Here is a 40,407-nt window from a genome sequence, read left to right as displayed (position 1 = left end):
ACGGACCGCACGTCCGTGGGCTGTTTTCATACACAGAGCAACCGCACCCGACCGCTAGGCTTAAACGCTCGACAGCGGTAGGTGCGATTGGCGCCAAGGTGGCAGAGTCCGGTCAGACGCAGCGGCCTGCAGAGCCGCCCAACGCCGGTTCAAATCCGGCCCTTGGCTTTCAATTTTCTTCGGGACTCGGCAGTCGTGATCGGTCCCATGAACTGACCCGCTTAGTAACCGTTAAACACTGGGTGACCCATGCGTGAACCATGCAACGACGCGCTGTGGCCGTGTTCGTCGCGCTGTTCCTCGCCATCGCGGGTGTGGCGGGCGCGCTGACCGCGACGGCCGATAGTCCGGAGATAGCGCTCGAGAACCCGGAGATCGATGTCTCTCAAGGAGATTCGATCGAAGTTGGGGGAGAGTCGTACACGGTAACCGATATCTCGGAGACGCAGGAAGGCGGCGGCGGGCACGGCGGTGCGGCGACGACGGTGATTTCGGGGACACTCGAACGCGAGTACACCGCCGAGATGTCCGAGACGTGGGCGAACGGGTCGACGGTCGCCGTGGGCGACCGCAACTGGCGCGTCGAGATCCCCGGGGGGAACGCCACCGAGTTCACCCTCGTTGAGGTGCTCGACCGGCAGGCGATCCTCGAAGCCGACGACGCGGCCGAGAATCAGACGGTGACCCTCGACGACGGCGAGTACGTCGCGGTGACTGACGGTTCCGGTGAGCGGACGCTGGTGCCCGTCGACGAGTACTTCCGCGAGCCCGAGGAACGCTCGTACGCGACGGGCGAGACGCTCGAATACAACGGACAGACGGTCACCGTCGACGAGGTGACGGCCGACGGCGCCGTTCTCGTGTGGCAGGCGACCCAGACGGAGACGATCGACGTCGCTCAGGAGTCGGTCGTGACGCTCGGCGACACGGACTACATCGCGCACTTCCCCGACGCGTCGACGCTTCGGATGTCGACGGACATCGAGGCGTACGAGGCGCAAGTCGCCGAGATGGATCGGTTCAACCAGTACAACAGCGGTCTTTCACGCGTACTCGTCCTCTCGCTGCTGTCCTCGGTACTGCTCGCGGGGATGGCGTTTATCCCGTCGCGGTACTGATTTCCGGTCGGCCCGGGTCGTTGTTCGGGTTAATTTCCTGAAATTTCACCGACTGCGACCGCTGGACGAGGACCGGAAGCGCGCGATCCGGTGGTTCGTCGGCTGCTGGCGCGCGGGGCACGGCGACGAAGCGTGCCGAACGCTCGCGCCGATAACATCGGTGTCAGCCGGTCACGGTCCTGTCCCTCTCGATTTTATACGGCTCGGTCGCCTTCGGATCGGTATGAGCGACGAGAATCGGGCTCCGGTCACGTCGGAGCTTCCGGACGCACCGTTCCACACCAGCGGGACCGACCACATTACGGTTTGGGGGAGCAACGAGGAGGACACGCTCGCCTTTTACCGCGACCTGCTCGGGATGCCGCTCGTGTTGCGGCAGCCGAACCTCGACGACCCCTCGCAGACGCACCTCTTCTTCGACACCGGCGACGGCCGGATACTCACGGTGTTCGTGAGCGACGAGCGGGCGTCCGCTCGCGGCCAGCGCGTCAACACGGGGGCGGTCCACCACCTGTGTTTCAGCGTCGAACCCGACGAGTACGAGGAGATCATGGCGGCCCTCGAGGAGGCCGGGAAGGGGTACAACGTGTTCGACCGGGGTATCTTCCACTCGATTTACACTCAGGACAACAACGGGCTCGTCATCGAGCTGTCGGCCGACAAGTACGAGATTCCCGACGACCGTAAGGGCGAAGTGCTCGCGACCGCGCAGCGCCTCCGCGAGGAGGACGGCGCCGACTTCGCCCAGGACCGCCACATGGAGGGGGCCCTCGAGGAGCTCGGACTCCCCGTGAACAAACACGACCTGCCGGACGCCGACGCCGGCGTGGGGGTCTGAGATGGCCGACCGCTCTCCGGGACCGCACGCGGGGGACGACCCCCACGGCGACGAACCGCTGGTCACGGCCGGAACGTCGCTCGACGACGCGGACGCGGCGCTCGTGCTCGTCCACGGCCGCGGCGCGACCGCTCGCAGCGTCGTCGACCTGGGCGAGCAGTTGGTCGGCGACCGCGAGGTCGCGATCCTCGCACCCGCGGCGGCCGGCAACACCTGGTACCCGAACTCTTTCCTCGCCCCGGTCGCGGACAACGAGCCCGGTCGGAGCTCCGGGCTCCGGGCGGTCGGATCGGCGGTCGATCGCGCGGTCGACGCCGGGATCGCCCGCGACGGCGTCCTCGTCGGCGGCTTCTCGCAGGGTGCGTGTCTCGCGAGCGAGTTCGTCGCCCGCAACCCGACCCGCTACGGCGGGCTCGCCGTCTTCAGCGGCGGCCTGATCGGTGAGACGGTCGACGTCGACGACTACCTCGCGGGCGCGGTCGAATCCGGCGAGGGCGGGCCGGCGGACGGCGACGAGGGCCCGCTCGCCGGCACGCCCGCGTTCGTCGGCTGTAGCGACGTCGACCCGCACATTCCCGAGGAGCGAGTCCACGAGACGACAGCGGTGTTGGAGGCGCTCGGCGCCGACGTGGACGAGCGGATCTACGAGGGGATGGGCCACGGGATCAACGAAGACGAGGTCGCGGCGGTGTCGGAGCTGGTCGCGTCGCTGTCGTAGGCTCTCCTTCCGCGGTTCGGCTGTCCGCCCACCGAGGCCGTCACGGCGCTACGGCAATCGACAGGCCCAGCGCCGCCAGCGCCCCGACGAACAGCGCACCCCCGAGCGCCGTCAGCGCGGCCGAGATGCCCCCCGTCACCGTCGCGAGCGACGCCGGGAGGCCGACGGCGAGGACGAAAAGCGTCACCGCGACGATCCCCGTCGCCATCGGGTCGACGCGCCGGACACGAGACCGGAGCCCTGAGACGGTCTCTCGCCGGGCGGCGCCGCGAGCGGTGTCGCCGTCGCTTCGGCCTCGCTCCGTGCGGGTACTGCCCGCGTCCGCACCGTTGCCCTCGACCGGTCCCGGCCGTCGACCGGTGACGATCCGCCAGCGGCCGTTCTCGCTGCGCGCGCGGGCGAACTCCCCGGCGACGAGGTCGGCAGCGGCCGGGGGATAGCCGAGCCCGCGGACCAGCGCGAGGAAGTCGCTCTCGTCGTATCGCCCCGCGGTCGGCCACCGGTACCGGTCGTGTCGCCGCTCGCCGGTCGGGAGGGCGTACGCGACCAGGACGACATCGCCGTCGCGTTCCCAGTCGATCAGCTGAACCCGGACGGTGCCGTCCCCGACGGCGTGCCGGTCTAACAGGTACAGCTCCGTCGCGTCGTCGAGGGCCGCGGGGTCGCGGTCCGCGAAGGCGAGCGGCGTCCCTTCCGGGAGGGTCTCCGCGCGTTCGGTCTCGCGCTCGCCTCCCTCCGTCTCCGGAGCGTCCATGCCCGAGGTTGTCGCTCCACGGCTATAAGTGTCGGTCCGGACCGCCGAGGCGGCCGAATCCGTCGGCGGTTTCGCGCCTCACGCCAGCCAGTCGTCGGGCTTGGTGTCGTAGTCGACCTCGTCGGCGGCGATGCGCTCTTCGATCGCCTTGTTGAGGTCGTGTTCGGTCACCTCGCCGCCGTCGTACTGGAACCGCACGCCGACCTCGGTGCCCTCGGGCTCCTCGCCGCGGCGCTTCGCGCGCCGGACGGCTCCGTCGTCGTACTCGACGCGGATCGTCGCCAGGTTCACCGGCCGGCCCCACAGCTCGAAGACGCGCTTCAGCGTCGCCGTTGCGCGCTCTTCGTCGAGCGCGACCCCGTTGTACCGGTGGCCTAAGAGCAGCTCGCCCCGGTTCCGGAAGTTCCCGTCCAGCACGACGATCGTCGGCTTCCCGAAGTTCGTGAACCGGAGGAGCAGCTTCTTCCGCACGTCGTCGGCGTCGACGCTGGCGACGCGGTGCTCCTCGGCGGCTCGGCTGTACTCGTAGGTGAAGTAGTTCCCCTCCCGGACGAACTCGTCGGTGAGGAACGCGTCGACGAACGTCACGTCGTTGTGGCTCTCGCGCACCTCGAACATGCGCTCCCAGCCGGCCGCGCGGTCGACGTCGTCGATCGCCGCCGCGACCGTCTCGTACCGGTCGACGTCGAACAGGTACCGCGCCTGCTCTTCGAGCGCCTCCCGGGAGACGTTCCGGAGCGCGCCGCGGTGCTCCGGCCGCGAGAGGACGTAGTGGCGTTCGGCGAGCCCCTCGCGCGTGAGCAGCTTCCACGGGTACCGCTCGACGTCGATCTCGTCCCCACCGTCGCTCGGGGCGTCGCCGCCGGACTCGTTCCGGACGGACAGCGCCCGGTCGACCGCCTCGGCGTCGACGCGCGGATCGCCCGCGGCGGCGAGGTCGGCGAGCTCGTCGAGCGTCGCCGGCCCGGCGCCCGCGATCGCCGGGTCCGGTTCGAGCAGGTCCGCGACCTCGTCGAGGTCGACCCGCGAGTGGAAGTTCTCCGGCGTCACCCCCTCGACGCGGAGCAGCTTGTCGAGCACCTCCCGGCGCGCCGCCCGCAGCTCCACGTGCGTCCACAGCTCGAAGCCGAGCTTGTAGGGGTTGAGTCCGGACGAGCCGAGCACCCGCGACATGTGGTCGGCGTACGTGAGGAACTCGTCGGGGCCGGCGAACCCCTCGCCGCCCATCATGATCGACTCCCAGTAGGTCGCCCACCCCTCGTTCATCACCTTCGTCTGCTTCTGCCCGGCGAAGTAGTACGCCTCCTCGCGGATCGCGTCGATGACGGTCGTCTCCCACGGCTCGCGGTCGACCGCCTTCCCGCTCTCCGGGTCGTACCGCTTCCCGTGATCGCGTAGGAACGCGAGCACGTCCGGGCGCGGTTCCTCCGGCTCGATCCCCTCGCCCCTCGATTCGAGCCACTCGTCGTCGAACACGTCGCGGCGCACCTCCTCGGAGAGGTCGAGGTCGTCGATCCGCGCTTCGATCGCCGCGAGCGGGTCCTCGTCGCCGTCGCTCACGTCCGCGGCGACCCCCGGCTCCTCGACCGACCGGGCGGCGTCGACCGGGCTGTGCTGGTCGATCGTGTCCTCTAACGCGGTCACGGCGTCGATCAGGCGCTCCACCTCGTCGCGATCGACCTCGGCCCGCCTCGCGATCGCCGCGATCCGGTCGGCGTTGCGCTCCAGTCGCGCCGCCGCGTTCGGGCCGTCCTCCCCGCGGTCGGCGTACAGCCCGAACCACTCGTTGTTCGCGAAGAAGTCCGCGTGCGCCTCGACGTGAGTGATGACGGCCTTCTGGTCGGCGGCCGAGTTCGACTCTTGGAGGAACGCGTGCGCCGGGTCGTCGTTGTTGACGATCTCGAACGCCTTCCCGAGCCCGTGGCGGTCCAACTTCGACTGCCGCTCGTAGTTCATCCCCCACCGCCAGTGCGGGTAGCGCCGCTGGAACCCGCCGTAGGCGATCAGCTCGTTCATCTGGTCGTGGTCAACCACCCAGTACCGCACGGGGTACGGCTCCAGCCCGAGCCGCTCCGCGAGCTCGCGGGCCTCGCGGGCCGGCTCGTCGAGCGCCTCCGCCTCGCGTTTCGCCTCGATCCGGTCGTCCCTCATCGGCTCCCACCTCCGTCGGTCCGGCGGGCGGCCCCGCCGGCGTCCGCCCCCTCGGCCGACTCGGTGCTGAGTATCTCGTAGATGGCGTCCGTGACGTCGTCCGGCTCGGTGACGCGCGCGACCGCCACGTCGTCGGCGTCGCCGAACGCCTCCTCGACCTCGTCGGCGTGGCGGGCGTTCGCCGCGCCGTCGCCGGGCTGGGTCTCGACGTACGCCTGGAGGTTGGCGTCGATAGACTCCATCGTCGGGATCACGTTGTTCGTCGTGTCGCTGCCGGCGTTCTCGGAGTCGCCCGCGGCGAACACGTACCGGTTCCACTCCGAGTACGGGTACTCCTCGAGGATCTCCTCGGCGAGGTCGTACGCGCTGGAGATACGGGTGCCCCCGCCCGACTGGACCCCGAAGAACTCCTCGCGGTCGACCTCCCACGCCTCCGCGTCGTGGACGACGTACCGGAACTCGGCGGCGTCGTACTTCCCAGTCAGGTACCAGTCCATCGGGGTGAACACGCGCTCGACGAGCTCGCGTTTCGTCTCGCGCATCGAGCCGGAGGCGTCGCGGACGTTGATCACGACGACGTTGCGCTCGCGCTTCTCGATCACCTCCGGGTGGCGGAACCGCTCGTCCTCCCGGCGGAACGGGACGCTCTCGAGCCCCTCCCGGCGGATACGGTGGGTGACGGGCTCGCGGTCGAGTTCGGCGTCGAGCGCGTCGAAGCTCTCCCAGCGGTCGAGCGCCGCGACCGGCTCGCCCCGCTCGTCTTCGAGGGTCGCGGCCGCGTCGGCGATCCACGCCCGCGAGACGGGGATCCCCTTCCCGCGCGCCCACGCGAAGACGTCGTCGACGTCGGCGCCGTCGACGAACAGCCCCTCCCGGACGTACGCCTCGTCGAAGTCGGTCGCGAGGTGGCGCTTCAGCCCGCGCTTGAAGAACTCGTCGACGTCGAGGGTGCCCCGCGGCCCCGCGCGGGCGGTGTCGGTGAAGTCGCCCTCCACCTCCTCGACGACCCGCTTGCCCTTCGGTTCGAGGTCGAGCCCGAGCGCCTCGTCGAGCTCGCGGGCGAACTCCTCGGGGTCCATCTCGTAGTACTCGTGGTCGCCGCCCTCCTCGCCCGGGTCGCCCGCTTCGTCGCCGTCGTCCGGTTCGGGCTCGACCGGCTGACCGGGCTGCGGCTGCCCGTCGCCGCCCTGCCCCACCCCGCCGGCGGCGCGCTGGTCGTACTCGAACGCGGGGAGGTCGACGACCTTGATCGGGATCCGGATCCGCTCGGCGTCGGAGCCGCCGAGGTCGCCGCGGCTGATGAACTCCGCGAGGTCCTCGCGGCGGCTCTCGCCCACCTCGCGGAACCGCTCGCGGTCCTCGGTCAGTCCCACGGGTCACCACCCCCGTTCCGGTCGGCGCCGCCGTTCGGTGCCTCGTCGCCGGCGCGGCCGGCGTCGACGTCGGGCCACTCCTCGCGTACGTCCTCCATCACGGCGCGGCTCGTCAGCTCCGCGGACGCGCGGCTGTACCCGCGCTCGCACAGGCGGGCTATCGTCTCCGCCTTCACCCGTTCCGTCTCGGTGTCGGCTGGCGGGTCGGGCCACGCGGCGGGGTCGAGGTCGGGGAACCGGCGCTTCACGTCGGCGAGGTCGTTCGCGTCGATCACCGCCTCCAGCTCGGGCACCTCCCCGAGGTCGACCTCGTCGACGCTGAACTCCTCGCCGCGGTTGCGCCACGCGTACCGCGTGAGCCCGCGGATCACCCGCTCGCGCCGGAAGCGCTCGACGTCGCGGGTCGGGTCGGTCCCGCGGTAGTCGCGCTCGTCGAACCGCCCGAGCGTCTCCGTCTCGAACACCTTCATCGCGAGCGGGTCCGGCGCCTCGTCTTCGCGGTCGCGCTCAGTCGGGTCGTCCTCGTCCCACGCGTACACGTGCTCGACGTACTCCGCGACCGTCTCCGTCGGGACGGTCTCCTCGGCCAGCACCGCGTCGATCACGTCCTCGCGCTGCCGCTCGCGGATCCGCTCCGCGACCGGTCCGCGCCGCCCCTCGAACTCCGCGGCCTCGGCCCGCGAGAAGAGGGGCGCGTCGGCCAGCCCGTCCGCCATCGCGTCGAGCACGTCGGTCGGGGTGACGACGCGCTCGACGGGGAGGTCGGGGTGGCTCCGGTCGGCGGTCGTCGCGAGCAGGTCGGCGACCGCGTCGCGGGCGTAGGTGACCGGGATCCCGTTGCGTCCGTCCCCCGCGGCGAGGTCGACGTCGTCGACGGTCACCGCGTCGTCGCCGCGCCGGACCTCGCCGGTCTCGTACAGCTCCGCGGTCTCGACCAGGTCGAGGTCGCCGGGGAGGTCGTCCCCGTCGAGCCGCGTGACGACCGCGTACAGCGCCGCGGCCCCGACCGCGTGCGGCGCGAGCTCGCGCTCGACGAGGCTCCCGTCGGACTCCCGGACCTCGATCGACAGCGGCGCGGCGCCCGGGCCCCGGGCGTCGTCGTCCGCGTCGCTCCCGCGGTCGCCGCCGGCTCCGTCGGCGTCCTCCTCGACCGCGGTGGCCCCGGCGATCTCCCGGCGGAGCAGCCGCGCCTCCAACCGGCGGTTCGTGAGGTAGCGGAACTCGTGTTTCGAGAGCCGGCGCTTCAGCGCCTTCAGCGGGTCGGCGTCGCCGCGCTCGGCGTGCCGGTCTAGCTCCGCGTCGAGGTCGGGGTTCGAGATGACGATCAGCTGGGTGTCCACGTCCATCCCGATCCCCTTGTCGAGCTTCACGCGCCGCTCGTCGGGGACGTTGAGCAGCCGCCGGAGCAGGTCGGCGTGTTGGCTCGCGTCCTCGACGACGGTGGCGACGCCGTTCCCCTGCGAGAGCACGCCGTCGTAGCTGAACGCCTGCGGGTTCTTCCGGCCGCGCGAGTCGAGCTCGCGGAGCATGCCGCCCATCCACGAGCCGACGAGCCGCTCCTTCGGCGTCCCGTCGTCCTCGGCGTGGAGGACGCCGATCCCCTGGCCGACGTCGACCACGTAACTCGTCACCCGGAGGTGGTCCCGGTCGGTGATCGCCGAGAAGAGGTCGCGGCGCCCGCGCTCGCGGTAGGCCGACTCCAGGTGGTCGTACGCCTCGCGGCTGAACGGGTCGAGCTCCACGTCGGCGGCGATCGGGTACGCGTCGCCGTCGACCGCGTCGGCGATCGACTCCCGGACCGCCTCGGGGAACACCGACAGCGGATGCGACTGGACCGGGCTGCGGTACCACTCTCCGGCGTCCCCGCCGTCGCCGTACGAGAGCGACGCCGGCGCGGCGCCGCCCCCGCCGACGCCGCCCCCGGCGCCCGCGACGTTCCACTCGACGGTGTACCGCCGGCCGGCGTCGGTCTTCGAGAACGCCCGGAGGCCGTTGACCAGGCACCGCTTGAACTCCGACTTCCCGGTCGCGGTCGGCCCGTCGATCCACACTATCGTCTCGTCGCCGCCCCGCCCGGTCGCGGCCGCGCGCAGGTCGTCGACGAACGCGTTGAGCGCGCGGGTGTTGCCGAGGACGGCGTGTTCGCCGTCGTTCGCCGGGTCGTCGAAGAAGCGGTACCGGTCGAGCGTCTCGCCCCGCTCGCGGACCTCGCGGGTCCCGAACGACTCGACGGCGGCGAGGACGTACCCCGCGCCGGAGGCGGCCGCGGTCGGGTGCTCTAACACGCGATCGACGTAGGCGGCGAGGCTCATCGGCGGGTCGTACGCCCCCCTGAGCGCCTCGTCGGCCGCGTCGAGGAACCCATCGCCGTCGGATCGGGTGCGGTCGTTCATCTCAGTCCTCGCCGTCCTCTATCTCCGAGCGCGCGACCGCCGCGCCCGCGTACTCCAACACCTCGGCGGCGCCGTCCTCGGAGTAGCCGCGGTCGACCAACGCCGAGACCCACGCGCTCCGGTCCTCGTCGTCGAGGTCGGTCGCGGACACCAGCGCCGAGAAGTTGATGTTGTGTTTCTTGTCCTCCCAGAGCTTTCGCTCCAGGGCGCGCCGGAGCCGGTCGTTCTCCTGGGGGTCGAAGCCGCGTCCCTCGCGGGCGCGCCGCGAGATCCAGTTCGACACCTCCTGTCGGAAGTCGTCCTTGCGGTCGGAGGGGATGTCGAGCTGCTCTTCGACCGCGCGCAGGAACGTCTCGTCCGGCTCGGTCTCCCTCCCGGTCAGCTCGTCGTCGACGGTGTCGTCGTCGATGTACGCCATCACGTGGTCCATGTACTTCTCGCCCTGTCGGCGGAGCTCGTCCACGTCGTACGCCAACGCGTGGCGCACGTCCTCGATGGCGCGCTCGCGGTACTCCTCGCGGACGCGGTCGAGGAGGCGCTCGTAGCGGTCGAGGTCCTCGGCGGCGATCGATCCGTGGCCTCCGAGGTTCGCCTCGAAGTGATCGAAGACGGACAACGGCGAGAGGTACCCCCGCTCGCGGTGGGTGGCGTCCATGATCGCCTCGGCTATCTCGTCGCCGACGAACCGCGCGGAGATGCCGTCCATCCCCTCGCCGACGTCGGCGGACTCGGCGGCGTCCTCGCGGAGCTTCCGTCGGTCGATCTCCTCGTCTTCCAGCTCGCCGTTGTACGCCTTCGCCTTCTCCACGAGCGTCACCGTCTCGTCGGTCGGCTCCTCTAAGCGAGTGAGCACGCCGAAGAGGCCCGCCATCTCCAGGGCGTGCGGCTCGACGTGGACGTTCGGTACGTCCGCGTTCGCGAGCATCTTCTCGTAGATCTTCGCCTCCGCCTCGTACTCCAACACGTACGGGTAGTCGATCCGCTTGGTGCGGTCGTTGAACGCCTCCATCTTCTCGTCGCCGGTCTTCTCGCGATACTCCGGCATGTTCGTCCGCCCGACGATCACCTGGTCGATGTCGATCCGCGGGTTGTTCTTCGGCTTGATCGTCGACTCCTGGGAGGCGTGGAGGAAGTCGTAGAGGAACTCCCGCTGGAGCTTCAACAGCTCCTCGCCGGAGAAGAGGCCGCGGTTCGCGTTGCAGAACGCGCCGGCGTAGTCGAACGCCCGCGGGTCGGACTCGCCGTAGACGGCGAGCTTCGCGTAGTTGACGTCGCCGGTGAGCTCGGTCTCGTCCTGGTTCTTCTTGTCCTTCGGCTCGAACGTCTCGATGCACTCGCGGCGGTTCTCGTCTGCGATGAGCCGGACGACCTCGACGTGCTCGTCGAGCACGCGCTCCAAGTCGTCGTCGTAGTGCGCGAGCAGCTCGTTCAGGTAGAACTCCGATGCCGGGTCGGGGTGCTGGTCGTTCCGGAGCGTGTAGGGGGCGTCGAGCCGCTCGTTGAGGTCGTCGATCACCGCCTGCCGCTGCGGCTTCGGGAGGAGGACGAGCGGGTCCTGGCTCATCGGCGAGCGGACGGCGTCGTCGTCCGGGTCCTGGTCGTCGATCACCGAACAGAGGTCGACCCAGCGGAAGGTGTACATCCGGCCGGCGTCCTCGCGGGTGTACGCCTCGAAGTAGCGGCGCACGAGCCAGTCGAAGTGTGACTTGCCGGAGCCGACCGGACCGAGCAGGAGCTTGATCCGCTTCTCGGGGCCGAGCCCGCGGGCCCCGGACTTCACCTTGTTGACGAACTCGTGGATCGCCTCGTGGACCTCGCGGCCGTAGAAGACGTTCTCGCCGTCGTGGAGCGGGTCCTCCGCGGCGAGCGCGTACTCGACGACGCCGCGCTCCTCGTCGTAGTGGGTCCCGTAGTGGTCGAACATGTCCGCGACGCGCTGGTGCGCGTTCCGCGCGATCTCGGGGTCGTCGTACAGCGCGTCGAGGTACCAGTCGAACGAGCGCGCCGCTCTGAGGTCGTCGGGGACCGCCGTCCGGTACTCCTCGCTGAGCCGTTCGAGCGTGTGTCGGTCTGCCATCGTATCACGTTCGCTCGGAGGGGGTGGCGACGTCGCCGGCGCCCGTCGCGACGGTCAGAGCCGCCGCTCTCCGTGCGCGTGTCAACAGCTCGTCGAGCCGCGAGCGGCGCATCGTCGGAGTGCGCGTCGGTGCCTGTGGTCGCCTCGCCCGTATCCGAGGCTATATATGTGCCGGGGATTGCCACGGATAAGCGTGTCGCCAGTTGACACGCGTCACGGACGGGCGGCGCCGTCGCCCTCACCGGATCCGCCCGGTTCGCTGACGGTCCGTCGGCCGGTCTTATGACTGCCCCGTGAGATCCACGGCGCGGGGCGGCCCGCGACCCCCGCGGATCGCTCGCGCGCGCCGACCGCGGTGCGCGCCGTCGGGGCCGTACATCGCCCGGACGGCGCGCCGTCCGGTCTCCCCGTCGGAGAACCGGAAAGCTCGCCCCCGGAACCCACCCTTTTGCCCGACGCCCGCCCAGTGCGCGTGTGACGTTCAGCATCTGCGTTCGCGAGCGGTACACCGACGAGGGCGGCGACGACCAGATCCGGTTCGGCGTTGCGGTGACCACTCGACTGCCGGGCGTCGGGACGCTCTGTCCGTTCGCCTCCTCGGACGGCGCGGTGGCGACCCAGTCGCTCGTCAACGTCGAGTTGGGGCGGAAGGGGATCGAGTATCTCGACGACGGCCTCGCGGTCGACGACGCGCTGGAGGCCCTCCTCAACGCCGACGAGGGGAGCGCCCAGCGCCAGCTTCACGGCGTCGACGCCGACGGGACGTTCGCGTTCTCCGGCGACGAGTGTAACGACTGGTACGGCCACCGGGAGGGACAGAACTACACCGTCGCGGGCAACCTCCTGACGGGCGAGGACGTGATCGCAGACACCGCGGCCGCCTACGAGTCCGACGCCCACGGCGACGCGCCGCTCGCCGAGCGGCTGATCGACGCGCTCGCGGCCGGGCACGCGGCGGGCGGCGACAAGCGCGAGGACCTCGAGGTCCAGTCCGCGGCGCTGCTCGTGCGGAACACCGAGGAGGAGGCCGACGACCCGTACTATGACGACCTCCGGGTCGACGCGAGCGAGACGCCGGTGGCCGACCTCCGCGAGACGTACGAGACCGCGAAGCGCGGCTACGAGACGATTTTGGAGAAGTACGCGGAGGAGGAAGACGAGGCGGAGACCGACGACGAGGCGGACGACACCGACGCCGACGCCGGCGACGCGGGAGCGAGCGACGGCGAGTAGCGTTCCCTCGCTACACCGACAGCCGCGCGAGGATCGGCAGGTGGTCGGACGGGTACCGGCCGCGGTCGTCCCGGTCCGCGAGGGTCGCGAACGCCTCGACCGACACCCCGGGCGAGACCAGGGCGTGATCGATCCGCCGGTCGTCGATGAGGCGGGCGAAGTCGGTGAGGCTCGTCCCCGGGCCGTGTCGGAGGTCGGCGGCGGCCGCGGCGTCGCGGAGCGAGAGGCCGTCGTCGGCAGTCGGGTTTCCGGGAGCGTCGTCGTCGTCGGCTCCGGAGTCGTCGCCGACGAGGATTCGGTGCGGATCCGACCCCGGCGTACAGTTGAGGTCGCCCACGAGGACGATCGGGGTCGACCCGTCGGCCTCGTCGTTTCCGGCGGTCGCCGCTCCCGGAATCCGATCGCGAAGCAGCCGGGCGGACTCGCGTCGCGCGCGGGCGCTCACGTGGTCGAAGTGCGTGTTGACGACGCGGAGCGCGGCGTCGCCGTCGACGGCGCGCACCCGGGCCCACGTCGCGATCCGGGGGTAGGCGGCGTCCCAGCCGGTCGAGGGCTCGTCGGGCGTCTCGGAGAGCCAGAACGTGTCGCCCTCGACGACCTCCCAGCGCTCGCTCCGGACCGCGATCGGGCACCCCTCGCCCTCGCCGCCGGCCTCGCGGCCGCGTCCGGCGAACTCGTACGCCGGGAGCCGCTCGCGGAGGTCCTCGCGCTGCTCGGGGAGCGGCTCCTGGAACGCGGCGACGTCGGGGCGGTGGAACCGGACGAGTCGCCCGACGGCGTCCCGGCGGTCGTGCCAGGCGTCGTGGTGGTCGCCGCGGTTGGCGTAGCGGACGTTGTAGCTTAACACCCGGATCCCGGTCATTACGTCGGAAATCGCGGGCGAGGCGATTAAAAGACGCGGAGCGATCGCGCGTTCGCTCGCGTCGTGGTCGGTGGGTCTGATGCCGATTATTTATAAGCGGGTGCGTGCGGATCGGCAGCGAACACCGCCGAATCCCCAGTTGGGAGGCGATACGTGACCAATACCGTTCCCGAGAACCGCCCCTTCGAGTCCCGCCCCGCACGGCACCTCACGCCTCCCCAGCCTCGTTGGGCGCGTCCTTCGGGCTCCCTTCGGTCGCCCTCGTCGCGCCCGACTCCCTCGCGCGTGCTGTCTCGCGGCCTTCGCTTCGCTCCGGCCGCTCGCAGGCACGCAGGGAGGCGCGACGCGCCTCTTACAGCCGGCGGCAGAGCCGCCGGCGACGCCACCGCAGTTCTATTTACAAATAGCGTCGTCGCCGGCACCGCTCGCGCTCACACCGAGAACTCGTAGAGGTCGTCGCCGACGTGGTGAATCGAATCGACGACCTTCCCGCTGTCGCCGGCCATCTCGTCGCCGTCGACCAGCGCGCGACCGACGGCCAGCACCTTGCCGTGCGTCTCCTCGGCGACGACGACCAGCTCGCCCTCGCGGATCTCCGGATCGGCCTCGACGATACCGGGACGCATCACGTCGGCCCCGTCCGAGACGAACGAGATTGCGCCCGCGTCGACGGTGACGACGCCCGCCTCCGGGTCGAAGTCGTTCGCGCCGCGGACCGTGAGAAACGGCTCGTCGTCGTCGACGTAGAAGACGGCGGGGTCGCCGTCGACCAAGACGAGCTCGTAGCCGGCGTCGACGAACTCCACGAACTCGAAGGTGTCCCCGTCGATGTCGACCCCGAGGTGGTCGGCGACCGCCTCGCGGATCGCCGTGATCTCGTCGCTCCGGAGGTGGTGCCGGGATTTCACTTCCATGCCCGTCCCGTCGACCGCTCGGCCGATAAATGGACCGCTCCGCGGCGTCCCCCGTCCGCCGGCCCCCGCCGTCCGGGCTCCCACGCGGTTGGACCGATCAAAACGGCCTTATGCCACCTCTCCATATCGGTTCGTATGCTCAACCCGCTCATTGCGAACGTCGCGAACCCGCCCGCGATCGTTCTCGGGGCGATTGCGACGCTGCTCATCGTCCTCGTCACCTCGGTGAAGGGAACGGGCTGGGAACCCACGACCGACATTTCAGAGGACGTGCTCGAACACCGAGCGTCCGCCGTTCCGGAGACCGAGTTCCCCGAACCGGGCAACCGCGCGGTCGGCGGCGGCGGCGGGGGCGGCGGCGCCATCCCGGCCGGCGGTGCCGAGGGCGAGGAGGGCGAGCTCGAAGAGGGCGGCACCGCCGGCTCCGGCCCGGGCGACATCCCCGAAGACGAGGTGGAGTACTTCGAGGTCGAGTTCGTCAAGCAGGGCGAGACGGTCGAGCTCTCGAACGACCAGCCCATCCTCGAACAGGGCGAAGACGAGGGGTGGGACCTCCCGTACGCCTGCCGCCAGGGCCAGTGCGTCTCCTGTGCCGGTCAGATCACGGACGGGCCGAGCGAGGACTTCGTCGAGCACGACAACCAGCAGATGCTCGAGGAGGCCGAGATCGACGACGGCTACACGCTCACCTGCGTCGCCTACCCGCGCGACTCCTTCAGCATCGAGACCGGCGAGGCGCCGTAGTCCTCCCGCTTTCGCCGCCTCGTCTCGTTTTCCCGTCGCGTTCGCTCGCGACACCCTTTTTCGCGTCTCGCTCCAACCGCTCGTATGTCCGTCACCACGACGCTCGTCGCCGGCGGCGGGGGCGTCGCCGTCGCGCTGATCGCCGCGGCCGTCTACCGCGACGCGGTCCGCGTCGGCGTCGACCTCGGCTCCCCGGCGACCTGGGCCGCGCTCGTCGTCCTCACCGGCGGCGCGAGCCTCGTCACGCTGGTCCTCGTCCCCGACGCGCCGCTGCCCGGCGTCCTCGTGTTGACCGCGCTCGGCCCGCTGCTGTACCTGCTCGAACGCGACGACTCGATGAACGGCGACGACGCGGCCGACCCGACCCGGCTCCCGAGCCAGTCCGGCGACTCCGCCGACCGGAGCGACGAGCCGGAGCGGTAGTCGCTCGACGACGGCGACGGAGCCGCGGCCCTCGCGGGCTCGTTCCGTCTCATCGACGATGACACAATTCCTTTCGATCTGTTTTACCGCTCCTAAACCGCAACTTTCCATACCGTCGGCGACGAAGGACGGGCAATGAGCGACGAGAGCGACGAGAGCCTCGCGGACCGGGTCGAGCGGTGGATGGTCGGACAGATGCCGATCATCCAGATGCACGGCGGCACGAGCGTCGTGCGCGAGGCGGACCCCGAGACCGGCGAGGTCGTCGTCGAACTCGGCGGCACCTGCTCCGGGTGCGGCATCTCGAACATCACCGCCGACAACATCCGCCGCGACCTCATCATGGACTTCGAGGAGGTCGACAACGTCACCGTGCGAACCGCCTCCTCCGGTGACAACGGCGCCTCGACCGTCGAGGGCGGCCGCGGCGGCGAGCTGAAACACGAGACCGAGTCCGCGAACCACTTCTGAATCGGGCGGGCCGGAGGGCGTCCGTCGCTTCTCTTCTCTCTACAGCGGCGTGAACGGCAGCGACGCGAGCGAGTTCGGCCCGTAGTCGAGCGCGTCGGACTGCGAGACGCCCTCGGGCGTGATCATGTCGATCACGCGTGGTGCGTTGTCGGCCGCGCCCTCCTTGGCGCCGCCGAAGACGAACTCACCGGGCTCGCCGACCTGTACGTCGCGGAACGAGCCGAAGCTCTCCGAGCCGACAACCGGAAGAACCTCCCAGTCGGAGATGTCGGTGCCCCCGACCGACTCCTTCGGTACCGAGAGAACGGCGAGGTTCGTATCCAGTTCGACGAACGTTTCCGGCGATCCGAGGTTGGTCCCGCTCGCGTTGACAACTCCCCCGCCGAAGCCGCTTGCTCTAACGCGGTACTGCCACGGCTCGGCGAACTCGGCGGTGACGTTCAGGTCGCCGATTTCGGTCGTACGCCCGGTGTCGGTTTCCGGGTCGCGTAGATAGACCACGAAGTAGTGCGGGGAGAACTCCCCGCCGAACGCATCGTACAGGCTCTCCACCTCGAACGCGAACCGCCAGCTGTCGTCCGTCTCGAAGACCGTGAACGTACGCAGGTCGAACGCCCCCTCCTCCTCCCGGAACGCGCCATTCGTCGGGTATGTGTACCCTCCGGGACCGTTGTCATCACCCTGCGGGTCGGTAAACTCGGAGACAGATTCTCCGATGACACCCGTGACAGTCGCCGAGGCGAGCTTTCGACCGGTGTCGGGTTCGCGGACGACGACGTCGAAGTCATCGCGCCGAGTGATCCGGAAGCCGAGGTCGACGGTCTCGTTCGTCGCGTTCGGCGGGAGCCGAACGTTGTCGACCGCTGCGAACTCGCCGTCCACGAAGATCTCGACGGTCGTCCCGCCGACGAAGCCGGCGTCGTTGGAACCGGTTGCCGAAATAAACGATTCGCCGAGGGCCGCCCGCTCGTCGATCGTTACTGAGAACTCCTGCTCCGGCCGTTCGTACTCCGGCAAGCGATTGATCTCGCGGCCCCGCGCCGGCCGGAGTTTGACCGCGGTCCCGCCGCTCGGCGCGAGCGACGCGAGTAGCGTCGTGCTCGGCGTGACGACCGCCTCGTCGATGCGGACGCCGGTCGGGTCGCGGTCGACACCGGTGCCGACCGCGTCCGAGTAGATCTCAGCGACGTACTTCGGGCCGTTTCGGCCGTTGCCGCGGCCGTTTCCGTTTCCACGGCCGTTGCCGCGGCCCTTGCCCCGCCCCTTTCCGCGTCCGGGCGCGTCGCCGGAGTTCCCGGGTGCGTTCCCCGAGTTGCCGGGCGCGAGGAAGTCGAGCGGCACGTCGACCGCGCGGCCGTCGCCGTTCGTCATGGCGCCGACGTACCACTCGTCGCCGTGCCGGCGGGCGATCGCGAGGTAGTCGCCGATCGCGGCGCCGACCACGCGCGTCTCGTCCCAGCCGGCCGCCGGGACCGACTCGATGAAGGCGAACTCGGGCTCGGCGTCGAAGTTCTCGCTGTCGGGCTCGTACCCCTCGTACTCGGCCGGGACCGGCGACGGCTCGCCGGACTCGGTGACGGCGACGGTGTTGAGGTTGAAGCCGCCGACGTCGCCGGTGAAGCCGCTCTCGCCCTGCGCGTAGTCGAGCTCGATCGCGATTTCGTTGTCGCCCGCGTCGAGTTCGACCGGCGTCGTGAACACCTGCCAGTCGTCCCAGTAGTCGGTGAAGTCGGGCTCGATCGTTCCGGTCTCGTCGTTGACGCGCAGCGTCGCCCGCGGCGTGCCGGCGTTTTTCACCCGCTGTGCGTTCTCCTCCGCGTCGCTCGCGTACCGGAGGTGGAGGTCGTACGTCCCGGCGCTCGGCACGTCCTCGACCGTGAACGACACCGACGACCCGCTCGGCGCGCGGTTGGGATCGACCGCGACGTAGTTGGTCCCGAACGCGTCCCGCCAGCTGTCGCTGGTGACCAGCCCGTCGAGCTCGCCGGCGGCGGCCTGGAGCGCCTCACCGACCGCGAACGTCTCGTCGACGTACCCCTCGATCCGGTCGGCCGCCATCTGGAGGCCGCTGAGGTACGTCGGGTACATCGCGAGCTGCTTCGCGCGCGTCGTCTGGATCTGGTCGCCGCGGTCGTCGTTGAAGGTGATGTCGAAGATCCCCGGCTGGAAGCTCACCGGGCCCGCGAGGTTTCGCGTGAACGGCAGCGTGACGTGGTGGTCGCGGCCGACGTTGGAGCCGAGCTGGCCGAACCCGTCGTACTCCTGCGCCTTCACCACCTCGCGGTTCGCCACGTTCGGGTAGGTGCGGATCTCGCCGGTCGGCTTGATCCCCTCGTGGATCTCTAAGAGCTGCCGGTCCGCCGCGGCGTTCCGGATCACCAGGCGATGGTGGTTCACCGCGAGTTGGTTGTGCTGGTTGTGGGTCGGCTCGGAGCCGTCACCGTCGATGCCGAGTCCCCGGTCGGAGACGTACCCGTTCTTGATCGAGTTGATCCCCTCGGCCTCGTACCCCGCGAACACGTCCTCGTCGAGGATCGCGGACTCGTACTGCGGGAGGTTCCCCGCGGTCTCGTTGTGGATCGTCATCTCGACGGGGTCCGGCAGCGACGCGCCGAAGTCGGTCACCTCGGGCACGTCGAAGTCGGGGTAGGAGTCGTCGACGCCGAACTCGAAGCCGGAGCCGTCCCCGGGATAGGTGCTCCAGCCCTGGTTCCACCCCTCGACGAGCACGCTGTCGAGCCCGTTCTCGCTCGCGAACCGCATGTATCGCTTCATCCGCTCGGTCCGAGCGCCGTGGATGTAGGCCGCGGGGTCGCCGTCGTCGGCCCGGACCTCGTCGTCGGTCTTGTACTCCCAGTTCGCCTGGCCGGCGATCATCGTCCACCAGATGCCGACGTACTTGCGGGGCTCGATCCAGTCGGTGTCGGGCTCGCCACCGACCGTCGGCAGCGCGTCCTCGTCGAGCGAGTCGGAGAGCAGCGGCACGAGCTGCGACTCGATCAGTTCGCCCGGGCGCTCGACGACCTGGACCGTCCGCCACGGCGTCGCCGCCGGGAGTTCGAGGGAGGCCCTCGTGCCGTCCGGCAGCGGCGTGAGCTCGGTCGCGAACGCCGTCCCGCCGTCGTCGCTCCGCGGCGCCAGCGTCGCGGCCGCGTAGTCGTCGAGGTTCGCCTCGTGAACGCTCAGGTACGCGTCGCCCGCGTCCACGGTAAGCGGCGTGTGCGCCCCGCTGCGCATCTCGGTGCCGTTCGGCCGTCGCGGCTCGCTTCCGGCGGGAATCTCCGACAGCGGCGTCTCGGCGTACTCCTGTTCGAACCGCGGGTTCGTCACCGCGTTTCCGATCCACCAGGCGTCGTAGTCGTCCGCGAAGTCGACGCCGGTGTTCTCCGAGGCGACCACCGCCCGCTCCGAGTTGCTCGCGAACCCCTCTCCGAGGACCGTCCGGAACCCGATACCGTCGTCGAAGACGCGGAGCTGAAGGGTCGCGCTCCGGGACCCGTCCGCGCTGTCCGCCCCGGAGCCGCCGGATCCGCTCTCCGCGGCGTCCGCGAGACCGACGCTCAGGGCGTTGTACTCCGCCGACACCGACTCGTAGGCGCCCCACACCGGGTCCCACTCCTCGGTCGTCGACTCGCGCTCGGTGCCCGTGACGGCCACCGGACCGTCCGACCCCCCGGCGCTTGCGCCGAACGCCGCCTGATTTTTGAAGTCGAATCCGATCGTCGACGGCCCGACGTACGTCGTCCCGCCGCGCGCGACTTCGTAGGTCGGCACCCCGTCCCTGACGTCGACCGTGACCGCGATCGATCCGTCGGGCGACGCCACCGTCTGGACCGGGTCGTCCGCGTCGTTGGCTATCTGCGCGGCGTCGTCGGCCGCGACGCTCCCCGAGTACGCGGCCGCGGCCACCAGCGCCCCCACGCTTCCGAGGAACCCCCGTCGTGTCGTCTCGTTGAACGTCTGCTGTAATTGTTTCTCACGCATTCCGTCCCCACCGTGTCTCTCATGAATAATAATGTTATTGTAACGCAGCGAAGTGATCGGATTTCGAAATGACCGAGTCGACACGTCGCCGTGCCCGGGCCGGGACCCTCTGTGCTCCGGCCGCCTTACAGCGCGTTTTCCAGCGCTGACGCGACGCTCCGGGCCTTTTCGGCGAGCGGCTCGGGAGTGTCTCCCCCCGCGACCGACTCGTCTAAGACGTCGTCGTCGACGCGTTCGACCGTGCCGTCCGGGCGTTTCACCACGTCGACGTGGAGGTCCACGTACCGGGCCGCGTCGGGGAACACCTCCACCGGCGTACAGACGTTGACGTACGTCCCGCGGACGGTCCCGTCGCGTCCCCGGTACGTCGTCGGATACCACCACCGGCCCTCCTTCAGGCTCGTCTCGGCGATGTCGCCGGCCTCGCGGGCGACGCCCAGTCCGTCGTAGGTCCCGCCGCCGGTCATCTCGCGCTCGACGGTGACGGTCCCGTCGGGGTCGACCCCCGTCACCGTCCCCTCGCCGAGAGTGATAAGGCGACCGTCCGGCTTCCCGTGGTCGATCCGGAGCGCGTCGCCCTCCCGCGGACCGAACGCGTCGGTCACGACCGCGAAGGGGAACTCGGCCTCGGGGTCGGGGTCACAGAGGGCCTCCGCGAGGTCCACGCCCGCCGAAGCGTCCGCCGAACCGGCCTTCACGCGATGGTGGCCCGGCATCGTCGCGGTCGCGGTCCGGCGCGCGTCGTCGAGCCCGAACCGGCTCTCCCGCCCGAACCAGGCCCAGACGCCGACGTTCGGCGCGGCGATCGGCGCGTCACGGAGGCGGCTTCGGTCGTCGAGGACGCCGAGTCCGCCCTCGCCGTCGGTCCCTCCGTCGCTCTCGCCGTCGGCCGGCCCGACCGTCGCGCACAGCTCCTCGGCGGCGTCGACCGCGGCGTCGAGGCCCGCGGTCAGCGCCGCCGTGTCGGCGTCGACGGACGGGGGTCGCCACACCGCCCGCCACCCCGCCGGCGGTTCGAGACCGAGCAGGTCGATCATCCCGGACAGCTCCCTCGCGGCCTCGTCGTCCCGGACGTCGACCCGCGTTCCGGATCCCGGTTCGAGCGCGACGAGGTCGCCGCCGACCCGCAGCTCCCCGGCGAGTTCGGGGCGGCGGTCGGTCCACGGCGCCGCCGACTCGCGGACCTGAACGCGGACCGAATCCCCCGTCTCCACCCGGGCGTCGACGTCGCCGTACGGGAGGTACCCCTCGGCGCCCCCCGGGGGCGTGCCCGCCGCGTCGCCGCCGTCGCCGTCGGCTCGGCCGTCGCCGGCTCGGAGGTCGACGACGGCGCCCCCGCCGAGCGTCTCGGTCACCTCCCCGTCGAGGACGGCGCCGGGCGGCGTGGGATCCGGCCACGCGAGCGCGTCGCGGCCCGCGTCGGTCAGGAGGGCCCGGACCGCGTCGACCGCGTCCGGGTCGCCGCTCGCCCCGACGCCCTGCCGGTCGCTGCTCGTCGCGATCCGCACGTCGGGCGGCTCCTTCGGGAACTCGGCGTCGAAGCGCCGGCGGATCGGCGGCGAGGCGTCGACGACCTCGTGGCCGGCGTCGAGGAGCCGCGCGGTGAGCGCCGTCGCGTAGATGCCGCGGACGCGAACCCGGGCCATCGTCACAGGGCCTCGCGCTCGCGCGCGAACCGGACCCGGTCGTTCACCGTGTCACCGAGGGTGAGTTCGACGACGACCGGGTCGCCGCCGTCGTCCTCCCGGAGGATCCGCCCGCCCTCGACCGGGACGCCCCACCCGTCGAGCGAGAGGTAGCCGCGGAGGTCGCTCCCGTGGGTGAACAGGTCGACGTCGGCGGTCGCGTGCTCTTGGACCGACTCCGCGCTGTGGGCCATCTCCATGTCCGAGTAGGCGGGTCCGTCCCCGTCGAAGAACGCCCGAAGCCGGTCGGCGTCGCGGGCGACGAGTTCGGCAACTCGGTCCGAGGCGTCGGTTATCGCGTCGGCGTCCAGCCCGGCCTCGCGGAGGGCGCGCTGGGTCCGTGCGTCGAAGTGCATACCCCGCCTTCGGCCGCCGCCGTTTCAACGCTGTCGGCCGCGCCGCGGCGCGGCCCGCTTTCCCCCGGTGAATCGCTCGCTTGCGCCAATTAGTTAAGTCACCGGGGAGGCAAACGATCCCTATGCCATCCGACGAGGACCCGATCGCGTCCCGGGCCGACGACCGCGACCTCTACGACGTCGCGACCTGGGAGGAGCGGACCTCCCTCGACGGGCTGTCGGTCGCGCTGTACTGGCTGCTCACGCGCTCCGCGAAGGCCGGCGTCATCCTCGTCGCCTTCGTCGGGCTCCTCGCCATCCTCGGATCGTTCGGGCTGGGGCTGCTCTTCGATCCGGCCATCGCGATCCTCCTCGGCCTCTCCGTCGTCCCCGCGCTGGGTCTGGCCGCATACGTGTACGTCTCGGACGTCACGACGGCCGAACCGCTGTCGCTACTGGTGGCGACGTTCCTGCTGTCGATCCTCACCGCGACGTTCGCAGCGATACTGAACAGCGTGCTCCAGCCGTACTTCCAGCCGTTCGGCTTCCTCGGGATCGTCGTGTTCTTCTTCGTCGTCGTCGGCCCGATAGAGGAGTCGGTGAAGCTGCTCGCGGTGCGACTGTACGCGTACAACGACGACCGGTTCGACGCCGTCATCGACGGTGCCATCTACGGCGCCATCGCGGGACTCGGATTCGTCGTCATCGAGAACTTCGTGTACATCGCTCAGAACGTCGACATGGCGGAACTGACGGTCGGGATCGCAGCGCTCGGCGCGGGCGACGGCATCGCGGCCCTCCGGGCGCTCGCGGGGCCCGGCCACGTCGTCTACTCCGCGTTCGCGGGCTACTACCTCGGGCTCGCGAAGTTCAACCCCGAGAACCGGGGCCCCATCATCGTCAAGGGACTCGTCATCGCGGCGGCGATCCACGCGCTGTACAACACGCTCGTCGGCCCGGTGACGGGAATCGCCTCGCAGCTGTTCGGCCTCTCGCAAATCGTCGCGCTGTTCGGCTTCGTCCTCGCCTTTCAGGGGGCGTTCGGCTACGTCCTCCTCCGAAAGATCTGGCGGTACCGGGACGCGTACCTCGACACGCGCGACGCGGTCGACCCCGACATGGAGCCCGACCTCGACGAGTTCGAGCCGTAGTCCGCCGGTCCGGCTCGCGGTGCGGTCCCGACTCGGTCGGCCCGTCCGCCGTCAGGGGGCGGCCTCCACCCGCGAGCGGTCGCCGGTTCCGCCCGTCAACGCGCTCGCGAGGGCGCCCTTCACGACGACCTCGTCGCCGAGGTCGGTGAGCCGCACCTCCGGAACGTTGATGAACACCATCTCCGGCAGCTTCTTCCGGATCGGATCGAGGACCCGCTCGGGGTTGTTGAGCGCGACCGCGCCGCCGACGCTCACGACCAGCGGGGCGTACGCGTGGATAATGTTCGCGATCCCCATCGCGTTCCAGTGGGCGAGCTGGTCGATCACGTGGTCGGCGAAGGTGTCCTCGCCCGCCGCCTCGAACACGTCGACCGCGGAGAATTCGGGGTCCTCGACCGGTAGACTCGTCTCGATCGGGTCCTCGGCGTGGAGTTCGCGGGCGTAGCTCGGGATGTTGTTCCCCGAGCAGTACCCCTCCCAGTGCCCGTCGAGGCCGCAGCCGCAAGTCATGAAGCCGTGCGGGTCGACGGTCATGTGGCCGACCTCCCCGGCGTTGCCGTCCCACCCCGAGAGCACGTTGCCGTCGACGGCGACGCCCGCGCCGATTCCGGAGGAGATGGTGAGATACACCATGTCGTCGGGGTTGCGCTCGGAGTGGAACCGCTCGCCGATGACGCCCGCGATGGTGTCGTTGTGAAGGTACACCTCGTCGGTGTCGAGTAGCCGACCGACCGGGCCGACGAGCGGAATGCGCTCGACGGTATCGGGGAGGTTCGCCGGTCCGTTGACCACTCCCTCCGCCAGGTCGAGCGGGCCGATCGAGCCGACGCCGGCCGCGACCGCCTCGCTCGGCGCGATCCCCGCGTCGGTACAGGCCTTCCGGATCACCTCCAACACGGCCTCCGTGACGGCGATGCCGTTCGGTCCCCGCGGAGTGTTTCTCGACGCGGAGCCGAGGATCGCAGCGGTCTCGTCGCCGACGACCGCCCGGACGTTCGTCGCCCCGAGATCGGCGCCCACGTAGTACATCGGGTGTAAGCGCGGACCCGTCTCACTTAAGCGGGACGCTTCAGGCGGTCCAGCAAGGGGAACAAACGGACCGGTTTCCCTCCGAATCGGGTCTCTGCGGTAGCGAGACAAAAGTCCCCTTCAGAGACGGGAGGACGACGGACCTTCGAACTTCTCCGTTTCGCCGTCGGAGGATGTCAGGAGGCGATTTCGCGCACGAACGTCACCGGGCACGGCGCCGAGAGCATGACTTCCTGTGCGACGCTACCGAACACGGCCTTCCCGGTCGGGGAGCGCCGCCGTCCGCCGACGACGACGCGGTCGGCCTTGACGCTGTCCGCGGTCTCGACGACCTCGTCCGCGAGGTCGCCGACCGCGCCCCGCACCGAGTGTCGCACGCCCGCCGCGGAGAGCGCCTTCGAGAGCGCTCGGGTGGTCTTGTGTCGCTCCGCCACCGCGTCGGGGGTCGCCCCTTCGCTCCCCTCGTCGAAGCCGAGGTTCGCGCGGGTCTCGTCGAACTCCTCTCTGTCGAACACGTGCGTCAAGACGATCTCCGCGTCCGCGGGCTCGGCGATCGCGATGGCCTCCCGTGCGAGCTGTTCGGTTCGCTTCTCGTCTTCCGTGCCGACCGCAAGCACTACTGTCTCGATGCTCATACTTCCCTTTCGCTCCCGGCTGGCTTAAGCCTATCGGAGTTTTAACTCAGATTTGAATAAACATTTTCCTCGATCGATCCTGATACTCTCGGGGGCGGCGACGTGACGGTCTCCGACGACGTCCGTCGGACGAGCGGGACGCTGCCGGTGCTGTGCGTCGCTCTCGGTCGGACGGAGCCGGACGCGACCGCCGCAGAAATCGATCAGTAATCGGGCGCGTCGTCTTCCACTTCGCGCTTCAGCGAGTCGCGACGCGACTTCGCGTCGCGGCCGGTCGCCTCCAGTAGAAACTCGTTCTTCGCGTCGACGGCGTCCGCGGCGGCGTCGGCGTTCCCCTCGGCGATGACGTCCTCGGCGGGCCGCTCCTCGAAGTGGACCGCCAGCTTGTCCTTCTTGCTTCCGTACTCGGCGGCGCCCGCGACGATTCGCTCGAACACCGGGTTGTCGGGGTCCTCGACGACGTACAGCTCGTGGCCCTCCCACTCCTCCGTGTCGGAGACCTCGCCGAAGTACTCCTCGACGGAGCCCTTCAGGTCGGGCATGCGGTCGTCCAGATGCTCGCCGCGACGCATCTTGTACTCTTTCATGCCGCGACCGTTCGACAGGCCGGCGTAAACCAGTTTCGTCACGGCCGCTCGGCGGGTTCGACCGCCGACGCGGCGCTCTTTTCCGTCCGTCTACCGGGGCCGCTCGTCGACGTACCCGCGCTTACACTCCGGACAGATGTCGCCCGCGCGCATCGAGCTCCCGTCCGCGGCCCGGACCATCCCGCACTCGGGACAGTAGTACTCCGTCGGTCCGTCGTCGCCCATCGTCTCCAGCTCGGGGCTCTCGCCGCGGGTGATCCCCGTCTCGCCCTCCCCGCCAGTGTCGAACACCGCGGTCTCCCCGTCTTCGGGCGCCTCGACGTACTCCGTCTCCGCCTCCGTCTCCGTCTCCGTCTCGCCCTGCTCCGCGGCCTCCGGAGTGAGCCCGCCGCCGAACTCGACGCCGGCGTCGCCGCCCTCGCCGACCGCCGCGCTGAATCCCTCGTCTTCGCCGCCGTGATCGGGCCAGGCCGTCCGTTCGTCGCCGTCGGGGTCGTCCTCGTCGACCGCCGGCCACGCGCCCCGGTCCCGGTCGTCGGGCGCGTCGTCGTCCTCGTCGAGGATGACCCCGTCGTCGCTCTCCGCGTCGGGTTCCTCGCCGCCCGCCGCCGCGTCCCCGTCCCTCGGGCTCGACGCGCCGTCCGGCTCCGAGTCGCCCGCGGCGTTCGGCCGATCCGCCGGGGCCGCCGGCGAGTCGGCGTCTCCTGTCGCCGGTTCGGCGTCCGTCGCACCGGCCTCCGCGTCGGCCGCGGGCCCGTCGTCCAGGATCACCGCGTCGTCGGTTTCGGCTCCCGGCTCCTCGTCGAGCGTCACGCCTTCGCCGCCGGTCGCGCCGTCGTCAGCGTCGCCCCGCCTCGGCGCCACGTCGGCGTCCGCGACCGCCTCCTCGCCGTCCGCGGCGGCGGCCTCGCCCGGAGTCCCGGCCGGTCCCGCGTCGGTCCCGCGGTCGGAACCGCCCGCCGAATCGACTCCTTCGGCCTCGCTCGCGGCGGCCTCGTCGGCCAGTTGCTCCATCGTCGTCACCTCGGTATTCTCGCTGACGATCTGCGTCTCGCCGCAGCGAGCGCAGGTCTTCACCTCCTTGACGGTCGTGACGACCTCGTCGCCCTCCTCCTCGCGTTCCCGCTGGAGTTCGGGTTCGCCGAAGTCGTGTCCGAGCAGACACCTGAGTCCCATTGTGCCACCCTGCGGTGCCGAGGGTAAAAAACGCCCCGTCGGCGTCCGACGCTCGGCGCACGACCGGTATCGCGGGGCGACGCGCTCGCCGCGTCCGACTTCGGTCGCGCGCCCCGATGACACAGACTCTTTGTGGATCGGTCGCGTACCGTACCTCACCATGCCTACCGTATCCTACAAGGGCGAGGAAATCGAGTGCGAGAAGGGCGCCAACCTGCGCGACGTGCTCAGGGAGGCCGGCCTCTCCGTCTACAACGGCAAGATGGAGACGCTCAACTGCCGCGGCGCCGGGTCGTGCGGGTCCTGTGCGGTCCAGGTCGAGGGCGAGGTCAGCGAGCCGGGCAAGAAGGAGCGCGCCCGCCTCTGGCTCCCGCCGCACCACCCCAGCCACGACGTCCGCCTCGCCTGCCAGACGAAAGTCGACGGCGATGTCGAGGTGACGAAGGGCCGCGGGCTCTTCGGGCAGCACATCTGAGCGCCGACGCGCCACTTCCGTCGAACGCGCCGCTTCCGTCGAACGCGCCGCTTCCGCCGGGCGCACCGCTCCTACCGTTTCTCCCTCTCCGCGAGCGACGCCCGACCGACGAGCGGAACGCTGGTCGAACGGAAGCGACGAGCGGAACGCTGATCGGGAGTAAAATACGACCGCGGCGGACGCGAGCCCGCGACGCGGACGAAAACGCTTGATACCGTGTGTCAGAGTCGCGTTCGGCGTCAGCCGGACCGACCCACTCTTCGGATTGGCTTACTGCCGAACGACGTTCGTCGCGCGGGGGCCCTTCTCGGAGGACTCGATGTCGAACTCGAGCTCCTGACCCTCTTCGAGGTCCGGGCCGCCGACGTCTTCCATGTGGAAGAACACGTCGTCGTCCGCGTCGTCAGTCTCGATAAATCCGTAGCCGCCAGTGTCGTTGAAGAAATCAACCTTTCCGGTCGCCATTGCGTGTCGAGAGAGGCGCCGACCGTGGATAAGAATTGCGAGTGTACAGTTACCACGTCTCTCTATAGACGTTCGTTTTCGAAGAACCCAGATTCGACAGCCACGCGCTGACCGCACGACGGATTCTCGGTACAGGATCGACCGATACGTCGGATTCTCCGGTGCCCCGTCCGACGCCGACGTTTATGTCTCCGGCCGCGAAAACGGGACGTGTGTCTCACGCGCATCGGGCGAGCGGCCCCGGCCTGACGCTCCGCGAGAACGGTCCCGCCCTGCTGGTCCCGGCGGCGTGGGGCGTCGCCGGCGCGGCGGTCCTCGGCGTCGTCTCCGCGCACGCGCTGTTCGTCGCCCACGTCGTCATGAGCGCCCTGCTCGTCGCCTTCGTCGTCGCCTCGTGGCGCGACATGGCGACGGGCGTCCTGCGCGCGTGGAAGCTGGCCATCCTCGCGGGCACGCCGGTCACGCTCGCGGGCGTCGCCGGGTTCCTCGCGCGCGACGGGACCGTTCCGGCGCTCGCGGCCTCGCTTCCGCCCGACGCGCTCCTCGCCGTCGCCCTCTACGGCTGGATGCTGCTGCCCGCGCCCGCGTTCGTCTACACGGGCCTGCGCGACCCGGCGGTCCCGCGCTCGGTCGTCCACCACGTCGCCGCCGCGTGTTCGGTCGCGGGCGCCGTCGTCGCCGCGCTCGCGGGCACGCCGACCGGAACCGTCGCGGGAATCGCGCTCGTCGGCGCCGGGCAGACCGCGGGCATCCTCGCGGCGACCGCGCTGTACTCGCTCGGAGAATGACCGACGCGGACACCTACGACTGCGAGACGTGCGGCGCGAGCGTCGCCGTCGCGGACGCCCGCCGGTCGAAGCCGTTCGGCGACCTCGACCCCGACACGTGGCAGACGCTGAACTGTCCGCACTGCGGCGACCGCCTCGCGACCGTCTTCGTCGGCGACGAGTGAGCCGCGGCCCTCCTCCCGAGCGCCGGCCGATCCGTCGCAGTCCGTGCTGACATCCCACATTATCTACGGCTGCGGCCCGTAGCCGACACATGTTCGACGTCGGCACGGCCTACCTCGCCGCGGCGGGCGCGCTGCTGCTCGTCGCGCTCGGCGTCGGGGCCCGAGCTCTCGTCCGGATCTTCCGCGAGGCCCGCGAGCGCAGCCGGAAGCGACGCGAGGGCGAGCTCGAACGCTACACCAAGGACCCCGTTTACGACCGCGATCCGGCGGACCCGGAGGCTGACGGAGCGGCGCGGTCGACCTGTCCGCAGTGCGGCGCCGAAAACGCGGCCGGATTTTGCTACTGCCGCGAGTGCGCGGCGCCGCTGGGGCCAAATTAGCGCCCGCTCCGACCTCTGCGTTCGCGGAACCGGTCCCGTCTGAATATCTGAATTATACAAAATTATTTGAGCTCAGCGGTACAACGTCAAGTCGAATGGCCGACTCGGAGTCCGAACCGTGGAGAGAGACCATGAGCGGGCGTGAGCGCGTCCGGCACGTCGCGGAGCTGCTGGACGAGCCGACGCCGGTACAGGAGATCGCGGACCGGGCGGACGTCTCACGCGCGACGGCCGACGACGAACTTCGTCGACTGGAGAGCGACGACTGGGTGACTGAGACGACCGTCGACGGGACGAAAGCCTACGACCTGAACCCCGTGCGGATGCTCTTCGACGAGGTGACGGACCTGATCGAAGCCCACTCGCGTGAGGAACTGGAGCGTCGACTCACGGAACTGAAGGAGGAACAGGAAGAGCTGGCGACGGAGTACGACGTCGATTCGCTCGCTGAGTTCCGGGAACGCCTCGCTGACGAGGCGTTCTCGGCCGCGGAACTCCGTGAGCGTCGCAACGCGATCGCCACGTGGGAGGCGATCAACACGGAACTCGGGCTTGTGAAGCACGCCCTCCAGCTGTACGATGATGTCCTCGAACTCTCCTCGCCGCGGACTGACTCTCCCTCGACGCTCGCCTGATGGTCGTTTTCCTCGCTGACCGGACGAACCTTCAGAGCAAGCGGCTCCACGACCGCATCGGGAACCGGCTCGGCGGCGAGTTCGACAACGTCCGACGGAGACGTGCCGAACCGCGCGAAGCGGGCCCGTACCGCGTCGTCGCCGCCGTGAACCCACGGCAGTTCTTGGGCGACGACGAGTACCCGGTGACGGCTGCGCGGATCGAAATCGGGTTTCAACTACAGACTGGTGAGCCGCACGAGTACTACTGGTTCAACTGGATAGAGCCAGACCGGAGGCTGCTGGTGGGTTGGCATCGGGACGACACGCACGATGACCTCGGTCCAGTTCATCTCCAAGTCAACGACGGTGGGACGCCCGCCGCGCACGAGCCGGCGCAGTTCATCGACTCACATCCGCTGGACGTCGTCGAGCGACGCCTTGACTCGCTCCGAGATGTCGTCCTCGCGGTCGAGTGGGACCGGGGACGCCCCGTCGGCCTCGACCTCGCTGCGCCCCCGGGCGAGTAGGTCCGGTGGGGGCCGCACGGCGTCGCTTCTTCACCCGCTCGCTGTCGCTCGCGGGTTCGGAATATGCCGCCTCCCCGATTTGAACTCGCCGAGACGCTCGTCCTCGCTCCGCTCGGGCTCACGACTCGTCTGCTCAAATCGGGTCGGGAGCATTTTCGCTGCTCACAACTCGGTCGCTGCGCTCCCTCGTAGGTTCGCAAGAAAATGCCGCCTCCCCGATTTGAACGGGGGACAGCTCGATCTTCAGTCGAGTGCTCTCCCAGTCTGAGCTAAGGCGGCTCGCACTCGCACCAACGCCGATTCCAGACAAAAGGATTTCGAAAGGCCGCGCGCCGATCGCGCGCAACCCACTCGCGTCGCTCGAATCGGGACGCCGACCATCGTCGCGGTATCGGACGATATCGCCGCCGATCCGCGGCGACGGCGCGGATCGTGGCTTCCGCAACCGCCCCCTTTCTCGCGTCCCTCCGATATCGTGATGGCATCTCACGACGACCACGACCACGCCGACCACCACGAGACGCTCGACGCCGCGGTCGACGCCCGCGACGACTGGGCGCGCCGCCGCCGCAAGGGGATCCCGACCGACGAGAACCTCCTCGTCGTCGCCTGTATGGACGAGCGCATCCCCGTAGAGGAGGCGCTCGGCATCGACCTCGGCGACGCGCAGGTGTTCCGCAACGCGGGCGGCAAGGTGACCGACGACGTGATCCGGTCGGCCGCGCTCACGACGAACTTCTTCGACACCGACGAGATCGTCGTGATCAACCACACCGACTGCGGCATGATGAGCGCCCCCGACGAGGCGATCCGCGACGGCCTCGCGGCGCAGGCCGGCGACCTCGACCCCGCCGACCTCGACCCGTCCCTCCCGGAGCTGACCATCGGCGACGCCGACCTCCTCGATTGGGTGAAGATGACCGACGACATCGACGCGGCCTGCGCCGCGCAGGTCGAGTACCTCCGCGAGTCCGCGTTCATCCCCGACGACACGACCGTCTCCGGCTACGTCTACGAGGTCGAGTCCGGCGAGCTCCGCCGCCCCGACGAGCGTATCGCCGAAGCGATCAGCGAGCGGCGGGCCTGACCGCCGCCGGCTGACGGCGCGCGGGCGACGCGCCGCCCGAGGTGAGACGTTTTTATGCGCCCGCGGCGAACCGAGTGGCAAATGGATCGAGCACGCGCGCCCCTCTTCGGACGAGGTGGTGCCGATGGACGCTGACGGCGACGCCGTCTCCGAGTCGGACGCCGCGAGCGACGCGGACGGCGCGACCGCGTCCGGCGACGACGCCCCGGTCGTCGCCGGCTTCTTCTCCGGCTGCGGCGGCCTCGATTTAGGCTTCGAACGGGCCGGCTTCGACGTCGCGCTCGGGAGCGACCAGTGGGAGCCGGCCGCGCAGACGTACCGCCGCAACTTCCCCGACACCGAGTTCGTCGAGGAGGACGTCCGCGAGCTCGACGCCCCGGCGGTCCGCGCCGCGGTCGAACGGGCCGGCTACGACCACGAGGGGATCGACGTGGTGATCGGCGGGCCCCCCTGTCAGGGGTTCAGCCGGCTCAACAACGAGCAGATCGAGCTCGACGAGATGGAGAAGGACCGCCGGAACACGCTCTTCGAGGAGTTCCTCCGGGTCGTCTCCGTCCTCGAACCGCAGCTGGTGTTGATGGAGAACGTCCGCGACCTGATCAACCGCCAGACCAGCGACGACCGGTACGTGAAGGACCTCATCGTCGAGGAGTTCGCGGCCCACGGCTACAAGTGCGAGTACCGCGTGCTGGAGGCCGAGCAGTACGGCGTCCCCCAGAAGCGCCGCCGGATCTTCTTCATGGGCACCGACCGCGACGTGCCGATCCGCTTCCCGGAGCCGACGACGCCCGAGGGACAGTGGCGCACCGCCGGCGCGGCGCTCGCGGACGCGACCGATGACCTCCCGAACATGACGTACGCGGACACCGGCGAGAAGACGCTCGAACGCATCCGCCACGTCCCGCCGGGCGGCTACTACCGCGACCTCCCCGACCGCCTGAAGACGACGAAGTACCAGTGCGACTGCGAGGACACCGACACCTGTCCCCACGAGCCGGAGATCGTCAAGCGCTACGGGACGTACCTTCGCCGGCTCGACCCCGGCGAGCCCTCGTTGACGGTGAGCACGAACGTCTTCATCCACCCGACCGAGGACCGCTACCTCACGCCCCGCGAGATGGCGCGGCTCCAGACGTTCCCCGACGAGTTCGTCTTCGAGGGGACGAAGACCGACGTCATGAAACAGATCGGCAACGCGGTCCCGGTCCGGCTCGGCGAGGAGTTGGCGAATCAGCTCTTGGAGTACTTCCCCGAGGTCCGCGACGCGCCGCCCGCCGACCCCGACGTGTACGAGCAGCAGTCGCTGACTGACTTGGCCTGAGATCCTTTTTAAGTAGTGATTGGCGATGCGGCGAAGGATTCCACTGTTCCAGCAACTTGCTTATAAATAGTCGCTGGTAGATCGGTGGCGAACACCGCCAAAGCCCCAGCCGGGAGGCGGGCGCACGCTCGCTGTGCTCCTCAGTCGCTCGCGCTGCTCGCTCCTTGCGGTGCTTACGTCGCCTGCGCCCGCCTCCCGGCTGCCCCTTTGAGTCCCACCCCCACAGCAACCGCACCGCACCTCACACCTCCCCAGCCTCGTCGGCCTCCCTCCGCTTCGCTCCGGTCGGCCGACTCCCTCGCGCGTGCGACATCGCGCCCTCCGGGCGCTCGTCGGCACGCGCCGCCGCCTCTTTATTTATAAATAGTCGCCGCTGCTCACGGACTGTTCGCAACAGCAGAATGGGGCCGCTGAGAGTCGAACTCAGGTCCACTGCACCCAAGGCAGCGAGGATACCACTACCCCACGGCCCCGCACCCGTACCTACCCCGAAGAGCCGCTAAAGGGTTTCGTTGCGCGCCGTCACTCCTCGTCGTCGCGCCGTTCGAGGTCGGCGACGATGTCGTACGGGTCGGTCCCATTCCGGACCGAATCGAGGATGAAGAACGCCTCGTCGGGCGCGAGGAAGTGTCTGGTGACCCCGCGGCCGAGCGGCGTCGGCTCGAAGCCGTCGATGAAGTTCCACTCCAGCAGCTTCCCGAGCGCGTGCTTGGTGGGGACCTCGCCGATCATGCGGTCGTTGAGGCGCTTCGCCTTCTTGCCGGCCACGACGACGTTCGCGAGCGTCTCCTCGGCGGCCGCGGTCTCGTCGTAATGGGTCGCCACGTCCTCCATCTCGCCTTTCAGCAGGGTGAACGCCACCTCGTCCTCCGTGCGGTCCATCGAGCCGTGGTAGACCCCGTCGGGCTCGACGAGGAGGTAGACGCGACCGCGGTCGTGGTAGTCCGGGCGCCCGGCGCGCCCGAGCATCTGCGAGAACTCCTGGACCGAGAGCCACTCGATCCCCATCGCCAGCGAGTCGAAGATCACCTGTGAGGCGGGGAAATCGACCCCGGCGGCCAGCGCCGCGGTGGTGACGACCGCCGAGAGGTCCTGATTCCCGAACATGCGCTCGACCTTCTTCCGGCGCCCGTAGTCGAGTCCGGCGTGGTACGGCGCGGAGTCGTACCGGAGCTTGCGGCTGATCTCGTGGCACCGCCGCCGAGAGTTGGTGAAGATGATCGTCTGCCCGCGGTACCCCTTCGACGACTTCGTGTCGAACTCCCGCTTGACGAGCTTGTCGGCGATCTGCGCCTTCTCGCGCCCGTCAGCGAAGGTGACGTGGCGCTCGATCGGAACGGGGCGCTCCTCGTACTCGATCAGCGTCGCCCGGAGCTTCTCCGCGAGCCACTCGGGGTTCCCGACCGTCGCCGAGAGGTAGACGAACTGGGTGCCGTCGTACGCCTCGTGCGTCTCCATCCGGTTCTCGCTGTAGTACTTCAGCCGGGAGATGAGCCCGTCGAGGCGGTGGCCGCGCTCACCCTCCTTCAGCGTGTGGACCTCGTCGATGACGACGGTGCCGATGTCGCCGAGGTCCTTGCCGGTCCGGAGCGCGTGGTCGATCCCCTCGTAGGTGCCGACGATCACGTCGGCGTTCGGGTCGAAGCGGTTGCCGTCGTCGTTCACCCGCGAGGAGCCGACGCGGATGGAGACGTCGAGTACGTCGCCGTAGCGGTCCTCGAAGTCCTCGTGCTTCTGGTTGGCGAGGGCGACGAGCGGGACCAAGAAGAGCAGCTTCCCGTTCCCCTTCAGCGCGCGGTCGATCCCGGTCAGCTCGCCGACGAGCGTCTTCCCCGTCGCGGTCGCGCTCACGACGAGCTGGTCGTCGCCGTCGAGGAGCCCGTTCCGCACGGAGAGGCTCTGGACCGGGAGCAGCTCCTCGAACCGGCCTTGGAGGTGCGCGGACAGGTCCGGATGGAGATCCAAGTCCTCGGTCCGAACGGGCGAGACGTCGTCGACGTTCGCGGACACCTCGTCGTACTTCGTGAGGTCCGGGTCGAGCCCGCCTTGGAGGAGGCTCACGATCCGGTCCAAGTCGCCCGACTCGTACAGCAGCTCCTCTAAGCGCTCCTCGGCCGCGCCGGTAAAATCGCCCTTGTACGACAGTTCTCGTTCCAGTTCCCGGCGGGCGCAGTCCCGGCAGATCAGCTCGCCGTTGTGTTCGATCGCGTCCTCGCTCGTGATGGGGCCGTACCGCCCGTCGCTCGCGCAGCGCCGGCAGGTCCGGACCGCCGTCGCCTCCAGCTGATAGCCGTCGAGCATCTCCTTCAGCCGCGCCCGGTTCTCGGGAGCGGTCTGCTCGGAGATGCGGATCCGGCCGGCCGCACGGGCGAGGTCGACGAACTCGTCCGGCTGGCGGGGGTGGTCCTCGCCGTCGCGGATCACCCGGAACTTCCCCGGCCGCGGACCCGCGGAGGTGTCCTTGAGTTCGAGCCGCCCGCGGAGCACGCGCTTGCCGTCGCGGTTCGCGACGACGGTGTAGTCGCTCCGCGACTCGTGGAGGAACAGCGTCTCGACCTCGGCCAACTGCTGTGACACTGCCGTTCGGTACGCGAGCGAGGTATTTCAGGTGTTCGGCTCGGGGGCCGAGAGCGTGTCCCTCGTGCGCTCCGGCGGCTACCCGACGCGACCGCACGGAAAAGAACCGCCTTACGGACGGGGAAGTCGGTCGCTACGAGACGAGCAGCTTCTCGCCGCGGTCGACCGTGATCCGGCACGGCGGGGAGAGCTTGTTGTACGCGCGGCGGAACGCCTCCTTCACGACGGACGCCTGCTCGACGTCGCAGTACGCCGTGAAGACGACGTCGTCCTTGTTGAGCCGCGCGGCGGTGCCGACCGGCTTGCCGAACGCCTGACGCATCCCGTCGGAGACGCGGTCCGCGCCGGCCCCGGTCGCCTGCTTGTTCTCTCGGATGACCTGGTGGGGGAACTTGCGGAGGGTCATCTTGTAGTTGCCCTCGCCGAGCTCCTTGATCAGGTGGCGGTTCGCCGAGAGGCGCGCGCTCTCCAGCGAGCCGTGTCGGACCTGGAGCTCCTCCTCGACGCGGAGGCTGATCTTGACGGGGTAGTCGTCCGGCTCCGCGGAGAGGTCGCCCATGTTGTGCTGGGCGATCTTCGAGCCGGGAATGCCCGTGATGTACTCGCGGCGGGTGTACGACGGCTTGTCGATCGTCCGATACATAGAGGCGGGTTTGTCAGACATGGCTACTTGTCCGATGTAGCCGGTGCTGCGGCGATAAAGCCTTCGATAGCGAGGCGCTTTCATCGGCTCCGCGGCCGTCAGCGTCGACGTCCGGTCGGATCGCGGCGTGCGTTGACACACCGTTCCGACCCCGGCGCGCGTTGACACGACGCTCGGTTCACTCCGCCGGCGTCGGGTCGAGCGCGACGTGGTCGAACCCGCGGTCCGCGAGCCGTTCCGCGGCCCGGTCGGTGACCGACGGCGCGACGAGAATCCCCCGGACGCCCGGCGCGTCGTCGGGGTCGCGGTCCCCGTCGCCCGTGCCGCCGTTATCGTCGGCGGCCTCCTCGATCCCCAGCTCCTCCTCGAGCGCTCGCACGTACCGAGCCAGCTGTCCGACCGCGTCCGGTCCGACTCGGCGCCGCTTCAGTTCGACGACGACCGGCGTCCCGTCGGCGTCGACGCCGAAGACGTCCATCGGCCCGGCGTTGGAGGGGCGTTCCGTCTCGCGGGGTTCGAACCCCGGCTCGACGAGGCCGGGTCGTTCCAGAATCCGGGTCCGGAGATCCTCCTCGCTGCCGTGAAGGGTGAGGTCGCGCCCCCCCGTCACGGCCATCGCGGAGAGCTGGTGAACGTCCGAAAAGCGGACCGTCAGCGTCTCGTCGGGGTTGCTTCTGGTCGAGACAACGCGGAGCCGCCCGTCGCGTACCGCGGCGCGGTGCTGGGACCCCGGCGGCTGCCAGTTGACCGGCTGGCGTCCCTCGTCGGTGTGGACCAAGGCGGCGCCGTCGGGTTTCAACACGAGCAGCCGGTCGCCGGCGCCGAGGTCCGAGGCGGCGCGGCCCTCGTAGGAGACCGTACAGGTGCCGAAGACGCTGACGAGGTCGCCGCGCTCGAAGGCGTCCTCGAGCTCCCAGAGGGCCTCGCGGTGACTCGGGTCGTGGACGCTCGTGACTGTCACTGCGGTTCGTAGGCGGTCGCGGCTGAAAAAGGGTGTGCGCCGGCGGCCGCAGCCGCTCGGTCCGGACCGGCGGCGCGTCCGCTCGGCTCAGTCGCCGCGCCGCGAGACGACGATACCGGCGACGAAGAGGACCGCCCCGAGCGCGAAGGCGGCGACGCGGAGCGTCGTGTCCGAGACGAGGATTCCGGCCAGGACCGAGACGGCGAATCCGGCGTGTAACACCGCGGTGAGGTTCATGAGACCGCTACGGCCGCGCGGCACAAAAGCGGGTCGAAGGCGGCGGGGCGGTCGGTTTAATCTAGCTCGACCGCGCGCCGTTCGCGCCGCTCCTCGACGGCTTCACGGAGCGCGTCGGCTTCGTCGTCGCTCAGAACGCCCGCGAGCTCCAGCAGCGATCGCTCGCCGGCGAGCCGGAGAACGACGTCGGAGAACGTCTCGTCCTCCCGCTTGTGGGCGGCGAGCCGATCGTATGCCTCCTCGGAGAGGCGGATGCTTTTCGACATATGCATACGGTTGTATGCAGACTCACAAAGGCTTTTCTCAGGGATCGCCGCTGCCCGCCTACGTCCCGTGCTCCCAGCTCCCCATGTACTCGCGCTGCTCGTCGGTGAGCTCGTCGTACTCGACGCCCTCGGCGGCGAGCTTGATGTCCGCGACCTCGCGGTCGAGCTCGTCGGGCACGTCGTGGACGCCGGGCTCGTAGCTCTCGCCGTTCGCCGCGAGCTCGCGCACGACGACCGCCTGGACGCCGAAGCTCTGGTCCATCACCTCGACCGGGTGGCCGAGGGAGATGGGCGCCGCGAGGTTGACGAGCCGGCCCTCCGCGATGACGTTCAGCACGCGGCCGTCGGGCATCTCGAACCCCTCGACGCCGTCGCGGACCTCGTAGCGGTCGACGGCGAGGTCGTCGAGGTGGTCGAGGTTCACCTCCACGTCGAAGTGGCCGGCGTTCGCCAGGAGGACGCCGTCGTCCATCTCCTCGAAGTGCTCGCGGGTGATCACGTCGCGGTTGCCCGTCGTCGTGATGAACACGTCGCCCTTCTTCGCGGCCTCCGTCATGGGGAGGACCTCGTACCCCTCCATGTGCGCCTCGAGCGCCTTGCGGGGGTCGACCTCGCAGACGATGACGTTCGCGTTCTGGCCGGAGGCCTTCTTCGCGACGCCCTTGCCGCACTGGCCGTAGCCGCCGACGACGACGTTCTTCCCGGCCCACGAGAGGTTCGTCGTCATCGCGATGGTCGCGAGCGACGACTCGCCCGTGCCGTGGACGTTGTCGAACAGCTGCTTCATCGGCGTGTCGTTGACGGCGAAGACGGGGTAGCCGAGCTCGCCGTCGGCGTCCATCGCGCGCAGGCGGTCGACGCCGGTCGTCGTCTCCTCGGCGCCGCCGACGATGGAGTCGACGAGGTCGGGATACTCCTCGTGGACGAGCTTCACCATGTCCATCCCGTCGTCGACGGTGATGGTAGGCCCGTGGGCGATGCAGGCGTGTATCGCGTCGTAGTACTCCTCGTCGTCGACGCCCCGCACGGCGTAGGAGGCGATCGACTCGTGGGCGTCGAGCGCGGCCGACACGTCGTCGTGCGTCGAGAGCGGGTTACAGCCGGTGATCGCGACCTCGGCGCCGCCCTCGGCCAACAGCTCGACGAGGTTCGCCGTCTTCGCCTCGACGTGCATCGCCATCGCGATCGTCTCGCCGGCGAGCGGCTGCTCGTCGACGAACTCCTCGCGGAGCGCGTTCAAGATCGGCATGTGCTGGAGCGCCCAGTCCATCTTCCGGCGCCCCTCCTCTCGGGCCGCCTCGACGTCCGAGAGGTGCTGTGACACCGGCGGATACGCGGTTTCGCTCATACTACTCGGTTCGCTCACGGCGCACTAAACCCTGCCGACACCGGGCCGCGAAAAGAAATCCGCGTCGTTCGAGGGACGGCCGGTTCGGGCCGTCAGTTCGGAGCTCGGTTCGAGTCGTCAGTTCCCCGACCGATTCGAGTCGTCAGTTACCGCCGGGGCCGCCGGCGTGGTCCGGCGGGCCGCCGTCGTCGTCTTCGTCGTCCTCATCGTCATCGTCGTCTTCCGCGTCGTCCGCTTCAGCTTCGTCCGCTTCCGCGTCGTCTGCCTCGGTTTCGTTCTCCTCCGCGTCGTCGTCCACGTCCGCGTCGTCCGCGTCGTCGTCTTCCGCGTCGTCGTCTTCCGCGTCGTCACCGCCCGGGCCGGCGTGGGCCGGCGGGCCGCGCTCGCCGTCCTCCTCGCCGTCGGGACCGGCGTGGTCGGGCGCGTTGCCGGGCGCGTCGGTCTCGTTTTCGGCGTCGTCGTCATCGTCGGCCTCGTCGGGGCCGCCGGGGCCGCCCGCGTGGTCCGGGGCGTTACCGGGGTTGTTCTCCGTCACGAAGTCGGAGACCGCGCTGCCGATGCCGCCCTCGCGGTCCTCGAGGCCCTCGATGAACTCCCGGACGAGCTGGCCGAACGGCGTTCCCGCTTCGGACTCGTCGTCCTCCTCTTCGACGGTCAGCTCGACCGTCTCGGAGACGCTCTCGTTCTCGGACGCGGCGGTGATCTCGACCGTCACGTCCTCCTCGGCGGCGGGCAGCGTCACCGTGCCGTTGGCGTCCGTCTCGTACTCGCCCGTGCCCGCGTACGACGCGTTCTCGTCCGCGTCGCCGGCGAGCGCGACGACGACCGAGGCGTTCTCGACCGGCTCGTCGTCGTCCGTCACCGTGACGACCGGTTCCTCGTCGGTGTCGTCGACCTCCAGTTCGAGGCCGTCGGGCGCCTCGAGTTCGACCGTCTCGGAGACGCGCTCGTTCTCGTGCTCGGCGGTGACGTTCACCGTCACGTCCTCCTCGGCGGCGGGCAGCGTCACCGTCCCGTTCGCGTCGGTCTCGTACTCGCCGGCGCCCGCGTACGACTCGTTCGTGGGGTCGGCGACGGTGACGTTCACCGTCGCGTTCTCGACTGCGGTGTCGTTGTCCGTCACCGTGACGACCGGTTCGCCGTCGGTGTCGTCGACCTCCAGTTCGAGGCCGTCGGGCGCCTCGAGTTCGACCGTCGTCGAGGCGGTGTCGTCACCGTCGGCGGCCGTGACTGCGACCGTCACGTCCCCCTCGGGCGCGGGCAGGTCGACGGTGCCGTTGGCGTCCGTCTGGTACTCGCCCGCTCCCGCGTACGACGCGTTCTCATCGCCGTCTTCGTCGACGACGCTCACGACGACCGTGGCGTTCTCGACCGCGGTGTCGTTCTCGGTCACCGTGACCGTCGCTGTCCCGTCCGCGTCCTGCTCGACGCCCACTCCGAGGTGGCCGTCGGCGGCCGCGACGCCGGTCATCGCGCCCAGCGCGACGACCGCGATCAGTAGGATGGCTGTCGTGCGTTCGCTCATGTCCACTCGGGTCCACTCCCTGTTACCGTATAAAAAGCGGACTCGCTTAACGCGGTTTAATCCGGTTTGTATCCGGGTTAACGGCGCTGAGACGTTTGTTTTGGTTGATCGGGGTCTGGCGGCGGTTTCGCCCTCGATCGAACCCGGTTTCGACCCCGGACGCGGGTCGGTCATCGCTCGCGCGCGATACGTCTCTGGGAGTGTCGCGCTCGACCGAGTTGTGTTCTCTCGTTTATAGGCAGGCGACCGTTTCGCGGCGAACACCTCCAAAGCCCCAGCCGTTCGCTTATAAACGGTTGATAGCGGATCGACAGCGAACACCTCCAAAGCCCCAGCCGCGAGGACTCGCGCGGCTCGCTGCGCTCCTCAGTCGCT

At 69.7% G+C, this 40,407-nt stretch carries 38 protein-coding genes and 3 tRNA genes; 17 read left to right on the top strand and 24 right to left on the bottom strand.

Features of this window, described 5'->3' with window-relative positions; genetic code table 11:
- Positions 1 to 92 precede the first annotated feature (92 nt).
- The 4 genes from EXE42_RS13765 to EXE42_RS13750 all read left to right on the top strand — a co-directional run bounded on the left by EXE42_RS13765 (position 93) and on the right by EXE42_RS13750 (position 2,674).
- A tRNA-Cys gene (locus EXE42_RS13765) sits at positions 93 to 168 on the top strand.
- Positions 169 to 275: 107 nt separating this feature from the next.
- Positions 276 to 1,118: a hypothetical protein gene (locus EXE42_RS13760; protein ID WP_092921299.1), complete on the top strand. Its 843-nt coding sequence runs from the start codon at positions 276 to 278 to the stop codon at positions 1,116 to 1,118.
- A 223-nt stretch (positions 1,119 to 1,341) separates the two neighbouring features.
- Positions 1,342 to 1,956 (top strand): VOC family protein, encoded by a 615-nt coding sequence (locus EXE42_RS13755; RefSeq protein ID WP_137693647.1) that lies wholly within the window; start codon positions 1,342 to 1,344, stop codon positions 1,954 to 1,956.
- Between the two features lies 1 nt (position 1,957).
- Positions 1,958 to 2,674 (top strand): alpha/beta hydrolase, encoded by a 717-nt coding sequence (locus EXE42_RS13750; RefSeq protein WP_137693648.1) that lies wholly within the window; start codon positions 1,958 to 1,960, stop codon positions 2,672 to 2,674.
- Positions 2,675 to 2,714: 40 nt separating this feature from the next.
- Here the strand turns inward: EXE42_RS13750 and EXE42_RS13745 are convergent, their stop codons facing one another.
- The 5 genes from EXE42_RS13745 to EXE42_RS13725 form a co-directional block, all read right to left on the bottom strand.
- Positions 2,715 to 3,428, bottom strand: a complete 714-nt coding sequence (locus tag EXE42_RS13745) for a hypothetical protein (protein ID WP_092920506.1) — start codon at positions 3,426 to 3,428, stop codon at positions 2,715 to 2,717.
- 78 nt (positions 3,429 to 3,506) lie between these two features.
- Positions 3,507 to 5,579 (bottom strand): SpoVR family protein, encoded by a 2,073-nt coding sequence (locus tag EXE42_RS13740; protein ID WP_137706731.1) that lies wholly within the window; start codon positions 5,577 to 5,579, stop codon positions 3,507 to 3,509.
- Positions 5,576 to 6,952 carry a DUF444 family protein gene (locus tag EXE42_RS13735; protein ID WP_092920508.1) on the bottom strand — a complete coding sequence of 459 codons (1,377 nt, stop codon included), beginning with the start codon at positions 6,950 to 6,952 and terminating at the stop codon, positions 5,576 to 5,578. Before EXE42_RS13735 ends, EXE42_RS13740 begins: the two co-directional genes overlap by 4 nt.
- On the bottom strand, positions 6,943 to 9,345 hold the full coding sequence (locus tag EXE42_RS13730; protein ID WP_137706730.1) for a kinase anchor protein: 2,403 nt from the start codon (positions 9,343 to 9,345) through the stop codon (positions 6,943 to 6,945). The genes EXE42_RS13735 and EXE42_RS13730 overlap by 10 nt, the downstream gene beginning before the upstream one ends.
- 1 nt (position 9,346) lies before the next feature.
- Positions 9,347 to 11,422 carry a PrkA family serine protein kinase gene (locus EXE42_RS13725; RefSeq protein WP_092920510.1) on the bottom strand — a complete coding sequence of 692 codons (2,076 nt, stop codon included), beginning with the start codon at positions 11,420 to 11,422 and terminating at the stop codon, positions 9,347 to 9,349.
- A 474-nt stretch (positions 11,423 to 11,896) separates the two neighbouring features.
- Between EXE42_RS13725 and EXE42_RS13720 the strand changes: the two genes are divergently transcribed.
- Positions 11,897 to 12,655, top strand: coding sequence for a DUF1028 domain-containing protein (locus EXE42_RS13720; RefSeq protein ID WP_092920511.1), 759 nt, complete (start codon positions 11,897 to 11,899; stop codon positions 12,653 to 12,655).
- A gap of 10 nt (positions 12,656 to 12,665) precedes the next feature.
- Here EXE42_RS13720 and EXE42_RS13715 read toward each other — a convergent pair whose 3' ends face one another.
- Together EXE42_RS13715 and EXE42_RS13710 are read right to left on the bottom strand one after the other, a co-directional pair.
- Positions 12,666 to 13,517: an endonuclease/exonuclease/phosphatase family protein gene (locus EXE42_RS13715; protein WP_092920512.1), complete on the bottom strand. Its 852-nt coding sequence runs from the start codon at positions 13,515 to 13,517 to the stop codon at positions 12,666 to 12,668.
- 431 nt (positions 13,518 to 13,948) lie between these two features.
- Positions 13,949 to 14,431: an RNA-binding protein gene (locus tag EXE42_RS13710; protein WP_092920513.1), complete on the bottom strand. Its 483-nt coding sequence runs from the start codon at positions 14,429 to 14,431 to the stop codon at positions 13,949 to 13,951.
- Positions 14,432 to 14,566: 135 nt separating this feature from the next.
- On the opposite strand from EXE42_RS13710, the gene EXE42_RS13705 reads away from it, so the two are divergent.
- From EXE42_RS13705 to EXE42_RS13695, 3 genes are all read left to right on the top strand, one after another.
- On the top strand, positions 14,567 to 15,175 hold the full coding sequence (locus EXE42_RS13705) for a 2Fe-2S iron-sulfur cluster-binding protein (protein WP_092920514.1): 609 nt from the start codon (positions 14,567 to 14,569) through the stop codon (positions 15,173 to 15,175).
- Positions 15,176 to 15,259: 84 nt separating this feature from the next.
- On the top strand, positions 15,260 to 15,598 hold the full coding sequence (locus tag EXE42_RS13700) for a hypothetical protein (RefSeq protein ID WP_137706729.1): 339 nt from the start codon (positions 15,260 to 15,262) through the stop codon (positions 15,596 to 15,598).
- Between the two features lie 135 nt (positions 15,599 to 15,733).
- Positions 15,734 to 16,069 (top strand): NifU family protein, encoded by a 336-nt coding sequence (locus EXE42_RS13695; RefSeq protein ID WP_092920516.1) that lies wholly within the window; start codon positions 15,734 to 15,736, stop codon positions 16,067 to 16,069.
- A 39-nt stretch (positions 16,070 to 16,108) separates the two neighbouring features.
- Here the strand turns inward: EXE42_RS13695 and EXE42_RS13690 are convergent, their stop codons facing one another.
- The 3 genes from EXE42_RS13690 to EXE42_RS13680 all read right to left on the bottom strand — a co-directional run bounded on the left by EXE42_RS13690 (position 16,109) and on the right by EXE42_RS13680 (position 22,094).
- On the bottom strand, positions 16,109 to 19,990 hold the full coding sequence (locus tag EXE42_RS13690) for a glycoside hydrolase family 97 catalytic domain-containing protein (RefSeq protein ID WP_137706732.1): 3,882 nt from the start codon (positions 19,988 to 19,990) through the stop codon (positions 16,109 to 16,111).
- 188 nt (positions 19,991 to 20,178) lie between these two features.
- The gene (locus EXE42_RS13685) at positions 20,179 to 21,699 is read right to left on the bottom strand and encodes a DUF402 domain-containing protein (RefSeq protein ID WP_137706728.1); all 1,521 of its coding nucleotides are present in this window, start codon (positions 21,697 to 21,699) and stop codon (positions 20,179 to 20,181) included.
- Positions 21,700 to 21,701: 2 nt separating this feature from the next.
- Complete coding sequence (locus tag EXE42_RS13680; protein WP_092920518.1) at positions 21,702 to 22,094, bottom strand: hypothetical protein; 393 nt, start codon at positions 22,092 to 22,094, stop codon at positions 21,702 to 21,704.
- A gap of 122 nt (positions 22,095 to 22,216) precedes the next feature.
- Here EXE42_RS13680 and EXE42_RS13675 point away from each other — a divergent pair, with 122 nt between their 5' ends.
- Positions 22,217 to 23,224: a PrsW family intramembrane metalloprotease gene (locus EXE42_RS13675; protein ID WP_092920519.1), complete on the top strand. Its 1,008-nt coding sequence runs from the start codon at positions 22,217 to 22,219 to the stop codon at positions 23,222 to 23,224.
- Positions 23,225 to 23,275: 51 nt separating this feature from the next.
- On the opposite strand, the gene EXE42_RS13670 is transcribed toward EXE42_RS13675, so the two are convergent.
- The 4 genes from EXE42_RS13670 to EXE42_RS13655 all read right to left on the bottom strand — a co-directional run bounded on the left by EXE42_RS13670 (position 23,276) and on the right by EXE42_RS13655 (position 26,651).
- A complete protein-coding gene (locus EXE42_RS13670) occupies positions 23,276 to 24,253 on the bottom strand; it encodes an ROK family protein (protein ID WP_092920520.1) in 978 nt (325 codons plus the stop codon).
- A gap of 176 nt (positions 24,254 to 24,429) precedes the next feature.
- Positions 24,430 to 24,888, bottom strand: a complete 459-nt coding sequence (locus EXE42_RS13665; protein ID WP_092920521.1) for a universal stress protein — start codon at positions 24,886 to 24,888, stop codon at positions 24,430 to 24,432.
- Between the two features lie 203 nt (positions 24,889 to 25,091).
- Positions 25,092 to 25,475: a DUF5611 family protein gene (locus EXE42_RS13660; protein WP_092920522.1), complete on the bottom strand. Its 384-nt coding sequence runs from the start codon at positions 25,473 to 25,475 to the stop codon at positions 25,092 to 25,094.
- 90 nt (positions 25,476 to 25,565) lie between these two features.
- Entirely contained in the window at positions 25,566 to 26,651 is a 1,086-nt protein-coding gene (locus EXE42_RS13655; protein WP_137706727.1) for a hypothetical protein, read from the bottom strand.
- A 160-nt stretch (positions 26,652 to 26,811) separates the two neighbouring features.
- Here EXE42_RS13655 and EXE42_RS13650 point away from each other — a divergent pair, with 160 nt between their 5' ends.
- Positions 26,812 to 27,126 carry a 2Fe-2S iron-sulfur cluster-binding protein gene (locus EXE42_RS13650; protein ID WP_137706726.1) on the top strand — a complete coding sequence of 105 codons (315 nt, stop codon included), beginning with the start codon at positions 26,812 to 26,814 and terminating at the stop codon, positions 27,124 to 27,126.
- A gap of 270 nt (positions 27,127 to 27,396) precedes the next feature.
- On the opposite strand, the gene EXE42_RS13645 is transcribed toward EXE42_RS13650, so the two are convergent.
- Positions 27,397 to 27,591, bottom strand: coding sequence for a cold-shock protein (locus EXE42_RS13645; protein ID WP_004599158.1), 195 nt, complete (start codon positions 27,589 to 27,591; stop codon positions 27,397 to 27,399).
- A 185-nt stretch (positions 27,592 to 27,776) separates the two neighbouring features.
- Between EXE42_RS13645 and EXE42_RS13640 the strand changes: the two genes are divergently transcribed.
- From EXE42_RS13640 to EXE42_RS13625, 5 genes are all read left to right on the top strand, one after another.
- Positions 27,777 to 28,379, top strand: a complete 603-nt coding sequence (locus EXE42_RS13640; RefSeq protein WP_137693658.1) for a hypothetical protein — start codon at positions 27,777 to 27,779, stop codon at positions 28,377 to 28,379.
- Positions 28,376 to 28,543 (top strand): hypothetical protein, encoded by a 168-nt coding sequence (locus tag EXE42_RS19395; protein WP_167603322.1) that lies wholly within the window; start codon positions 28,376 to 28,378, stop codon positions 28,541 to 28,543. Before EXE42_RS13640 ends, EXE42_RS19395 begins: the two co-directional genes overlap by 4 nt.
- 89 nt (positions 28,544 to 28,632) lie before the next feature.
- Positions 28,633 to 28,923, top strand: a complete 291-nt coding sequence (locus tag EXE42_RS13635; protein WP_137706725.1) for a zinc ribbon domain-containing protein — start codon at positions 28,633 to 28,635, stop codon at positions 28,921 to 28,923.
- A 131-nt stretch (positions 28,924 to 29,054) separates the two neighbouring features.
- The gene (locus EXE42_RS13630) at positions 29,055 to 29,558 is read left to right on the top strand and encodes a winged helix-turn-helix domain-containing protein (protein ID WP_096396191.1); all 504 of its coding nucleotides are present in this window, start codon (positions 29,055 to 29,057) and stop codon (positions 29,556 to 29,558) included.
- Complete coding sequence (locus EXE42_RS13625; protein WP_137693660.1) at positions 29,558 to 30,067, top strand: hypothetical protein; 510 nt, start codon at positions 29,558 to 29,560, stop codon at positions 30,065 to 30,067. Before EXE42_RS13630 ends, EXE42_RS13625 begins: the two co-directional genes overlap by 1 nt.
- A gap of 205 nt (positions 30,068 to 30,272) precedes the next feature.
- Here EXE42_RS13625 and EXE42_RS13620 read toward each other — a convergent pair.
- Positions 30,273 to 30,346: transfer RNA gene (locus EXE42_RS13620), tRNA-Phe, on the bottom strand.
- A 199-nt stretch (positions 30,347 to 30,545) separates the two neighbouring features.
- On the opposite strand from EXE42_RS13620, the gene EXE42_RS13615 reads away from it, so the two are divergent.
- Positions 30,546 to 31,154 (top strand): carbonic anhydrase, encoded by a 609-nt coding sequence (locus EXE42_RS13615; RefSeq protein ID WP_137706724.1) that lies wholly within the window; start codon positions 30,546 to 30,548, stop codon positions 31,152 to 31,154.
- Positions 31,155 to 31,278: 124 nt separating this feature from the next.
- Entirely contained in the window at positions 31,279 to 32,475 is a 1,197-nt protein-coding gene (locus tag EXE42_RS13610; RefSeq protein ID WP_137706723.1) for a DNA cytosine methyltransferase, read from the top strand.
- Positions 32,476 to 32,877: 402 nt separating this feature from the next.
- Here EXE42_RS13610 and EXE42_RS13605 read toward each other — a convergent pair.
- The 8 genes from EXE42_RS13605 to EXE42_RS13575 form a co-directional block, all read right to left on the bottom strand.
- Positions 32,878 to 32,948: transfer RNA gene (locus tag EXE42_RS13605), tRNA-Pro, on the bottom strand.
- 49 nt (positions 32,949 to 32,997) lie between these two features.
- Positions 32,998 to 35,052, bottom strand: a complete 2,055-nt coding sequence (locus EXE42_RS13600) for a DEAD/DEAH box helicase (protein ID WP_137706722.1) — start codon at positions 35,050 to 35,052, stop codon at positions 32,998 to 33,000.
- A gap of 133 nt (positions 35,053 to 35,185) precedes the next feature.
- Complete coding sequence (locus EXE42_RS13595) at positions 35,186 to 35,716, bottom strand: 50S ribosomal protein L16 (RefSeq protein WP_092920531.1); 531 nt, start codon at positions 35,714 to 35,716, stop codon at positions 35,186 to 35,188.
- 157 nt (positions 35,717 to 35,873) lie between these two features.
- Positions 35,874 to 36,656 (bottom strand): endonuclease NucS, encoded by a 783-nt coding sequence (gene nucS / locus EXE42_RS13590; protein WP_092920532.1) that lies wholly within the window; start codon positions 36,654 to 36,656, stop codon positions 35,874 to 35,876.
- An 87-nt stretch (positions 36,657 to 36,743) separates the two neighbouring features.
- Complete coding sequence (locus tag EXE42_RS19390) at positions 36,744 to 36,893, bottom strand: hypothetical protein (protein ID WP_167603324.1); 150 nt, start codon at positions 36,891 to 36,893, stop codon at positions 36,744 to 36,746.
- Between the two features lie 56 nt (positions 36,894 to 36,949).
- Positions 36,950 to 37,159 (bottom strand): antitoxin VapB family protein, encoded by a 210-nt coding sequence (locus EXE42_RS13585; RefSeq protein WP_137706721.1) that lies wholly within the window; start codon positions 37,157 to 37,159, stop codon positions 36,950 to 36,952.
- A 58-nt stretch (positions 37,160 to 37,217) separates the two neighbouring features.
- A complete protein-coding gene (locus EXE42_RS13580; RefSeq protein ID WP_137706720.1) occupies positions 37,218 to 38,507 on the bottom strand; it encodes an adenosylhomocysteinase in 1,290 nt (429 codons plus the stop codon).
- A 142-nt stretch (positions 38,508 to 38,649) separates the two neighbouring features.
- Positions 38,650 to 40,032, bottom strand: a complete 1,383-nt coding sequence (locus EXE42_RS13575; protein ID WP_137706719.1) for a DNA primase — start codon at positions 40,030 to 40,032, stop codon at positions 38,650 to 38,652.
- Between the last annotated feature and the right edge of the window lie 375 nt (positions 40,033 to 40,407).

This window comes from Halorubrum sp. SP3 (assembly GCF_005435195.1).
Taxonomy (GTDB): domain Archaea; phylum Halobacteriota; class Halobacteria; order Halobacteriales; family Haloferacaceae; genus Halorubrum; species Halorubrum sodomense.
The sequence above is the reverse complement of the archived record's forward strand: the minus strand, read 5'-3'. Positions and strand labels throughout refer to the sequence as shown.

Coding starts and splice junctions, on each gene's coding strand:
- EXE42_RS13755 (WP_137693647.1), top strand. CDS start 1,342: ATGAGCGACGAGAATCGGGCTCCGGTCACGTCGGAGCTTCCGGACGCA.
- EXE42_RS13750 (WP_137693648.1), top strand. CDS start 1,958: ATGGCCGACCGCTCTCCGGGACCGCACGCGGGGGACGACCCCCACGGC.
- EXE42_RS13745 (WP_092920506.1), bottom strand. CDS start 3,428: ATGGACGCTCCGGAGACGGAGGGAGGCGAGCGCGAGACCGAACGCGCG.
- EXE42_RS13740 (WP_137706731.1), bottom strand. CDS start 5,579: ATGAGGGACGACCGGATCGAGGCGAAACGCGAGGCGGAGGCGCTCGAC.
- EXE42_RS13730 (WP_137706730.1), bottom strand. CDS start 9,345: ATGAACGACCGCACCCGATCCGACGGCGATGGGTTCCTCGACGCGGCC.
- EXE42_RS13725 (WP_092920510.1), bottom strand. CDS start 11,422: ATGGCAGACCGACACACGCTCGAACGGCTCAGCGAGGAGTACCGGACG.
- EXE42_RS13715 (WP_092920512.1), bottom strand. CDS start 13,517: ATGACCGGGATCCGGGTGTTAAGCTACAACGTCCGCTACGCCAACCGC.
- EXE42_RS13710 (WP_092920513.1), bottom strand. CDS start 14,431: ATGGAAGTGAAATCCCGGCACCACCTCCGGAGCGACGAGATCACGGCG.
- EXE42_RS13705 (WP_092920514.1), top strand. CDS start 14,567: ATGCTCAACCCGCTCATTGCGAACGTCGCGAACCCGCCCGCGATCGTT.
- EXE42_RS13700 (WP_137706729.1), top strand. CDS start 15,260: ATGTCCGTCACCACGACGCTCGTCGCCGGCGGCGGGGGCGTCGCCGTC.
- EXE42_RS13695 (WP_092920516.1), top strand. CDS start 15,734: ATGAGCGACGAGAGCGACGAGAGCCTCGCGGACCGGGTCGAGCGGTGG.
- EXE42_RS13685 (WP_137706728.1), bottom strand. CDS start 21,699: ATGGCCCGGGTTCGCGTCCGCGGCATCTACGCGACGGCGCTCACCGCG.
- EXE42_RS13680 (WP_092920518.1), bottom strand. CDS start 22,094: ATGCACTTCGACGCACGGACCCAGCGCGCCCTCCGCGAGGCCGGGCTG.
- EXE42_RS13675 (WP_092920519.1), top strand. CDS start 22,217: ATGCCATCCGACGAGGACCCGATCGCGTCCCGGGCCGACGACCGCGAC.
- EXE42_RS13670 (WP_092920520.1), bottom strand. CDS start 24,253: ATGTACTACGTGGGCGCCGATCTCGGGGCGACGAACGTCCGGGCGGTC.
- EXE42_RS13665 (WP_092920521.1), bottom strand. CDS start 24,888: ATGAGCATCGAGACAGTAGTGCTTGCGGTCGGCACGGAAGACGAGAAG.
- EXE42_RS13660 (WP_092920522.1), bottom strand. CDS start 25,475: ATGAAAGAGTACAAGATGCGTCGCGGCGAGCATCTGGACGACCGCATG.
- EXE42_RS13655 (WP_137706727.1), bottom strand. CDS start 26,651: ATGGGACTCAGGTGTCTGCTCGGACACGACTTCGGCGAACCCGAACTC.
- EXE42_RS13650 (WP_137706726.1), top strand. CDS start 26,812: ATGCCTACCGTATCCTACAAGGGCGAGGAAATCGAGTGCGAGAAGGGC.
- EXE42_RS13645 (WP_004599158.1), bottom strand. CDS start 27,591: ATGGCGACCGGAAAGGTTGATTTCTTCAACGACACTGGCGGCTACGGA.
- EXE42_RS13640 (WP_137693658.1), top strand. CDS start 27,777: ATGTCTCCGGCCGCGAAAACGGGACGTGTGTCTCACGCGCATCGGGCG.
- EXE42_RS19395 (WP_167603322.1), top strand. CDS start 28,376: ATGACCGACGCGGACACCTACGACTGCGAGACGTGCGGCGCGAGCGTC.
- EXE42_RS13635 (WP_137706725.1), top strand. CDS start 28,633: ATGTTCGACGTCGGCACGGCCTACCTCGCCGCGGCGGGCGCGCTGCTG.
- EXE42_RS13630 (WP_096396191.1), top strand. CDS start 29,055: ATGAGCGGGCGTGAGCGCGTCCGGCACGTCGCGGAGCTGCTGGACGAG.
- EXE42_RS13625 (WP_137693660.1), top strand. CDS start 29,558: ATGGTCGTTTTCCTCGCTGACCGGACGAACCTTCAGAGCAAGCGGCTC.
- EXE42_RS13615 (WP_137706724.1), top strand. CDS start 30,546: ATGGCATCTCACGACGACCACGACCACGCCGACCACCACGAGACGCTC.
- EXE42_RS13610 (WP_137706723.1), top strand. CDS start 31,279: ATGGACGCTGACGGCGACGCCGTCTCCGAGTCGGACGCCGCGAGCGAC.
- EXE42_RS13595 (WP_092920531.1), bottom strand. CDS start 35,716: ATGTCTGACAAACCCGCCTCTATGTATCGGACGATCGACAAGCCGTCG.
- EXE42_RS19390 (WP_167603324.1), bottom strand. CDS start 36,893: ATGAACCTCACCGCGGTGTTACACGCCGGATTCGCCGTCTCGGTCCTG.
- EXE42_RS13585 (WP_137706721.1), bottom strand. CDS start 37,159: ATGTCGAAAAGCATCCGCCTCTCCGAGGAGGCATACGATCGGCTCGCC.
- EXE42_RS13580 (WP_137706720.1), bottom strand. CDS start 38,507: ATGAGCGAAACCGCGTATCCGCCGGTGTCACAGCACCTCTCGGACGTC.
- EXE42_RS13575 (WP_137706719.1), bottom strand. CDS start 40,032: ATGAGCGAACGCACGACAGCCATCCTACTGATCGCGGTCGTCGCGCTG.